This window comes from Streptomyces sp. NBC_01257, from assembly GCF_035917255.1.
Taxonomy (GTDB): Bacteria; Actinomycetota; Actinomycetes; order Streptomycetales; family Streptomycetaceae; genus Streptomyces.
In genome coordinates, this window is the sequence record NZ_CP108472.1 from 398682 (window position 1) to 456352 (window position 57671).

The 57671-nt window shown below is 71.6% G+C and carries 45 protein-coding genes and 1 pseudogene (2 of these 46 cut by a window edge); 17 read left to right on the plus strand and 29 right to left on the minus strand.

The window, feature by feature from the left end:
* From OG408_RS01775 to OG408_RS01795, 5 genes are all read left to right on the plus strand, one after another.
* Positions 1–190, plus strand: partial view of a LacI family DNA-binding transcriptional regulator gene (locus OG408_RS01775; RefSeq protein WP_326667704.1) — the 3' end only. Its footprint begins 827 nt before the window's first position; 190 of the gene's 1017 nt are visible here — the last part of the coding sequence; the start codon falls outside the window, past its left edge; it ends in the stop codon at positions 188–190.
* A 73-nt stretch (positions 191–263) separates the two neighbouring features.
* Positions 264–3362 carry an alpha-mannosidase gene (locus tag OG408_RS01780; protein WP_326667706.1) on the plus strand — a complete coding sequence of 1033 codons (3099 nt, stop codon included), beginning with the start codon at positions 264–266 and terminating at the stop codon, positions 3360–3362.
* Positions 3363–3591: 229 nt separating this feature from the next.
* Complete coding sequence (locus OG408_RS01785; RefSeq protein WP_326667708.1) at positions 3592–5346, plus strand: diacylglycerol kinase family protein; 1755 nt, start codon at positions 3592–3594, stop codon at positions 5344–5346.
* Positions 5347–6300 carry a YihY/virulence factor BrkB family protein gene (locus tag OG408_RS01790; protein WP_285563919.1) on the plus strand — a complete coding sequence of 318 codons (954 nt, stop codon included), beginning with the start codon at positions 5347–5349 and terminating at the stop codon, positions 6298–6300. It abuts the gene before it with no gap.
* The gene (locus OG408_RS01795) at positions 6301–7074 is read left to right on the plus strand and encodes a phosphatase PAP2 family protein (protein WP_326667711.1); all 774 of its coding nucleotides are present in this window, start codon (positions 6301–6303) and stop codon (positions 7072–7074) included.
* Between the two features lie 59 nt (positions 7075–7133).
* Here the strand turns inward: OG408_RS01795 and OG408_RS01800 are convergent, their stop codons facing one another.
* The 10 genes from OG408_RS01800 to OG408_RS01840 all read right to left on the minus strand — a co-directional run bounded on the left by OG408_RS01800 (position 7134) and on the right by OG408_RS01840 (position 27185).
* Entirely contained in the window at positions 7134–7745 is a 612-nt protein-coding gene (locus OG408_RS01800) for a hypothetical protein (protein ID WP_326667712.1), read from the minus strand.
* Positions 7742–8047 (minus strand): hypothetical protein, encoded by a 306-nt coding sequence (locus OG408_RS01805; protein WP_326667714.1) that lies wholly within the window; start codon positions 8045–8047, stop codon positions 7742–7744. Before OG408_RS01805 ends, OG408_RS01800 begins: the two co-directional genes overlap by 4 nt.
* Positions 8047–11721: a wHTH domain-containing protein gene (locus OG408_RS40120; protein ID WP_442806121.1), complete on the minus strand. Its 3675-nt coding sequence runs from the start codon at positions 11719–11721 to the stop codon at positions 8047–8049. The genes OG408_RS01805 and OG408_RS40120 overlap by 1 nt, the downstream gene beginning before the upstream one ends.
* Positions 11648–13084, minus strand: a complete 1437-nt coding sequence (locus tag OG408_RS01810; RefSeq protein WP_326667716.1) for a caspase family protein — start codon at positions 13082–13084, stop codon at positions 11648–11650. Before OG408_RS01810 ends, OG408_RS40120 begins: the two co-directional genes overlap by 74 nt.
* 171 nt (positions 13085–13255) lie before the next feature.
* Complete coding sequence (locus tag OG408_RS01815; RefSeq protein ID WP_326667718.1) at positions 13256–13636, minus strand: FKBP-type peptidyl-prolyl cis-trans isomerase; 381 nt, start codon at positions 13634–13636, stop codon at positions 13256–13258.
* Between the two features lie 187 nt (positions 13637–13823).
* A complete protein-coding gene (locus OG408_RS01820) occupies positions 13824–15707 on the minus strand; it encodes a hypothetical protein (protein ID WP_326667720.1) in 1884 nt (627 codons plus the stop codon).
* Complete coding sequence (locus OG408_RS01825) at positions 15704–19687, minus strand: DUF5682 family protein (RefSeq protein WP_442805996.1); 3984 nt, start codon at positions 19685–19687, stop codon at positions 15704–15706. Before OG408_RS01825 ends, OG408_RS01820 begins: the two co-directional genes overlap by 4 nt.
* A gap of 231 nt (positions 19688–19918) precedes the next feature.
* Positions 19919–21142, minus strand: a complete 1224-nt coding sequence (locus tag OG408_RS01830; RefSeq protein ID WP_326667723.1) for an ATP-binding protein — start codon at positions 21140–21142, stop codon at positions 19919–19921.
* Positions 21139–26328 carry a hypothetical protein gene (locus tag OG408_RS01835; protein WP_326667724.1) on the minus strand — a complete coding sequence of 1730 codons (5190 nt, stop codon included), beginning with the start codon at positions 26326–26328 and terminating at the stop codon, positions 21139–21141. The genes OG408_RS01830 and OG408_RS01835 overlap by 4 nt, the downstream gene beginning before the upstream one ends.
* A complete protein-coding gene (locus OG408_RS01840) occupies positions 26325–27185 on the minus strand; it encodes a DUF4132 domain-containing protein (RefSeq protein WP_285563929.1) in 861 nt (286 codons plus the stop codon). Before OG408_RS01840 ends, OG408_RS01835 begins: the two co-directional genes overlap by 4 nt.
* 552 nt (positions 27186–27737) lie before the next feature.
* Here OG408_RS01840 and OG408_RS01845 point away from each other — a divergent pair.
* A complete protein-coding gene (locus OG408_RS01845; protein ID WP_285563930.1) occupies positions 27738–29495 on the plus strand; it encodes a cellulase family glycosylhydrolase in 1758 nt (585 codons plus the stop codon).
* 97 nt (positions 29496–29592) lie between these two features.
* Here OG408_RS01845 and OG408_RS01850 read toward each other — a convergent pair whose 3' ends face one another.
* Positions 29593–30852 carry an MFS transporter gene (locus tag OG408_RS01850; RefSeq protein WP_326667728.1) on the minus strand — a complete coding sequence of 420 codons (1260 nt, stop codon included), beginning with the start codon at positions 30850–30852 and terminating at the stop codon, positions 29593–29595.
* Between the two features lie 125 nt (positions 30853–30977).
* Between OG408_RS01850 and OG408_RS01855 the strand changes: the two genes are divergently transcribed.
* Positions 30978–31331, plus strand: coding sequence for an ArsR/SmtB family transcription factor (locus OG408_RS01855; protein ID WP_405401343.1), 354 nt, complete (start codon positions 30978–30980; stop codon positions 31329–31331).
* A gap of 133 nt (positions 31332–31464) precedes the next feature.
* Here OG408_RS01855 and OG408_RS01860 read toward each other — a convergent pair whose 3' ends face one another.
* The 4 genes from OG408_RS01860 to OG408_RS01875 form a co-directional block, all read right to left on the minus strand.
* Positions 31465–32679 (minus strand): outer membrane protein assembly factor BamB family protein, encoded by a 1215-nt coding sequence (locus OG408_RS01860; protein WP_285563933.1) that lies wholly within the window; start codon positions 32677–32679, stop codon positions 31465–31467.
* A gap of 269 nt (positions 32680–32948) precedes the next feature.
* Entirely contained in the window at positions 32949–33146 is a 198-nt protein-coding gene (locus OG408_RS01865) for a DUF4236 domain-containing protein (RefSeq protein WP_219572337.1), read from the minus strand.
* Positions 33147–33284: 138 nt separating this feature from the next.
* Positions 33285–33965: a permease prefix domain 1-containing protein gene (locus tag OG408_RS01870; protein ID WP_326667734.1), complete on the minus strand. Its 681-nt coding sequence runs from the start codon at positions 33963–33965 to the stop codon at positions 33285–33287.
* Complete coding sequence (locus tag OG408_RS01875; RefSeq protein ID WP_326667736.1) at positions 33962–34303, minus strand: PadR family transcriptional regulator; 342 nt, start codon at positions 34301–34303, stop codon at positions 33962–33964. Before OG408_RS01875 ends, OG408_RS01870 begins: the two co-directional genes overlap by 4 nt.
* A gap of 89 nt (positions 34304–34392) precedes the next feature.
* Here OG408_RS01875 and OG408_RS01880 point away from each other — a divergent pair, with 89 nt between their 5' ends.
* Positions 34393–34857, plus strand: coding sequence for a hypothetical protein (locus OG408_RS01880; RefSeq protein WP_285563936.1), 465 nt, complete (start codon positions 34393–34395; stop codon positions 34855–34857).
* A 5-nt stretch (positions 34858–34862) separates the two neighbouring features.
* A complete protein-coding gene (locus OG408_RS01885) occupies positions 34863–35180 on the plus strand; it encodes a DUF3817 domain-containing protein (RefSeq protein ID WP_285563937.1) in 318 nt (105 codons plus the stop codon).
* 53 nt (positions 35181–35233) lie between these two features.
* On the opposite strand, the gene OG408_RS01890 is transcribed toward OG408_RS01885, so the two are convergent.
* The gene (locus tag OG408_RS01890) at positions 35234–36814 is read right to left on the minus strand and encodes an amidohydrolase (RefSeq protein ID WP_326667739.1); all 1581 of its coding nucleotides are present in this window, start codon (positions 36812–36814) and stop codon (positions 35234–35236) included.
* A 54-nt stretch (positions 36815–36868) separates the two neighbouring features.
* Positions 36869–38368, minus strand: coding sequence for an APC family permease (locus tag OG408_RS01895; protein ID WP_326667740.1), 1500 nt, complete (start codon positions 38366–38368; stop codon positions 36869–36871).
* Positions 38369–38510: 142 nt separating this feature from the next.
* On the opposite strand from OG408_RS01895, the gene OG408_RS01900 reads away from it, so the two are divergent.
* Positions 38511–39140: a TetR/AcrR family transcriptional regulator C-terminal domain-containing protein gene (locus tag OG408_RS01900; protein ID WP_285563940.1), complete on the plus strand. Its 630-nt coding sequence runs from the start codon at positions 38511–38513 to the stop codon at positions 39138–39140.
* A gap of 116 nt (positions 39141–39256) precedes the next feature.
* On the opposite strand, the gene OG408_RS01905 is transcribed toward OG408_RS01900, so the two are convergent.
* The 7 genes from OG408_RS01905 to OG408_RS01935 form a co-directional block, all read right to left on the minus strand.
* On the minus strand, positions 39257–40126 hold the full coding sequence (locus tag OG408_RS01905) for an alpha/beta fold hydrolase (protein ID WP_285563941.1): 870 nt from the start codon (positions 40124–40126) through the stop codon (positions 39257–39259).
* 50 nt (positions 40127–40176) lie between these two features.
* Positions 40177–41397 (minus strand): FAD-dependent monooxygenase, encoded by a 1221-nt coding sequence (locus OG408_RS01910; protein ID WP_326667743.1) that lies wholly within the window; start codon positions 41395–41397, stop codon positions 40177–40179.
* The gene (locus OG408_RS01915) at positions 41394–42803 is read right to left on the minus strand and encodes an MFS transporter (protein WP_326667744.1); all 1410 of its coding nucleotides are present in this window, start codon (positions 42801–42803) and stop codon (positions 41394–41396) included. Before OG408_RS01915 ends, OG408_RS01910 begins: the two co-directional genes overlap by 4 nt.
* A gap of 338 nt (positions 42804–43141) precedes the next feature.
* Positions 43142–43927 carry a hypothetical protein gene (locus tag OG408_RS01920; protein WP_285563944.1) on the minus strand — a complete coding sequence of 262 codons (786 nt, stop codon included), beginning with the start codon at positions 43925–43927 and terminating at the stop codon, positions 43142–43144.
* Between the two features lie 77 nt (positions 43928–44004).
* Positions 44005–44652: an RNA polymerase sigma factor gene (locus tag OG408_RS01925; RefSeq protein ID WP_285563945.1), complete on the minus strand. Its 648-nt coding sequence runs from the start codon at positions 44650–44652 to the stop codon at positions 44005–44007.
* 161 nt (positions 44653–44813) lie between these two features.
* On the minus strand, positions 44814–46079 hold the full coding sequence (locus OG408_RS01930) for a HEAT repeat domain-containing protein (protein WP_326667746.1): 1266 nt from the start codon (positions 46077–46079) through the stop codon (positions 44814–44816).
* Positions 46080–46381: 302 nt separating this feature from the next.
* Entirely contained in the window at positions 46382–47086 is a 705-nt protein-coding gene (locus tag OG408_RS01935; RefSeq protein WP_326667748.1) for a DUF4232 domain-containing protein, read from the minus strand.
* Between the two features lie 420 nt (positions 47087–47506).
* Here OG408_RS01935 and OG408_RS01940 point away from each other — a divergent pair, with 420 nt between their 5' ends.
* Positions 47507–47707 carry a hypothetical protein gene (locus OG408_RS01940; protein ID WP_266787573.1) on the plus strand — a complete coding sequence of 67 codons (201 nt, stop codon included), beginning with the start codon at positions 47507–47509 and terminating at the stop codon, positions 47705–47707.
* Positions 47708–47848: 141 nt separating this feature from the next.
* Here OG408_RS01940 and OG408_RS01945 read toward each other — a convergent pair whose 3' ends face one another.
* Complete coding sequence (locus OG408_RS01945; RefSeq protein ID WP_326674448.1) at positions 47849–49426, minus strand: DUF4246 domain-containing protein; 1578 nt, start codon at positions 49424–49426, stop codon at positions 47849–47851.
* A 141-nt stretch (positions 49427–49567) separates the two neighbouring features.
* On the opposite strand from OG408_RS01945, the pseudogene OG408_RS01950 reads away from it, so the two are divergent.
* Positions 49568–49689 (plus strand): annotated as a pseudogene (locus OG408_RS01950) (helix-turn-helix domain-containing protein); the annotation flags it as partial.
* Positions 49690–49752: 63 nt separating this feature from the next.
* Here the strand turns inward: OG408_RS01950 and OG408_RS01955 are convergent.
* Positions 49753–50130: a nuclear transport factor 2 family protein gene (locus OG408_RS01955; RefSeq protein WP_024757633.1), complete on the minus strand. Its 378-nt coding sequence runs from the start codon at positions 50128–50130 to the stop codon at positions 49753–49755.
* A gap of 84 nt (positions 50131–50214) precedes the next feature.
* Positions 50215–50874, minus strand: coding sequence for a class I SAM-dependent DNA methyltransferase (locus OG408_RS01960; RefSeq protein WP_326667752.1), 660 nt, complete (start codon positions 50872–50874; stop codon positions 50215–50217).
* Positions 50875–51110: 236 nt separating this feature from the next.
* Between OG408_RS01960 and OG408_RS01965 the strand changes: the two genes are divergently transcribed.
* Positions 51111–52331 (plus strand): metallophosphoesterase, encoded by a 1221-nt coding sequence (locus OG408_RS01965; protein WP_326667754.1) that lies wholly within the window; start codon positions 51111–51113, stop codon positions 52329–52331.
* A 138-nt stretch (positions 52332–52469) separates the two neighbouring features.
* On the opposite strand, the gene OG408_RS01970 is transcribed toward OG408_RS01965, so the two are convergent.
* Positions 52470–53207, minus strand: coding sequence for a dienelactone hydrolase family protein (locus OG408_RS01970; RefSeq protein WP_326667756.1), 738 nt, complete (start codon positions 53205–53207; stop codon positions 52470–52472).
* A 404-nt stretch (positions 53208–53611) separates the two neighbouring features.
* On the opposite strand from OG408_RS01970, the gene OG408_RS01975 reads away from it, so the two are divergent.
* The gene (locus tag OG408_RS01975; protein WP_266787563.1) at positions 53612–53827 is read left to right on the plus strand and encodes a DUF6243 family protein; all 216 of its coding nucleotides are present in this window, start codon (positions 53612–53614) and stop codon (positions 53825–53827) included.
* Positions 53828–54080: 253 nt separating this feature from the next.
* Here OG408_RS01975 and OG408_RS01980 read toward each other — a convergent pair whose 3' ends face one another.
* Positions 54081–54971: a LysR family transcriptional regulator gene (locus tag OG408_RS01980; protein WP_266787561.1), complete on the minus strand. Its 891-nt coding sequence runs from the start codon at positions 54969–54971 to the stop codon at positions 54081–54083.
* A 135-nt stretch (positions 54972–55106) separates the two neighbouring features.
* Here OG408_RS01980 and OG408_RS01985 point away from each other — a divergent pair, with 135 nt between their 5' ends.
* From OG408_RS01985 to OG408_RS01995, 3 genes are all read left to right on the plus strand, one after another.
* Entirely contained in the window at positions 55107–55565 is a 459-nt protein-coding gene (locus OG408_RS01985; RefSeq protein WP_326667759.1) for a nuclear transport factor 2 family protein, read from the plus strand.
* Positions 55566–55716: 151 nt separating this feature from the next.
* A complete protein-coding gene (locus OG408_RS01990; RefSeq protein ID WP_326667760.1) occupies positions 55717–56100 on the plus strand; it encodes a DoxX family protein in 384 nt (127 codons plus the stop codon).
* Positions 56101–56370: 270 nt separating this feature from the next.
* Positions 56371–57671 carry the 5' portion of an ATP-binding SpoIIE family protein phosphatase gene (locus OG408_RS01995; RefSeq protein ID WP_326667763.1) on the plus strand. 997 nt of this gene lie beyond the right edge of the window, so 1301 of the gene's 2298 nt are visible here — the first part of the coding sequence; its start codon is at positions 56371–56373; the stop codon falls past the right edge of the window.

Genomic DNA, 57671 nt, shown 5'->3' on the forward strand with positions numbered 1-57671 from the left:
CGGATTCGACGACTTCGACCTCGCGGACGTCCTCGGTCTGCCGCTGACCATCGTCTCGTACGACGCCGACGAGATCGGCCGGCGGGCGGGCCAGATGCTCATCGACCGGATCAACGGTTCGTCCGCCGAGCCGATCCCGGCCCGCCGGACCGTCGTACCCACCCACGTCATCCGCTACGGGACGCGCTGACCCGTTCCCTGCCGCCGCTGCCACGGCACCGGCTTGCCCTTTCGCCTCCCCGTCCTCCCTCACGGAGTCCCCCATGCACCACGACCGAACGGTCACCGAACGCCGTCTCGCCCGCGTGCTCGACCAGCGCCTGCGGCCCGCGGTGTACCGCGAGAGCCTGCCCCTGGACGTCGCGACATGGAACGTCACGGGTGAGCCCGTGCCCGTGGCCGAAGGAATCGCAGCCCCGTACGAGCCGGTCCGCACCGGTGCGATGTGGGGACCTGCCTGGTCCACCAGCTGGTTCCGGATCAGCGGCACCGTGCCCGCCGCCTGGGCCGGACAGCGCGTCGAGGCGGTTCTGGACCTGGGCTTCGGCAGCACGCAGCCGGGCTTCTCCGCCGAGGGCCTCGTCCACCGCGCCGACGGAACACCGGTCAAGGCGCTCAATCCCCGCAACACCTGGCTGCCGGTCGCCGAACGTGCCGCCGGTGGCGAGTCGTTCGTCTACTACGTCGAGGCGTCCGCCAACCCGGTGATCTTCGACTCGGGTGCCGGGGGCGACCCCTTCGTCCCGACCCGGTCCGGCGGTGTCGCCCCCTGGCTGCACGGCGACGGGGCACCGGGCGAGCCGCTCTACCGGCTGAACCGGATGGACTTCGCCCTCTTCGACTCCGCCGTCTGGGAGCTCGTACAGGATCTGGACGTCCTCGGAGGCCTGATGCACCAGCTGCCCGAGGACTCCACCCGGCGCCGGCAGCTGGAGCACGCCGTGAACCGCGGCCTGGACGTCATCGACCTCCAGGAGATCGGCGAGAGCGCCGCGCACGCACGCGAGATCCTCGCCCCGGCGCTGGCCTCCCCCGCGCACGCGAGCGCCCACCGCGTCTCCGCCGTCGGCCACGCGCACATCGACACCGCCTGGCTCTGGCCCGTACGCGAGACCGTGCGCAAGGCGGCCCGGACCGTCTCGAACGTCACCGCCCTGATGGACGACCACCCCGAGTTCCGCTTCGTCATGTCCCAGGCGCAGCAGCTCGCCTGGCTCAAGGAGCAGCGGCCCGAGGTGTTCGCCCGCGTGGTCGAGAAGGTGCGCACCGGGCAGTTCCTGCCCACCGGCAGTCTGTGGGTCGAACCGGACACCAATCTCTCCGGAGGGGAGTCGCTGGTCCGTCAGTTCGTGCACGGCAAGCGCTTCTACCTGGAGGAGTTCGGGGTCGAGACGAAGGACATGTGGCTGCCCGACACCTTCGGTTACAACGCGGCACTGCCGCAGCTCATGAAGCTGGCCGGCATCGAGTGGTTCCTCACCCAGAAGATCTCCTGGAACACCACCAACGCATTCCCTCACCACACCTTCTGGTGGGAGGGCATCGACGGGACCCGCATCTTCAGCCACTTCCCTCCCGTCGACTCCTACAACGGCGATCTTTCCGGCGCCGACATCGCGCACACCGAGCGCAACTTCCGGGACAAGGGCGCGGCGAACCGTTCCCTCGTCCCGTTCGGCTACGGGGACGGCGGCGGCGGTCCCACCCGCGAGATGCTGGCACGCGCACGGAGGCTGGAGAACCTCGAAGGTTCGGCGCGGCTGGAGATGGAGGGCCCCGAGGAGTTCTTCACCAAGGCGCGGGCGGAGTACCAAGACGCGCCCGTCTGGGTCGGCGAACTCTACCTGGAGCTGCACCGCGGCACGCTCACCAGTCAGCTCGCCACCAAGCAGGGCAACCGCCGCAGCGAGCACCTGCTCCGGGAGGCCGAGCTGTGGGCCGCGACGGCGGCCGTGCGCGGCGGCCGCCCGTACCCGTACGAACTGCTCGACCGGGTGTGGAAGTCCGTGCTGCTCCACCAGTTCCACGACATCCTGCCCGGCACGTCGATCGCGTGGGTGCACCGGGAGGCCGAGGAAACGTACGCGGAGGTGGCCCGGGAGCTCGGCGAGGTCATCGACGGCGCCCAGCGCGATCTCGCGGCGAGCGGGACCGGGCCGGCCGACGGAAGCGGGGCCGACGGCGAGACCGTGTTCAACGCGGCCCCGCACGCACGCGACGGCGTTCCCGCGCTCGGCGCCTCACCGCGTGGGCGGACTGCCCGCCAGGTCGCCGCCCGGCCCGTCGAGGACGGCGGGTTCGTCCTGGACAACGGCCTCGTGCGCTTCACGGTGGACGCCCGGGGCCTGGTCACCTCCGCCCTGGACCTGACGGCCGGCCGCGAGGCGCTCGCGCCCGGTGCGGTCGGCAACCTCCTCCAGCTGCACCAGGACTTCCCGAACCAGTGGGATGCCTGGGACGTCGACGCGTTCTACCGCAACACCGTGCGCGACCTGACCGGGGCGGACGAGGTCGCCGCGGTCCCCGGCGGGGTGAGGGTGGTACGCAGCTTCAACGCCTCCCGCATCACTCAGGTGCTGCGTCTCGACGAGGGCAGCCGCCGTCTCGACGTCGAGACGGACGTCGACTGGCAGGAGTCCGAGAAGATACTCAAGGCCGCCTTCCCGCTCGACGTACGGGCGGCGGAGTCCAGCGCCGAGATCCCCTTCGGCCATGTCCGGCGCCCCACGCACAGCAACACCTCGTGGGACAGCGCCCGGTTCGAGATCTGTGCCCACCGCTACCTGCACCTCGCGGAGCCGGGCTGGGGCGCGGCCCTGGTCAACGACTCCAGCTACGGCCACGACGTGACGCGGGACGTCCGCCCCGACGGCGGAACCACCACGACGGCGCGGATCTCGCTCCTGCGCGCCCCGCTCTTCCCCGATCCCGACTGCGACCGAGGTGAACACCGGCTGCGGTACGCGCTGGTCCTCGGCGCGGACATCCACGACGCGATCCGCGAGGGCTATCACTTCAACCTGCCCGAGCGTGCGGTCCCCGGCGGCGCGACCGTCGAGCCGCTGGTGCGGGTCGATGACGTCGGCGTCGTCATCGAGGCGATCAAGCTCGCGGACGACCGCTCGGGCGACGTGATCGTCCGGGTCTACGAGTCCGGCGGCGGCCGGGTGCGGACCACCCTCCGAGCCGGTTTCGCCGTCGCCTCCGCACGGGTCACGGATCTGCTGGAACGGGAGCTGGAGAGTGAGCCCGCTCCGGTCCTGGAGGGATCCGACGTGACGCTGTCCCTGCGCCCGTTCCAGATCCTGACCCTTCGCCTGGTGCCTGCCGGCCACGCGGCCTCGGCTGTCGACGTGGGCTGAATGGCGACGGCCGTGACGCGCTCATCAGCCCCGTCCGGGACCCGGGGCTGATGAGCGTCGCCCGGGCCGGGGCACACACGGGGCACAGGGGCTCACGTGGCGCGAGGGATCACACGGCGGACGGGTGCATGCCTGCCGGGCGGATTTCGGGGCAGACGGCGGAACACCGGACGGGCCGAACACGCGCCCGGCCACCACTGTCGTCGCACTGCCGAACACGGGGAGCGCCATGCCCACCGCCCTGCCGGAGAGACCGGTCCACAGGTCCACGGAACCCCGGGCCGTCTCCCGGCCGGGGCGGTCTCCCGCCCTGACCAGTGGCAGCGGCGGGGCCGCCGTCCGGATCGGCGCACTGACCGTCTGCCAGGCCGCACTGATGGTGGGCCTCGGCCTCCTGATCACCGGACCCGCAGCCGGCATCTGGCCCCTGAACAGCGAGGACCGCGTCAACGAGGGCTTCGAGAACCTGCGCAACGCGGGCCTCAACGACGCCTCGTTCATGGCGTCGGAGGCCGGCAACACCGCCACGGTGATCATCATCACCGCCCTGGTCTGTGTGGGCCTGATCCTCATACCCAGGCTGCCGAAGTGGCGGGAGGCGGTGTTCCTCGCCGTCTCCGTCTCGCTCCAGGCGCTGGTGTTCCTGGTCATCACCGTGTCCGTGGACCGGGAACGACCCGATGTGGACCGCCTCGACGCCTCGCCGCCGACCGCCAGCTACACCTCCGGCCACACCGGGGCCGCGACGGCTCTCTACGCGGGTCTCGCCGTTCTGGTGCTCACCCGGATCCGGGGCCCCTGGCGGAAGGTGGCCGGCTTCCTGCTGCTTCTCGTACCGCTGCTCGTGGCGGTGGCACGCCTCTACCGGGGGATGCACCACCCCACCGATGTCCTCGGCGGCCTGCTGAACGGCAGCCTGTCGCTCCTGATCGTCGGCCGCGCCATGATGACCGACGGCAGCAGCCCGGCCCCCGCTCCGTCGAACGCCATGGAGATCGCGCTGGAGGCCGCGGAGGAGCGCTCGGAACACGTGCCGGGCCACACCGTCGTCATCGTCAACCCGACCGTGACCGACGACGCGGAACGCGACACGCTGCGGCTGGTCCTGGAGGAACACGGGCGTCACTCCGTGGAGTTCGTCTCCACCACCGCCGACGACCCGGGCGGCGGCCAGGCGGCCGCCGCGGTCCGCGACGGAGCAGCGCTGGTCGTGGTCTGTGGCGGCGACGGAACGGTGCGGACCGTGGCGGACGCACTGGCCGGTACCGGAGTCGGTCTGGCCGTGGTGCCCTGCGGCACCGGCAATCTGCTCGCCCGGAATCTGGGGCTGCCGCTCAAACCCGCGGACGCCCTGGCCGCCGCGCTGTCGGGCAGCCCCCGCCGGATCGACCTCGGCCGGATCGAGGGCGACGGCCTCCCCCCGACGCGCTTCACCGCCATGGCCGGCGCCGGACTGGACGCCGCGATGCTGGAGCACACCGGAGACCGCGCGAAGTCCGTCATCGGCTGGCCCGCCTACGTGGTGGCCGGTGTCAGCAGCCTGCGAGCGCCCCGGATGTCCCTGTCGATCCGGCTGGACCGCGGGCCCGTTCTGCACCGCACCGCCCGTATGGTGCTCCTCGCCAACATAGGCAGGGTGCAGGGCGGCGCCGCCCTCGTCCCGGCCGCCGAACCCGACGACGGGCTCCTCGATCTGGCCGTCTTCGACCCGCACGGGCCCACCGGCTGGCTGCGTGCCGTCGGCATACTGCTGCGCGGCCGCTCGAAACCGCCCCGCCCCGCCGCGCAGAGCAGTTTCCCGCCCGCCGACGGCGAAGGCACCGGCACCGCGGTGGAGTACTTCACCTTCCGCCGCGCCGAACTCCGCTTCGCTCCGCAGCAGCCGCGCGAGATCGACGGAGACCCGGTGGGGCCGGGCCGGTGGCTCGTCGCCGAGGTCGAACCCGGGGCACTGACCGTGCTCCTGCCGTCAGGGAGCGAGTGAATGGGCACCGCGACCCGGGTCCCGCAGACCCGCGACATGGCAGGTGACGAACTCTCCGCCGACGAGGCGCTGGCCTCGCTGCGCCGCTACGGCCGCTGGGCGCTGGTACGCGACTCCTTCGTCCGCTTCCGTTACGCGGACGGCTTCAGCCACTCCCGCGCGCTCGCCCTTCAGACGGTTCTCGCCGTCATACCGCTGGTCATCGCCTTCGTCGGCCTCTCCGCCACCCTGCACACGGAGAACATAGGGAGACTGACGGAACTGACCATCCACCGCATCGCCGCGGGGCCGAGCGCCGAGGTCGTGGACGACGCGCTCGACCGCAGCCGGCAGCGCGCCGGCGACGGGACCCAGCTCACGCTCTGGTTCGGCCTGGCCTTCTCGCTGGTCAACGTCACCACGGCGATGTGCCAGATCGAACGCGGCGCCAACCGGATCTACGGGGTCGAACGCGACCGCCCCTTCCACCAGAAGTACTTCCGCGGCCTGGTGATGGCGCTGGCTGCCGGGATCCCCCTGGGAATCGGGTTCATCCTGATGGTGGTGGGCGGTGACCTGGCAGCGGCCGCTGTGTCGGTCTACGGGCTCGGCGAGGGCGCCGGGCACGCCTGGGACCTGCTGCGCTGGCCGTGCGGGCTGTTGCTCGCGCTCATCTCCGCGAGCGCGATCTTCCGCCGCTCGCCCCGCCGGAAGCAGCCCGGCTACACCTGGCTGGCGTTCGGGGCGGCCGTCTATCTGGTGCTGTGGACCCTGCTGACCTGGCTGCTCAGCCTCTACCTCTCGGTCAGCGGGTCCTTCGACACCGTCTACGGCCCGTTGAGTGCGTTCATGTCACTGCTCCTCTGGGCCTATCTGACCTCCATCGCCCTCTTTCTCGGCCTGTCCTTCGCCGCACAGCTGGAGGCCGCACGGGCCAAGCGCCCCGGCCCCATCCATCCCGATCCAGGAGCCTGAATGGTTGTACGAGCGACCGGGCGGCTGCTTCGTGAGCGCCGCGCACGGGCGGCCGACCGCAGATTCGGCGCACGGCTCATCGGTGCCGCTGCCGTCGCCGCGCTCTCCGCGGTGCCCTTCGGCCTTCTTCTCGTCCTCGTCGAGGGCCGGTGGCGCCCGCTGCGCGTCATGGACGCGGGTGCGGCGCGGCGGCTGCACGAGACGGCGCGCGCACACCCCGGGTGGACAAGCACCCTCCGCTTCCTGTCCGACTGGGTCTGGGATCCGGCGACGCTGCGTTGTGTGGTCGCGCTGCTGACGGTGTGGCTGCTCTGGCGCCGCGCCTGGCGGCTGGCCGCCTGGTCCGGCGTGACGGCGGTGGCGAGCGCCCTGATCGGGCTGCTGGTCAAGGTCGTGGTCGAGCGGGCCAGGCCCTCCCTGTCGGACCCGGTGGCCCAGGCGCCGGGCTTCTCCTTCCCCTCGGGTCATGCCATGACGGCCACCACCTCGTTCGCCATCCTGCTGCTGGCCCTGCTGCCGCTGGTGCCTCGTGGCCGGCTGCGCACCCTCTTCTGGAGCGTCTCGGTGGTGTCGGTGGTGGGCGTGGGCTTCACCCGGGTCGCGCTCGGCGTCCACTGGTTCAGCGATGTGGTGGGCGGCTGGCTCCTCGGTCTTGCCGTGGTGGCTTCGACCGCCTGGGCGTTCGAAGCCTGGCGAGCCGATTCGGGCCGTCGCCGCAGCCAGATGGCCGAGGGTCTGGAACCCGAACTGAGCGAGGCCGCTCCGGAGCGTTGAACGACGGGCTGCCACGCCGGAGACCGTGGAAGGCGCGCCCCTCCCCCAACCGGCCTCACTCAGCAGGCAGGCACCGCGACCACGGCGAGTGCGGTGGCCATGGGCACGGACCGCACGCGCTGCTCCGGCGCGGTGCCCGTGGTCAGTCGCAGCGTCTTCCCGTCGGATGCGGCAAGCCGCCCGCACAGGACGCCGCCGGTCGTGGTCACCTGAACACTCATGCCGGGACTCGGGTCCGGGCTCGCGTACGTCGTCCAGGCCACCCCCACGGATGACGCGACGAGCATCACCCCGGCGACGAAACAGCCGATGGCCCGGGACAGGGCCCGCCGGCAGTCCTGCGTCTCCTGCTCCGTCCACTCCTCCAGATCCGCGCCATTGGTCACGATGTCCTTGGTCCGGCGCCCATGGCTGGCTCGTACCGCCAGCAGAGTCCCCGCCAGCAGCAACAGGAACCCGCCGGCGATGAGGCCGCTCGCCAGGACCACCGCCCAGCCGGGCAGGTCGGTGAACGTCTCGCGCCCCTTGAGGACGAGTACGGCCGTGAGGAGGCCGGTCAGCCCGGTGAGGCCGTTGCGCCATCCCTCCGCCTGTCTGCGTACGATGTCCAGCTGCTGGAAGGGCAGTTCATCGGCGAGGTCCTGCCATCTGCTCTCCGGACGCTGGGTCACGGGCGGCCGGCCTGCCAGTGGGCACCGCAGCCGAGCTGCCTCTCCACGTCGGGGCGTCCGGAGTGGTTGACCCCGCACTCGCACAGCACCGTGAGCGGCCTCGGGGCGCCGCCGGGCGCCCCGGAGCCCTTCACCGGTCCGGGGGTGGCGGAGCGGTAGGTCCTGGAGAAGGTGCCCATGCAGCGCGGACACGTCCCGGAGAAGACCAGGCCGCCCTTGCCATCGGGGGTCAGGGCGGACTGCTGCGGCGTCATGGGCACGTTCTCCCAGCCGAGCCGCTTGCGGTGCCGTGGTGCGGCCATCACATCTCCTTCGTCCGTGCGGGCGCTTCGGGAATGTCCAGGCGGAACACGGAGGCGTACAGCCGCAGCCGCTCCCGCACCCATTCCGTGTCACCGGTGCGGCCGACGGCCTCGGCGCACCAGGCGAGGCGCCGCTCGCTGACCGCGCCCTCCAGCGCGGGCTCCTGTCCGTCGCCGGCGAAGCTGAGGATGATGGGGTCCTCCCAGCGAGGGACGCCCATCCCGTCGTCGGGTTCGGGGAAGTCGACGACCATGCCGAAGGGGCGGTACGCGGCGAACATCCGGTAGACCGGCCGTAGGTCGTGGCCGAGGCGCAGCGCGGTGCGTACGACGGTGAGCGGGTCGACCTGCACGGGAATGGGGGGCTCGCTGCCGTCCCGGTCGCTGGCCAGGGCCCACAAGTCGTCCTCGGTGGGTTTGTGTGCCAGTGCCACCTCGGTGGCACTGCCGAGTTCCGGGAGCGGTACGCCGAGTTCCTCGAACGGCCGCAGCAGGTGGACGGCTTCACCCAGCGTCAAGTCCTCGATGTAGGCCAGTCGCGCCATGGACAGCGGTGTCACCTCCGGCCGGAGCCCCGAATGGGTGTCGCCGAGGTTCGCGGCGCCGTTCATCGCGGTCCAGAGGGCCGGAGTGACCTCCAGGTGCCACGTACTCTTCGACGGCCGCACGGTCAGCGGCATCCCGACCCGCACCGCGACGGCCGTAGCGCGTTCGAGCGCCTCGCCGATCGTCAGTTGCCGGTGCGCGGCGAACCAGAGCAGCTTGCCGGCGTCGATCTCCCAGCGGTCCACGAGGGTGACGCTGTCGCCTTCATAGGTGTTCAGCGTTCCCTTGACGAGGGCAGACGTGTCCAGATCCGCGTCGCCGTCGATCACGTCCTCCAGGGGCGCCGTCGCGACCGGGCAGCGCACGCCCAGCCCTGCCAGCAACTCCAGACCCTGCTGCAGTTGTTCCCTGGGCAGGCGCCGGACGGAGTAGAGCGCGGCCGCATCGAGCCAGTTGCGTTCTTCGGGGCGTTCCGACTCCCGCTTCCTGAACCACATGCCGGCCAGCCATTTCGGGGGCCGCATCTCACCGTCGGTGATCTCGGGTATGGACGTCAGCTCCAGGGGCTCCCGAAGCTCCACGGCGAGCTCGATGACCTCCGCAACGGACACCTGCGCCCCGGCCGCCGCCCGGACGGCATCGATGACGCTCAGCTCGCCGTCCTGGAAGAACGCCTGGCAACCCAGGAGACGTTCGGTCAGCGATCTGGACTCACGGGTGAGGGTGTCCCGCACGTCGAGGTAGCTCAACAGCCTTCGGACATGCCCCGGCATAGCGAGGGTCTCGTAGCGCTCGGCCCAGTCGCGGAGCGCCTTGGGCCCCAGCAGTCCTTCCCTCCGGGCGTCCTCGAAAACGCTCCAGATGGCGTCGCTCGGGCGGGGCACCCTGTCGACCAGGTGCTCCGGCAGCTCGGGCAGGGGGCCGAAAAGACTCTCCGGGAAGTCCTCGAACTCCGCCCACAGTTCCCCGAGCGGGATTCTGTGCTGTGCAGCCACCGCGACAAGGACGTCCCATGGCCAGGGCTGTTGACGCCGTGAGACTCCGTACCTCCGCCTCGCGGCGGCCTGCGTCGCGCTGATGCGCGCGATGCCGATGCTCGCCGGAAGGAAGGCGGGGACGGACAGGTCGGCCGTACGTCCGAGAAGAGTGCGCCGCCACCCCAGCAGGGCCCGTTCCGTGCTGTCGAGGGGAAGCCAGATGACGCCGTCCTCTCCGGGGGGTGTGCGCCGCAGCCCTGCCTGGTGGGCAACGGGGTGTTCCGAGTGGAGGAACCAGTCCGCGGCGCTCGTCTCCGCGGGCACGACCGTGGCCTTCGAGCCCGGGTGAGGGCTCAGCGCCGTTCTGAGGTCGGCCATGGAACCGCCCTGGTTCGACGCCACGAGGCCCAGGGTGGTTCTGACCTGCGAGGGGCTGGTGTGATCGGGTGAGCGCCCGAGAACCGAGCTCCGCCACCCCCGGACGTCGTCGCGGTGGATGGATCCCTTCAGGAACGCGGGAAGCTCCTCGTTCGTGAGGAACACGGCGTCGAACGGGCACCAGCCGATGTCGGAGATGCGGAACACCCCGTCCTGGCCCGAACCCGCCCCCGGGGCCGCTCCGTGCCGCGACCGTGGGCTCTCCACCCGCAGCGGAATGTCCGCGAACACCCGCAGCAGGTCGTCACCCAGCCGGGGCGCCTCCTGCCCGAAGCGCAGCAGCCAGGCGAGAGTGACACGCGGCCAGGAGGCCAGTTCCGGCAGATGGGCCGCGAGGAGGTCCGCAGCCTTCCCCTGGTCCCAGCTCTGTACCTCATTGCGACTCACGCTGAGTGTGAGGTCGCGCTGATCGCGTACGTTGATCACGCAGCCGAACGTGTTGCGTGACGTGGCGATCCCGTCCGCGAGCAGCCGTCCTTCCCCGTCCACCCACCACAGTTCCCCGGCCGTGCCGCCGACCGCGAGGGAAGCGCGCACCTCGTCGTGAGGGATCCGCAGCTTCCCGCGCTCCCAGACCACGAAGTGTCCCGTCGAGTCGTCCCGGACCTGGGTGTCGAACTCGGTGTACCAGAGGAGTTCGCCGAGCGTACGGCTCGCCGAGAGGCCGCCTGCCGGCCGGCCCGTCTGGTTCGTCTGGTCGGCGGACAGATAGAGGCGGACGAGCGTGCCGCCGTGCTCCACCTTCGCCACGTCTCCGTTGTCGTGCCGGGCGGGGTTGATCCGGAACAGGGTGGCCGTGCCCACGATGTCGGCCTGCAGCGGCTCACCGGTGGCCTGGCCCCGGGCGTTGGTGGGCCGCGTCACCACGGTGATCTCGTCGGCCAGCATGAAGTAGCTGAGTACCCCGATGCCGAACCGGCTGTTGAAGCGTGGCTCGATGCCGGCCTGCTGCCACTCGCCCAGTTCGTGCTGGAACTCCGACGAGTCCGAGAGCTTGCGGCCGGCCCGGGCGAACAGGTCCTTCAGCTGTTCCGCGGTCATGCCCACACCGTTGTCGAGGCATTCGATGACGGTGCGCCCGTCCTGCTGGTACTGGGTGATGAGGATCCTGCCGGGCCAGTCGGGGTCCCCGCCCCCCTGGGACGTGGCCCACTTGTAGCGGTAGTCGCGATACCGGCAGGCGTCGAGGGCGTTCTGGTACAGCTCGCGCAGTGCCAGGGCCGGATCGCCGTACAGCTGCTCGCCCATGAGGAGGTGGGAGACCGCCCGCTGATCGAACTGGAAGGTCAGCAACGGCAGGTTGTACGCGCCGGGCGACGGGTGGACCGATACGTCGATCGTCCGGACGAAGCGCAGCCAGTTGAGGTGGACGGGCAGATCCATGCCGTGCAGCCGGCTGAGTGCCTCGCGGCAGCGGGTGGCGTGCAGCTCCAGGGCCTTGTGGAGCGCTCCGTGCGGGCATTGGAGCACCTCCACCACGGCACGCTCCTCGTCCAGGCGGCGGCTCGCGTCCTCGAGGCAGAGGAGGACCTCCTGCGGCCCGAGGGGATACATGGTGCCGATGTGCTCGGCGACCATCTCCGAGAGTTCGCGGACGTCGACCGCCAGCGCCGCGCCGAGTGACCACCGGGCGGCGAGATCATGGTCGTTGAGCTGCGAGGCACCGCGGGAGGTGACCTTGAAGTGACTGAGGGTGCCGGAGTAGTCGTCCAGGGCCGTGCAGCTCGGGTAGGTCGTGGCGGGCGAGCCGGTCGACGATGGCGCGCAGGGCCTTCTGATGGCTGGCCGCCACGTCCTGCAGCAGTACGTCGACGAGGCGCGAGGCGCAGTCAACCAGGTGGTCCGTCTCCTCCGCGCCGGCGATGCGCAGACCGCTCCTGCGCTTCAGCAGCCGCCAGGTGGTGAGCGCCCACGCCTCGTCCGTCCGGTCACGGGCGTGCAGCCGCCGCACGCGGTTCTCGTCCAGGGCGGAGAAGTCGTGCTCGTGTTCCCTGAGAACGTGTCGCATCTGTGCGGCGTCGAGGCGCGCGAAACCCTTGAACGAGTCGAAGAGGGCCGTGAACTCCTCGGCGAGCGCTGTGGCCAGCATGAACGGCAGGCCGCACAGCAGTGCCTTCTCCAGCGCGCTGAGCGGGCGCGTGCCGGTGGGGAGCCCGGCGACGCTGTCCAGCACGCGCATCGGATAGTCGTCGTCCCGCCAAGGGTGCGGCATCTGTTCGCTCGCCCGGCGGTACTTTCCGGACAGGCTCCGCACGGCCGCTTCCACGCGCTCGCGGAGCACCTCCTGCACCTCCGGAGGATCACTGCACGGCAGGCTCCACAGGTGTGCGGTGGACACCGCCTGCACCCACTCCGGCACGCCGCCGGTATCGGCGACCACGACGTCGGGGAGGTCGCCGGCGGGCGACCACTGGGGATGCTGCTCGTGGTCCCTGAGCTCCGCCGTGACCGAGGCGCTGACCTGCCGGAGCGTGCGGTGGGGCGAATCGGGGTGCAGCGCGTATGCCAGGGCCTTGGTGAAATGGCTGCCGTCGGCGTCGTATCCGCTGGTCTCCCCCGGTGCGCAGCTGTTGCCGACGACCAGTTGTGTGGGGTGCGGCGCCCGGTAGTGGTACGGGCGGATGCCGCTCGTACCCGATCCGTCACGGCAGGCGTCGAAGCAGGCGATGACCAAGGCCGCGGGGCAGGCGGTCGGCCCCAGCATGCCGAAGAAGTCCCGGTCCAGGTCGATCAGCGAGTCCGTGTCCGGGCTGCCGTCGGCCAGCGCCTTGGCGTTGGAGGGGACCAGGTGGTCCTTTCCTCCGAGGTGCAGTCCGTGGCCGGAGAAGTAGACGAACAGCACACCGCCGGCCGGGACCGAGCGCAGCGCGTCCCGGACAGCGTCCTGGATGGCGTCCCGCCTGCTCTCGTCGGGACCTCCCGGGCCGAGCACCGTGCACCGGTACTCGCAGGCCTCAAGGGCTTCGCGCATCCTGCGCAGGTCCTCGCGGACGGGATCGCCGATGGACCGCAGTGGAAAGGCGTGCTCGGTCTGCTGCGGCACCCCCACCAGAAGAGCGCGACGATCACTGTCCATCCACTCACCCCGTTGCTCGCGCCGTACTCCTGCTCGTAGATGATGAACGGCTGCGATGCGGCCGGGCAAGCAGATCGGCCCAACCCGACGCTCATGAGCTGCAGTTGTGACGCATTGGGGCCGCCCCGCCGATCATGGCGGGCTCGCGGGGAGGCCTGGTGGCGGAAGGCCTCAGACTGCGACGGAGAGCAGGTCCACCACGAAGACGAGCGTCGAGCCCGCCGGGATCGACACCGAGGGCGACTGGTTGCCGTAGCCGAGGCGCGGGGGAACGATGATCTCGCGCCGGCCGCCGACCTTCATCCCTCTGACCCCGCGGTCCCAGCCCTTGATGACCCTGCCCCCGCCCACGGCGAACTTGAACGGCCGGCCCCGGTCCCAGGAGGCGTCGAACTCCTTCCCGGACTCGAAGGTGGCGCCGACGTAGTGGACGTGGACGACCCTGCCCGGCTTCGCCTCAAGGCCGTCCCCGACGACGAGGTCACGGATGGTCAGCTCGGTCGGAGCGTCACCCTCCGGAACGACGATCTCGGGCTTCGTCAGGTCACTCATTGCAGCCTCATTCGCTCGCCGCCGGGGAGCCCTCATACAGGTCGGCCAGGCGCATCGACACTCCACGCGGTAGATCATCATGCCACCGTGAACGCTTGGTCCACTGCAGCGCGTCGAGCCCGCGGAGCACAGGGGCTCAGGCCTCAGGGCTCAGGGCTCAGGCCTCAGCGTGTCTGGACGTACTACGTCATCGGTACGTTGGTCGTGGCTCCTGTTCCAGGTCGGACGGCGCCGCGGACGGAACCTCCTGTGCCGGGCCCCAGGCTGCCGCGCACAGCGACTCGGCCACTGCGGCCGTGTAGCGGGCGGACGCGAGCCAGTAGGTGGCGAACCCGTCGGTGTCGGCAGGGAGGAGGCGGCCGAAGAGGTCGCGATCGCGTTGGGCCGCCGAGGCGCACAGGGCGGTGAGGAGTCCGGCGGCCGTGGGGAGGCCCGCACGGCGGATGCGGCGGGCCTCGGCGGTGACGTCGCCGAGCATGCCGAGGGCGGCGCGGCCCGCCGGGACCGTCTGTTCCACCCGGCGCTCCAGCAGGTACAGCGGCGACTGCGCACCGCTCTCTCCGGGCTGTGGCGGGGCGAGATGCGCGGGGGCAGTCGGGTCCGGGAGGTCGGCGCGGCGCAGGCGGTCGAGGCCGAAGTCGATCGTGCCCGCGCCGGTGGGGTGCGAGCAGGCGAGGAGGGTGAGCCGGGGGTGGGGAGCGGGCACCAGCCGTCCGATGATCCTCAGCCGTGTCCCCGGTGCCGTGGCCAGCAGCATCAGGTTGTCGCGGTGGGCCAGCGCGGGATCGTCGTCGGCGACGGTGAGACGTACCCACGCCTCGGCGGGCGCACCGGCGACAGGAACGCCTCCCTCGCACCGCGCGAGCAGGCAGGTGCCACCCGACTCCCGCACCGCCCCGAGGAGTTCGACGTCCAGGAAGAGCAAGTCGCTGCCACCGCCGTCCTGGTCCCCGTAGCGGGAGGTGGACCGCAGGGCGCGGGCGGCCTGTTCGGACGGCGGCGTGTCCCACAGGGCGGCGAGCGGCGGCTCCGTCCACGCCGCACCCCGCGCGGTCACGGCTTTGACGCCCTTCCCGGCGCCCAGTCTGCCGTCCGGCGAGACCGTCGCCCCCGAGACCGCCAGGCCGGCCCGGCCCAGCTCCCGGTGGGTGAGCGCGCTGTCCCCCAGCCGCACGGCCCGGTCGGCCACGCCCAGGGCGCGTCCGACGCCGCCGGGTGCCACGTCGCCGACCGTGAAGAGGCGGCCGTCGGAACCCGCGACCCAGGTACGGACGCCGCCGTGCCCCGAGTCGGTGACCACGGGTTCGGTGAACAGGCCGTACAGGCGCAGCGAGCCGTCGGCGCTGTACGGGCGGCGCGCGCGGCCCCGGACAGCGGCCAGCTCCGCGCCGGACGCCGTTCCCACTCGGTGTGCGGTGCCCAGGAGTTCGGCCAGGGCCGTGACGAGGTCGGCGGTGCGGTAGGACGGGTCCCCTGCGCGGGCCGCGCGCAACAGGGTCACCACGGACAGCGCGGCGCCCGCGGCACGGGGCAGTTGCTGGAGCCGGGCGGTGTGCGCGGCGCGGAGGAGCGCCGACTGGGTGACCGCGCCGGCCCCGTCCACGCCGGCCTCCAGCACGGCGGCGCCCGCCGCCCACAGGGCGTCGGCCGCGGCGCGCTGGGCCGGGCTCGCCACATCGGGCGGGGAGGCTGTGTCGGGGGTGGGGCCAGGGGCGGTGGCCGTTGCGGAGTCTGGTTCGAGGGTCGGCGGGGTGGACTGATCGGCGTGTTCCGGTGCCGGGTCCGCCGTCGGGGCGGCGCAGGCGGCGGCCGCGCGGTGGGCGCAGGCCGGGGCGAGGAGGCAACCGCAGACGATGCCGTCCGCCGTCGCCACCACACCGCCCGGGGCGTGCAGGCGCAACTCGGTGTCGTCGTCGACCGCGATCGTCACCGTGTCCCCGTCGCGGTGCGTGGGGCGTGCGGCGAGCTTGGTGACCATCGCGTCCAGGCGTCTGCGCAGTCGGGGTGAGAGTTCCTCCACCAGCGTTGCCGTGACCTCCGGCGCGACGGGTGGCAGCCGGTCTGCGGTCATGCGGTCTTCTCCCCTATCCAACGGGCCAGTTCGAGTGGGCTGAGGGCTGCCACGGGCATGCCGGCGGCCACGAGTTGTCCGGCGACGCCCGTCGAGTAGCGGGGACGGCCCGCGTCGTCGAGACTCGCGCACCCGAGGACGTGGCAGCCGGTGGTCACCAGGGCCCGCACCTCGGCCAGCAGTCCGCCGAGCGGTGCGCCCTCCTCGAAGTCGCTGATGACGACGACGAGGGTGCGGGCGGGCACCGTTATCAGGCTGCGGGCATGCCGCAGCCCGGCGGCGATGTGCGTACCTCCGCCCACGCTCACCTCCAGGAGGAGGGAGAGGGGATCGTGCACATGGCCGGTGAGGTCGACGACCTCCGTGGAGAAGGTCAGGAAATGGGTGCTCAGGGTCGGCACCCCGGCGAGCACGGAGGCGGTCAGCGCGGACCAGATCGTGGATGCCTCCATGGATCCGGAGACGTCGGTGACCAGGATCAGACGCCAGTCGGCCGACCGCCGGGCACGGCTGCGGAACACCGGCCTCTCCGGGATCACCTGGACCTTGCCGTCCGCCGCCCGCCGGGCGGTGACCAGGTTGGCGCGCAGCGTGCGCGGCAGGTCCAGCCGGCCGCCGGGGCGGCGGGTGGGCCGTGCCGACATCGTGCCGGTGAGGGCGGGCCGCAGCCGGGTGGCGAGTTGCCGGGTCAGTTCGTCGACGAGGCGGCGGACCAGGGGGCGGAGCGCCGCGAGGCGGGCTTCGGGGAGGCCGCCCGCGTACCGCAGGATCGTCCTGAGCAGTTCCACGGAGGGAGTGGCGGCCGCCGGGTCGAGTTCGGCGAGGACGTCCTGTCGGCCTGTCGCGGCTGCGGCGGCGAGGACTTCCTCGCGGACGCCGGGGCCGAACAGTGCGGCCAGTTCCTCAGACCACTCGCGGACGCCGGGGAACGACGGTTCCCGGCCGCCGCGCGGTCCGGAACCGTGCCCCGGTCCGGGCAGACCGCTGCGCGACCCTTCGCCGTGTCCCGTGCCGTAGAGCTCATCCAGAGCGGTCGCCAGACGGGCGGCGCCGGACGGCAGTTGGTCGGGCCGTCGGCCGAGCACGAGCCGCCACCGGTCGGCGGGGCCGAGCGTCCGCGCGGGGGTGGCCCGGGTGGAGGGTGCGATACCGGGAGCGGGAGCGAGGGCGCGCGCGGGGGTGGCTGCGGCGGATGGCGCGTTGGCGGGGGTGACCATGGGGCGCGCGGTGGCGGGATTGCCGGGCGGCGGTCGGAACCGGTCTTCGTGAGCGGGAGCCGGGCCCTCGTGCGCAGGAGCCGGCTCCTCATGCGCAGGTGCCGGCTCCTCATGCGCAGGTACCGGCTCCTCATGCGCAGGTGCCGGCTCCTCATGCGCAGGTACCGGCTCCTCATGCGCAGGTACCGGCTCCTCATGCGCAGGTACCAGCCCTTCAAGAGCGGGAGCCGGGCCCTCGTGTGCAGGTGCCGGGCCCTCGTGTGCAGGTACCGGGACGGGCAGACCCAGGCCGGCCAGGAGCTCGCGGGCGGCGAGGTCGGCGGTCGTTCGGCGGGCCAGCTCGGCCGGATCGTCCGCGTCCAGGGTGCCCACCCGTTCGCCCAGCCGCTCCTCGACGGTGTCCAGCAGCCGGTCCCGGGCCGCCGGGCTCAGGGTGTCGAAGCCACCGCGCAGGGCCGGCAGGCGGGCCAGGAACCCGCTGTCGTCCAGCTCGACGACCCGGTGCAGCAACGGGTCAAGGGCTGCTACGCCGACGGTCAGGAGGGGGCCCGCCACCGTCAGGACTCCGGTGAGGCGGGCGGCGAGCGCGGCCCGGGAGGCGCTGTCCACGGCTCCGTCCACCCAGGAGCCGACTCGCCCCCCGAAGGCCTCGGCCTCGTCGTGACCCGTGAGCACCCTGACCGCCCCGGCGGCCGCGGCGATCAACGGGGTGCCGTCGGCGGCCAGCCGGGCGAGGGCCGCGGTGAGCCGGATGCCGCCCAACCGGTCGGCCCGCTGGGCCAGTTCGAGCAGCGCGCGGGCGTCCTCTGGCTCCTCGGATCCGGTCAGGCCGTCGACCTGACGGACCGCGGCCGAGGTCAGGAGTTCGGCCGCGTGCACGGTGCGCTCGGCGCGGCCGGAGGCCGTGGCGTCGAGACCTGAGGCGGTGGTGTCGGGATCGGAGACCGTGGCGTCGGGGGCCGAGGGGCCGTCTGGCTCGGTCAGGCCCGGCAGATGGCCGGCCTGGATGCGGTCCAGCAGGTCCAGCCCGGTGAGGAGTTCGGGAAGGGTGCCGCTCGCGGGCAGTACGGCCGCCAGTTCGGCCAGCCGTTCGTCGGCCAGCGCGGGGAGCCCGCATTCGGCGGCCTGCGTGAGGCCTCGGACGACCTGGGCGGCCGTCGGGCCGCCCTCCGCGCGCTCGGCCGCGTGCCGTTGTCGCAGCAGTCCTGCTGCCGCCTGGGCCGGGGTGACGCCGCGGGCCCCGGCCGCGGTGAGCATCGCGGCCGTCGCCGGGGTCCACCGCACCTGCCAGCGCGTCGTGAGTCCTTCCGTGCCCGCCGCGCCGGTCACCCCCTGCTCCTGCGCGTACGGGATGCCGCACACCGTCAGTCTGCGCAGCAGCAGTTCGCGGCGCCGGTCCAGGGTGGAGCGGGCCGGGTCGAGCCTGAGGTCGCGCGGTGCCTTCTCGTGCGCGTCCCCGGGGCCGGGGAGGGAGAGCGCATCGGTCTCGGCCTCGACGGCGGGTCCCAGTCCGCTGCGCGGAGCGGCGGGCGTGGGCCGTCCGGTGCGGACTCCGACGAGTACGCGTTCGAGGGCCTTGGCGACGGCGCGGCCCGTGCCGTAGGTCTCGCCACGCCCCAGCACCGTCTGCACGGCTTCCAGGAACTCACCGCGTCCGGGGGCGGGCAGGCCGCGCAGCCGTGCCAGGTCACCGGCCACCCGGACGACTTCCCGGCCCTCCGCCGGGCCGTAGGGGTGACCCTGTTCGCGCAGCGCGGCACAGACGCGGACCGCGGTACGGATCAGTGCTTCGTGCAGCGCCGCCGGGTCCCCGGCGGCGCCCAGGACGGTGTGCTGCCACTCCGGGTCCCGGATCCCGGCCGGGTAGCCGGACCGTGAGTCGAGCAACGGGTACGTGTACGGGACCAGGGAGACCGTGCACTCCCCCGCCCCCGCAGCCCCGTTCACGTGACCGTCCGCGCCCGGCTCGGGCGCCGCGGCGGACTCGTCCCGCGCGACCGGGCCCGAACCCCGGGTGGCCTCGGCGACGGCCGGCAGGAGCGCCGGGGTGTGGAAGGCGCCCACCACCACGGCGGGCCGCTGCCCGTTCGCCAGGGCCTCGGCGACGTGTCCGCGCATGCATGCCTCGCGCACCAGGTCCGTGCCCTGCACTCCGCCCAGCGCCTCGGCCTCGTACCGCAGTGCCCAGCCGGTCAGCAGGGCGGCACGGCGGAGCGCCTCGGGTGTCGAACCGGGTGCGAGGGCCTCCACCAGCCGGTCCCACAGGTCGTCGCCGTCCCGGCCGGTGAGCCGGGACCGGAGCGCGGCGGACAGTCCGCGCCCCTCCCCCGGCACGGGAGCGGAGTCTGCGCCAGGGACAGGCGCGGGGGCGGGGGCGGAGGTGTCCGGACCGCCCTCCGCCCACGCCCGGTCGGCCAGCGGCAGGTCGATGGCCACGGCCGGCACACCGTTTCCTGCCGCCCAGCGCAGAGCGACCAGCTCCGGCGAGAAGTCCGCGAACGGGTAGAAGGCCGGTCCCCGTTCGCCTCCCGTGCCCGGCCCCGGGCCGTCGGCGGGCACGGCGGCCAGCGCCACCGGGGCCTCGGTCTCCTCGTGGGCGAGCCAGCCCAGCCAGGGCTGGAACTCGGCGGGCAGTTCTACGAGGAGGACGTCGGGGGCCGCCGCGTCCAGCAGCGCCGGGAGGGCGGCCGCCAATGAGGGTGCGTGGTGGCGCACCCCGATCAGGAACGGCAGCCCGGGGCCGGTCGCCGCCAGGTCCGCCACCGCGTCTTCCGCAGTGGCGGACCCGGCCGCCGGTCCCCGTGCCGAGGACACCGCCGACGCACCGGCGGTGGGCAACACCCCAGCGGCAGGCGGCTCCTGGGCAGCGGATCGCGACTCGGCAGCGGACGGCCGATCGGCCGGGGGCCGCGTCTCGGCAGCGGACCGTGACTCGCCGGTGGACCGTGGCTCGGTTGTGGGCCGCGTCTCGGGAGTGGTCGACTCGATCATCCGTCAGCTCTCCAGCACCGCGCGCAGATCCCACAGGGCGCGCCACGTGGCCGAGCCCTGCTCCGCGCGCCTGCGCACCGGACCGTCCCAGTACCCCAGCAGCCGTGCCGCGTCGGCGGGGTCGTCCTTGCGGACGACACCGAGCAGGTGGCCGGGCAGGAGGGAGAGCACGTCACGGTCGCCCGGGAAGTAGGCGGCGGCCAGGCCCAGGGAGCCCGCGACGGAGACGGCCTCCGCCGTGCTCATCACCGTGGAGGGGCGTTCGACCTCCCAGCCCTCCACGGAGCGGCCCTCGCGCAGGTCCCGGAAGGCGGTGACGAGGGCTTCGAGGACCGCGTCGTCCACCTGGTAGGCAGCGCCCACGCGTTCGACGGCTGCCTGCGACTGGCTTCGGACGAGGGCGGTCTCGGCGTCCACGTCCCCGATGGGGCCGACCGTCTCGAAGTTGAAGCGCCGCTTGAGGGCGGCGGACATCTCCGAGACGCCCTTGTCCCGCAGGTTGGCGGTGGCGATGAGGGTGAACCCGGGGGCCGCGTGCACTTGGGCGCCCTCGCTGCCCGCGAGTTCGGGGACCGCGATCCGCCGCTCGGAGAGCAGTGACACCAGAGCGTCCTGGACCTCCGGCAGGCAGCGGGTGACCTCCTCGACGCGGGCGACGGCGCCCCGGGTCATGGCCGTGAGAACCGGGGAGGGCACCAGGGCCTGTTCGGTGGGCCCCTGGGCGAGCAGCAATGCGTAGTTCCAGCCGTACTTGAGCTGGTCCTCGGTGGTTCCGGCGGTGCCCTGCACGGTGAGCGCGCTGGTTCCGCAGACGGCCGCCGACAGCAGCTCGGAGAGCATGGACTTGGCGGTGCCCGGTTCGCCCACGAGGAGGAGTCCGCGCTCTCCGGCAAGGGTGACCACGCACCGTTCGACCAGGGCGCGTTCGCCGACGAACTTCTGCTCGATCACCAGGCGGGGCGGCACCCCGGATCCGGGCCGGGCGTCCTTCGGCAGGCTCAGTGCCTCGCCCGCGCTGCCCATCACGAAGGTGACGACGGCACGCGGGGTGAGCAGCCAGCCGGGTGGGCGGGGCCCGGAGTCGTGGGCGGCGAGGAAGGCAAGCTCGGTGGCGTACCGGTCCTCGGGCGGTGTGACCTGGCGGGGCGCGCGGCCGGGCGCCGCGGCCCGGTCCGGGTCGCCGACCGCGGCGGTGCCGTCCAAGGTGGTCGTGATGTCGTTCGTCATCGGCGGCCCTTCCGGGTGGCGCGGGTTTCCAGTTCTTCGAAGGCGGGGGCGTCGCCGCCACGGACCCGTCCCCAGGCGGCTGCGAACAGTGCGGGCACGGGGAGGGGTGGCATGGTCCGGGTGGATCCGGCCACGGGGTACAGGCCTTCCTTCCAGGTCTCCAGCGGCAGTCCGGGGGCGCCGCGTTCGAGCCAGCCGCAGGGGAGGAACAGGGTGCGGCCGGCGCGGGAGCGCTTCGCCTCCACGACGAGGTCGGTGGCGACGAGTTCCGCCCGGGCCTTCTTGACCCGGGCCGGCTTCCACTCGGTCCAGCGGACGCAGTTGCGGTCCGTCGGGTCGGGCAGAGTGAGCAGCATCAGGTAGAGAGCGGCGGCGTCCGCACTCAGGCCGAGGGTGTCGGCGGCCTCGGTCACCAGGTCCGGCACCGCGCGCGTCGGGTCCTGGGCCGGATAGTGCGGGGAGCCGTCCGGGGTGCCCGCCGCGGCCAACGCCTCGGTCCCCTCGCCCAGCAGGGTGCGCAGCGCGAGCAGATCGCCGCTGCCGTGACCACCGGCGGTGCCCTCGACCAGGCCGAACGCCGGGTCTTCGGGCCCGGTCAGACCGGCCGGACGGATCAGCAGTTTCTCGTTGTCGCCGTGGCCGGGGGCGAGGAGCAGTGCCGTACCGGCCCGGACCAGGCCGTCGGCGTCGGCGCCGCCGGATTCGGGCAGCCCGTGGGCGGCGCGGACCGCGGGGCCGATCGAGCTCCCCGATTCGGTCCACTCCAGACCGAGGTCCAGCACCAGGTCCGGGTCGGCGAGGCGGCTGCGCAGGGCCGCGAGTCCGACGGGCAGGTGTGCCCGCAGGGGGTGTCCGTACGGCAGCGTGTAGGCGAGAGTGTTCAGCGCGGTCAGGGCTGAGAAGACCGCGCCACGTGCGCTCACTTGGAGCAGGCCGGGGCGGCCGGTGCCGTCCTGGACGGCGGTGCCGTGGGCGAGCCAGGTCCGGGAGCCCGTGTTGAGGATCAGGTCGACGGCGCCGGAGCCGGTGCCCGACAGGTCCAGGTCCATTTCCTCGGGGACGCGGACGAGGGAGGCCAGGCGCTCCTGCCAGACCTCGGCGGCGGCCCGGACATCGGGGCCCGTGGACCACAGCTCGGCTGGATCTGCCGGCAGCAGTGCCCGGATCAGGGCGTGCCGGTCGTCGCGGGGCAGGGAGTTGAGCCTGGCCAGGGTCGCCTCGAAGGCACGTGTCTTCGTCCCCAGCAGTGCGAGCGCCTCGGCGCCTGGCTCCTCGACGGCTGCCGACAGCAGGGCGGCGGATTGGAGGGATCCGATTCCGGTGGCGGAGTCGAACGCTTCGGCGGCCTCCGGGCGCCAAGGTGCCGGACCCTGCTCCCTTACCAGGGCGACGATCCGGCTGAGCCGGTCGCGGGCGATGCCCTGCCGGTGCACGTGTTCGTGGTCCAGGGTGAAGCCGGGGAGGGGACCGAAGGCGCCGGTCGGGTCGTGGTCCAGGGCGAGCCAGCGAGCCGCGTCGCCGTAGTAGTAGTTCCGGCCACGGCTGGCGATGACGACGACGGTGCGGGTGCCCTTGCGCAGCACCTGGCCGAGGCGGTGCACGGCGTCCTGGCGTCCCGTCGCCGCGTTCCCTGCGGGGAACGGTTCGATGAGTTCCACCTGCCGGACCGTGCCCGCCGGGTCGGCCAGCGGCCCCGCGGCGAGGGTCTCCAGCAGCACGAGGAGGCCCGCGCGGTGCTCGGGGGAAGTGGTCGGGGAGGCTGCGCGGTAGGCCAGTTCGGGCAGGCAGTCGAGGAGGGAAGGCCAGCTCACGAAGTCACCGGGCACGGTGTACTCGTCTCGCTGCCAGCCGTCCACCGGGGTGAACGGAACCTTGGACGGGATGGGCGGGCCGAACGCCGGCTCGCCGGCGAGGACATGGTTGACGGCGAGGATCTGCCGGATCACGGTCCATCGTCTCCCGGCACCCCACCAGCCGCCGTGCATCCGCTCGGAGTTCCACGCGGAGGCGGTCTGCAGGGTCGTGTCGTCGGCGTGCTCGGGTTCGTGCTCGAAGAACATGCCCTTGGTGCGCGCGGTGTTCCGGGGCGTGGCCGGCTCCACGGGCTTGGGCGGCTCCAGGTACTGGGCGGCCGAGACAGCCCGGTCCACCGCGCTCCGGACGAGCGCGGTGACGCCTGCGAGGAGTTGGGCGTCGGTCACCTCGGGCAGCACCCGGGCGACCGCCACCTGACTCAGCTCCTGTGCCGAGGGCCCGGTGTACTCCTCGACAGCCCGGTAGGCCTCCCAGTGCCGGGCGACCTCGGCGGCGACCTGCTTGAACAGCTCCCCCGCCCGGGAGTCCGTCAGGTCCCGCAGGGCGCGGGAGCCCCTCTCGTCCCTCGGGCGCAGGGCGTGCCAGTAGGCCATGGGAGGCACGTAGGGCGTGCCCGCAGCGTCGTTGCCACCGGAGGAGTCGAGGGAGACGGACCACAGGCGGCCACCGGTGCCGTCCGCGTCCGACGGGTGCGCTTCGACGGAGCGGTGGTTCAGGGCCATGACCGGCCGTGACCCGCCGGGGAGCGTGAGGCCGCCGAGCGGCACCGGGGAGCCGCCGCCGGGCAGCGGGTACGGCAGGGTGACCGTGTGGCCGTCGGGGGTGCCGGCGACGATCCGGTGGCCGTCGGCGGGGTCGGCGGTGCCGGGCTCGGTGACCGTGCGGCGGACCCAGCGGCCGAGGACCGCGCCGTCCGTGCCGAACGGGGTGGCCTCCAGACCGGGCTGGAGCGGCAGCACCTGGCAGCGGTCGGTGAGCAGCCGGGTGCCGTCCCGCACCCCGGAGCGGAGGAAGCCGGGCAGGGAGGAGCGGCCGTGCGTGCCGCTGACCGGGTCGTACTCCAGCCATACCTGCTGGGTGCCCTGGTGGCCCTCCCGCCAGTGACCGGTGCCGTCGGAGATGACGGCGCGCTGGGCCGGGAGGGAGGTGTCGCCCGCGTGGAGCGCCTTGCCGCCGGTCGCGCGGCCGCCACCGGGCAGCGGCAGGCAGACCTCGTCCGAGGGGCCGGAGCCGCCCCAGCGCGGGATCTGGTCACCGCCGACGGTGAACACGTCGGCCGGGCGGTGCGACCAGTAGCCGGACTGCTTGCCGTCCTCCCACCAGATGACCAGCAACTCGCCGTCGACGTAACGGAAGGCGGGAGTCCGCCATTGGTCGGAGCTGGCGGGCAGCCGCAGGGTGTGCCGCAGCAGCACACCTTCCGGGCCGACGACGACGGCCCGTTCGGGCGTGTTCAGGATCAGTGCGGGCCAGGCGCCGGTGACGCCGACGCTCTCCGACCGGTGGTGCCGCTGACGTGTGGAGGCGGCGGCCTCGGCGGCCAGTTCGGCGTAGGCCTCGTCGAGCGCGGGCCAGCCCAGTTCGTCGAGGACGCCGGTGCGCAGGGTGGAGGCGAGCAGCGGCACGACGTCGTGGGCCTTGAGGAGCCGCACGGCTTCCGGGGCGACGTCCGCGATCACACCGCGGAACGCCGAGAGCCTGTGGAGGGCGGTGCGCAGCCCGGGGAGTCCTCGTGCGGCCGTGTACTCCTGGGCGCAGGTGGTCAGCCACTCCCGCAGGATTCCGGAGAGCACCGGATGTGCCGCAAGCTTCGCCATGCCGGCGTCGCTCAGGCGCTGGCCGTGCCCGTCGCCGAGGCCGCCGACGTTGCCGAGGAGAAGGGCGCGGAAGACCGGCCGGCCGGCGACGGCGGTAAGGTCCCGCGCTCCGGGCACGGTGTCGGTGAGCCATGGGCCCAACGAGAAGCCGTTGGACCGCGCATTGCCCGCGTCCTGGTCGTCCGGCTCGGCGACGGGGACACCGGAGGCCAGGCAGAGGTCGAGAAGGTCCAGGTCGGCATTGCGCTGCCAGCGGCCCTGGAACAGCTCGACGGGGCGTCCGTCGGCGCGCAGCCGGTCCGCCATCCGGGCCACCAGGTCGAGGGTCTGCCGGCTGCGGCCCGAGGTGACCCGGTTGCGCCGGCGGTGTGCCTCCCAGCGGGCGAGCCAGTCCGCCGGGGAGACGGTCGGGTCGGCGGGGGCCGCGGAGTCCGAAGGGATGTTGTCCGGGAGAGCTGTCAGCAGGTCCTCGGCGCCGGACTCGGCCAGCAACGCCAGCCAGTCGGATTCACCGGCCTTCTCCCCGTGGCCCTCGCTGAAGGTCTCCGGGAAGAAGCCGAGGAGCCTGGCCCGCACGGCCACGTCCCGTCGGGCCAGGGCGATGAGCGCGGAACGGTAGGCCGTCCAGAACGAGGCGGGGGCGCGGACGACTCCCGGGGAGCCGATCAGATCGGCCACCAGATCGCGTTCGGCGGCCTCGCGGTCCAGTCCGGCGGCCTTGACCAGCGCGCGCACGTCCTGCGGCAGCGCCGCGTACGGCGGCATGCCGGCCGCGCAGCGCTCGACGAGCAGACGGCGGAACTGAGCCCAGGCGTCAGCCGGGGCGAGCCGGGCCACCAGGTCCCGTACGTACTGGCGCAGTGCCTTGACGGTCAGTGCGCCGGCGAAGGCGAACTCCAGGAAGACGGCCCGCTGCCGGTCCTCGTCCACGACCAGCCCGTGCACCCGCTCGGCCTCGCGGGCCTTGCCGAAGAAGGACGCGGCGTAGGTGGTGTTCTCAGCCAGGAGGAAGAGGCGCGCCACCTGCTCGTAGTAGGTGGGGAGGAAGTGGGGCACGGCACGGCCGAGGCGGACGCCGAGCGCGTCGAAGCCCTCCTTGGCCGCTCCGGCGCGGGTCTTGGCCTGCCGGCCCAGCCGCTCGATGTCCTTGACCAGGGCGAGGGCGTGGTGCCCGTTGGCCGGGTCGTTGACCAGCGCCCAGGCCGGGAAGCCCAGCGTCTCGCGGCGCACCTGGCCGACGACGGGGGCCTCGGCGGTCCGGGCCAGCCCGAGGAACTCCAGGGCCAGGTCCTCCGCTTCGCCGAGGGTGCCGGGCACGAGCCGGACCACGGGGCGGTCGCCGAGGGCGGTGTGCGTGTAGGTGCGGGCGGTCAGCGCGTCGGCGTCGTCCCGGTCGGTGGTGCCGGCCGGGAGGATCGTGCCCGCGTCGAGCAGGGCCGCCGCACGGGCCTCGTCGGCGTGGGCGGAGGTGCTCCTTCCCCGGGCCTGGGCGGGAAGGGGCGTCGCGTCGACGGCCGTCGGGTCCGTGTTGGTGTTCGTCGTCGTGGTGCTCATGCCGCCCGCTCCTCGTTCTCCACGTCGCGGCCGGCGTAGAGCGCCGCCGCCATGCGCATGCCCTCGGACCACGTGACGGGGCCGACCTCGGCGGCTGTCAGCGCGCGCCCCGAGGGGTCGGTCCAGCCCAGGGGGCCCGTCTCGGTGTCGTACGCGTCGTACCCGTCGTGCTCACCGATCCAGATACGTGCCTCGGTGGTGGCGCCGTCCTCGACGACCGGGCAGACCGCGTATCCGCCGCGCGACCGGTATCCGAGTTGGGTGACGCGGCCGTGCAGGAAGCGCAGTTCCTTGAACACGCCGCCGGCATACGTGTCCACGGATGTGGTGTCGGGGGCGAGGCCCGGCGGGCGGCGCCACACCTCGCGGAACAACTGCTCCACGTTCTGGCTGACTCCCAGTTCGACCGCGAACTCCCGCAGCTCGTCGAGGTCGTCGAGGAGGACCGGGTGAGGCACGCTGACGACGTCCGGGGTGATGCGGACCGTGTCGCCGTCCAGGTCGACGAGCCCGAGACCGCGGTCCGGGTCGACGTCGCGCAGGAACCCGGCGACCCCGCCGTCCGCACCCGTGACGACCACGTCCCGCAGAGCCGCCTGCCACGCCGGATCGGGCCAGACGCGGGCGAGCACCGCCGTGGGGACGGGCAGCGAACGCACCATCCACTGCTCGACGTCGGTCAGGCACTGGTGCTCGTGCCGCTCCAGCCACTCGGTCAACTGCCGGAGCCCGACGACCGCCGGGTCCTCCTTCAGTTTGGCCGGAACCGACTTCAGCCGCCGTCCCTTCCCGTTGCGGCAGACCACCTTGCCCGCTTCCAGAGCGACTTCGTAGTCGCCCGCCGGAACCCACCCCATGCGCTGTTCTCCCCATTGATCCGAGCGGCCGTCGAACCGGCGGCACGCTGATGAGACCCGCCGGCGGCAACGCACCGTGACGAGTGAAAAAGACTCTAGGCGCCGCCAGTGACAATGAGGTCGGGCCCCTCCGCTTCGCCGTACGGGCCGGACCCCGAAGGGGACGTCCTGCCCCGCCCGCCGTCCCGCCACGGCCCGCGATCACCTCGCCCACTGCCGGAACGGTCCGCCCCGTCTCCGGCGCCCCGGCCGGGCGATACGCCTTCAAGTGATGAAGGCTGCGCACTCCATTGACATGCCCATTGCTCTATCGCTTTTATGGCGCCGGGCCGCAGGCCATCGGCCCCCCGCCCCCGGAGAACGAGAGTTGAGTCCGGGACAAGGGGGAGCGATCGCCCGCGACGCCACCATCCCCCATGCCACCAGCGGCAGGGCACGCAACAGAGTGGGAGCGCTCCCATGATCGTCGCAGGACCTGCCGCACTTCAGAGAGGAACCCGCACCGTGCCCCACCCTCTCCGGCTTCTCCGACTCCGCCCATTCCTCCGGCGCATGGCCCGTACGGCGGCCATCACCGCGGCCGCCCTGCTCCTCCCCCTCGCGGGTTCCCAGGCGGCAACCGCAGCCGACGTCGCACCGGGTGCCGGCTACTGGCACACCAGCGGCCGCCAGCTCCTGGACGCCGCCAACCAGCCGGTCCGCATCGCCGGCATCAACTGGTTCGGCTTCGAGACGTCCAACTACGTTCCCCACGGCCTGTGGTCCCGCGACTACAAGAGCATGATCGATCAGATGCAGTCGCTGGGCTACAACACCATCCGGCTGCCTTACAGCGACGACATATTCACCGGCACGGCGCCCACGAGCATCAACTACTCCGCGGGCATGAACAGCGATCTGCAGGGTCTCGACTCACTGGGGGTGATGGACCGGATCGTGGAACACGCGGGCAGCATCGGCATGAAGGTCATCCTGGACCGGCACCGGCCCGACGCCGCCGGCCAGTCGGCACTCTGGTACACCGCCTCCGTCCCGGAATCCACCTGGCTGGCCAACCTCAAGGCGCTGGCCGCACGCTACGCCGGCGACGACGCGGTGATCGGCATCGACCTCCACAACGAACCGCACGACCCCGCCTGCTGGGGCTGCGGGGACACCACCAAGGACTGGCGGCTGGCCGCACAGCGCGGCGGCAACGCCGTCCTCTCCGTCAACCCCGATCTGCTGGTCTTCGTCGAGGGCGTTCAGACCTTCAACGGGGTGTCCGGCTGGTGGGGTGGGAACCTCATGGGTGTCGGCCAGTATCCGGTGGAGCTCGACGTGGCGCACCGGGTGGTCTACTCGGCGCACGACTACGCCACCAGTGTCGCCCAGCAGCCCTGGTTCAACGACGCCTCGTTCCCCGCCAACATGCCCGGCATCTGGGACAAGTACTGGGGCTACATCTTCAAGCAGAACATCGCACCGGTGTGGGTGGGCGAGTTCGGCACCACGCTCCAGTCCGCCACCGACCAGAAGTGGCTGAAGGCACTGGCCGACTACCTGCGGCCGACGGGCCAGTACGGCGGTGACAGCTTCTCCTGGACGTTCTGGTCCTGGAACCCCAACTCCGGTGACACCGGCGGAATCCTCAAGGACGACTGGGCCACCGTCGACACCGTGAAGGACGGCTACCTGGCAAGCATCAAGGCACCCGGCTTCGGCGGCGGAGGTGACGGTGGCGAGACCCAGGCACCCTCCGTTCCGGCCGGCCTCACCGTCACCGGGACCACCAGCAGTACGGTCTCCCTTTCGTGGACGGCGGCATCCGACGACACCGGGGTCACGGGCTACGACGTGTACCGCGGCTCCGCCAAGGTCGGCACGGCCACCGGCACCGCCTACACGGACTCCGGTCTGACGGCCGGCACCTCGTACGTGTACTCCGTCCGGGCACGCGACGCGGCGGGGAACACATCCGCGGCTTCCGCCCCGGTGACGGCCACCACCACCCGCACCTCCGGCGGCAACAGCGGATGCACCGCGGCGTACACCGTCAGCGGCGACTGGGGGAACGGCTTCGGCGTCGACGTGACCGTGACCAACACGGGCAGTTCGAGCGCCGCCGCGTGGAAGGTGAGCTGGACGTGGGCGGGAAGCCAGCAGGTCACGAACATGTGGAACGCGGCCTACACCCAGACCGGCTCCGCGGTCAGCGTGACGAACACCCCGTACAACGGGAGCCTCGCCGCTGGTGCGCACACGAGCTTCGGCTTCCAGGGAACGCCGGGCTCGGGCGGCGTCCCGACCGTCACCTGCACCCTCTCCTGACGCGGCAGAGCGCCGCTTCCGCCCCGGCCGACGAGAGGTCGGCCGGGGCGGGCGCCGGGCCCGCCGCTCACCGCGGGAGCACCGTACGCCCCTGTCGTCAGGACGGCTCGTCGGCCTGGCGCCGGCCGACGAGGGTCAGCCCTCCGACGACCGCGAGGCCCATGAGGACCACGCCGAACACCGCGGCACCGGCGGTCAGGCCCACCGCGTCGCTGAGATAGCCGACGGACACGGGAAGGACGCCGGCCGGCAGGTAACCACCCACGTTGAAAGCGGCGTTGGCCTCCGCCAGACGCCCGGAGGGGACCGCGGAGTTGAGCAGCGACAGCCCGCCGAGCTGACCCAGCCCCTGGCCTGCGCCGGCGAGCAGCGCCGAGGTGACGAGGACCGGTGCCGACGAGGTGTGCACGGCGACGATCAGCATCGCCATGCCGGCCGCAGTGCTGATCGCCCCCATGGCCAGGATGAGACGCCGGCTCAGGTGCTGAACGGCGAACTGCACACCGGCGGCCGTGAGGAACATGGCGAACGCCATGGCACCGGCGACGATCCGGCTGGTGGTGCCCAGCAGGCCCGACAGGAGCGAGGGGCCGAGCGAGAGAACGAAGGAGGTGGCGGTGATGCCGGGCGCGAACACGGCAATTCCCATGAGGAGTTGGCGGCCGCTACCGCGCGGCACACCGGGTATGCGCACCCAGGCGCCCCTCGGGGGCGACACATGGCGACTGAGCGGCATGCGCAGCACGGTCAGCACGGCGGTGAGGAGCAGCACGCACTCGACGACGAACACGGTGACGGTCGGCGCGGGCAGCGTCTCGGACAGGACACCGGCCAGGAACGGGCCGAGACCGGCACCGATGACCATCGCGCAGGAGGCGATGAGAGCAGCGGTCCGCGCGCGTGTAGGACCGGCCACGTCGGTCACCGCGGCCATTCCCGCCGAGACGGTCGCCCCTACGGCCATGCCCGTGAACAGCCGGGCCGCGATCAGGGCGGTCACACTTCCGGCGGTCGCGAAGAGCAGGCAGGCGACGAGAGCGAGCGCCAGCGCCGGCAGCAGAACGGGCTTGCGCCCGACCCGGTCGGAGACCACACCGCAGACGAGGAGCGAGCCGATGAGGCCGACGATGTAGCACGCGAAAACGACGGTGAGGGTCCCCTTGGAGAAGCCGATGTCGTGCTGCCACAGCACGTACAGCGGTGTCGCGGCATTCGAGAGGACGAAGACCGCCGTCACCGGCCATGCGGCCAGCCACACCCACCACGTCGGAGCAGCACCCCGGTCGGCCCGGGCCCCGGAGCCGCCCCCGGCCCTGCCCCCGAGAGTGTGGACAGGTGTGGCTGGAGATCTGGACATGGCTGTTCCTCCCGAGTCACCTAAGTACGAGTTGAGTCGAACTTAGCAGGCAGTACGATTGGAGTCGTACTAAGGAATCGATCCATCGGGAGTTGGCCATGCCACCGAAAGCGAGCACCTCGCCCGTGACTCATCAGGCGTTCCCCGAGCCACCCGGTCTGCCCGGCCCCCTGCCCGAGCCGGCGATCGAGGAGTTGCGGCTGGAGACGGTCCTGGGCGCGCTCAGCGAGCCGTTGAGACTGACGATCGTGCGCAAACTCCTCCTGGAGTCGGAGCAGTTCGACCATTCCTGCGGCTGGTTCGGGCTGGACCGGCCCAAGTCCTCACTCACGCACCACTTCAAGGCACTGCGGGAAGCGGGGGTCACACGCCAGCGCCAGTACGGACTCGAGCGCCGCAGCCACGTACGCGTCGACGATCTCAACGCCCGCTTCCCCGGCCTCCTCGACCTGGTGGCCGCCTGGACACCCGGGGCGTGAGCGGGTCCGCCGCCGAGCGGCCGAATCCGGATCCATCGGGTTGGCGCGTTCATCGGGTTCCCGCCACGGCAGGCACTCGCACATCGAGGCGGGGCGCCGGTCGGCACCCCGCCTCGATGTGGTGCGCGACGCCCTACTTCTTGCGGAACGCGATCAGCGTGCCATCGGCTCCGGGTACGAAGAGCCGGCCCTTGGCCGTGGAGATGCCGGGAACGACGAAGCCGCGCCCGTCGTCCTCGGCGATGATGTTGGACGTGGGCGCGGGTGCGGGGTAGCGCCGGTACGACCACGCGACCTTGCCGGTCTTCTGGTCGAGCACCACGAGGCGGCCGTCGGCGTCGTCCACGTACACGTATCCGTTGGCCACGAGGCGCACCGTGGCCGCTGCCACCGAACTCGTATAGGTCCAGGCGGCCTTGTACGTAGTGGTGCTGCGCGCACTGACCTTGCCCAGATGCGCGGTGTACACGCGGCCCGGGCCGAAGACGGGAGTCGCGTCCGCGGGCAGCTTCCGCACTTCGGCGCCGGTCTTCTCGTCGTAGGCGGTGACCGTCTGGTCGTCACTGTCATTGCTGCGCACCCATGCCGCACCGGCGCCCAGAACGACCGGGTTGCCGTACGCGCCCCAGACGTCCGGCACGTGGAAGCGGTGCAGCTCAGCACCGGTCTTGAGGTCGAGGTGGTGCCACGCGATGCTGTCGAACCCGATCCAGACCCCGGAGGCGTCGACCACGGTCGGGGCCCAGGACCACTCCGAAAGGGTCGCCGTCCACGCCTGGGCTCCGGTGTCGGCGCGGAGCGCCAGGGCCGTGCCGCGGCCGTCCTGGAGGTAGAGCAGTCCGTCGTACCAGACGGGCGGGTACTGCATGGACGCCGAGCCGATGGTCACCGACCACTTCGGCTTCCCGGTGGCCGGGTCCCACGCGGCGATCGTGCCGCGGGACGTCTGCGTGTACAGCAGACCTCCCCCGTACGCCACCCCCGCCTGGGGCTCGTTCTGTTCCAGTGAGACGGCGGGCCACAGGTCCTTGCCGGTGGCGGCGTCGACTCCGACGAGCATCATGCGCGGGCCGCCCTCGGTGCCGTCGTCGGCGTTGACGACCGCGTACACCTTGTCGCCAACGGCGACGGGCGCGGAGACGACGGTCCCGAAGTCCCGTGACCACAGCTTGGTGTACGGAGGGGCCGCTGTGGCTCCCGCGACAAGGCCGTCGGCCCGGCCGTTCGCGCGGTAGCCGAGCGTCGCATCCGTCAGCTCGGCCGTGGTGGCGGTCCTGCCCGGCACCGGGGCCGACGCCGCCCGTGGAGAACCCGTGAAGGTGAGCAGTGTGACGGCGGCGAGAGTCATCACGCCAAGTCTCGTACGCAAACGGCGCGTTGTTGCATTCAACGAGGTACCCCCTGGTCAGTTGCCACCCGGTTCGGATGACAACGGCCCACTACCCCCACAGAACGTTCACATGCGTTCGGACTCAGAGGTGCGGGGCGCGGCCCAGGGCGATCCGGCGTACCGACCCGCGGGGGCGGGGCGTGCGTCATGCCGGCGCGGCACCCGGAGGTCCGGCCGCCTCGACCGGGACCGGGGTGGTGCCGCCAGCCTGCGCACGCCCGCTCCGCTCAGTGACGGCTTGCACGGGTGGTGCGGCGCCAGCCGAAGGGGCCCGGCAGATTCATCGACGTCGTACGCCGGCCGGTGCTGCTCCGGGTCCGTCGTGGACCGTGCTTGCCACCTGTCGTGATCGACCACGACTTGCGGTTGATGTTGAGGGTCACACCCGGAAGGATCCTGAAGCTCTTGCGGAACGTGAGCGGCATGGTGCCTCCTGGTTCGGTGTCGTCGACCAGCCGGTGACGTCGACGAGTTGTCCTTCGTGTTGCCTGATAATCGCCATGCATGTACGGCGGCTCGGGCCGGATTCCGGGAACCGCGCTCCGGCCCGCCCGGTCCGCTCGTCAGGGGGCGGTGACAGGCAGGCGCGCGCACCGGCGGCACACGCGTGCGGACGTGGCGACACGCGCGTGGAGGGCGATGACGATCAGACAGGCGGCCGCGGTCAGGGGCCAGTCACCGGCGATCACGGCGGCTGCGACGAGCGTCAGGGCGCTCAGTCCGAGGGCGACCGCCGCGGCGGTTCCCGTCCAGGCGACCACGAGAGGCAGTCGTTGCGGGAGGCGCAGCCGGCGGCCCAGCGAGCCAGTGGCGGAGAGGAACACGGCCGCGGGCAGTGCGGTGAGGGCCGAGAGGCCGCCGAGATGCGCGACGGCCACCTGGAGCGAGCCGGGCAGTCCGTGACCCTTCACGCGGGTGGAGAGCTCGACCAGGGACCAGCACACCAGCAGGCACGGGACGATCAGCATGACGGTACGTGCGGTGTGACGGGCCTGAGTGACGGTCAGTTCGTACTGGAAGCTGGGGGCCAGTTCGGCCACGGTGCCGAACTCGCGGATCGCCCGGCGGGCCGCCTCCCGGCCGGGTTCGGCATCGGGCGACAGTTCCCGCGCGGCATCCAGGAGGCCTTCGCGCAGTTCGTCCACCATCCGGGCCTTGAGCCGGGCCGGGCCGTGCAGTCTCGCCGCCAGGTCCGCGAGGTGGGTCTCGACGGGGTCGCCGGCCGGAGGCTCCGACGCCTTCACGTGGCGTATCCGGGGGCGGGGGCGGGTTCCAGGACCGAGCCGATCGCCGCGGTGAACTCCCGCCACAGGGTCCGTTCGGTCGCCAGGCTGCGCCGTCCGGCGTCGGTGAGCCGGTAGCAGCGCCGGCGGCGTTCACCCACCGACTCCCAGACACTGCTCAGCAGCCCGATCCGCTCAAGCCGGTTGAGGGTGGGGTAGATCGTGCCCTTGCGCAGCTCCAGCACACCGCCGCTGCGCTCCTGGACCGCGGCGATGATCGCGTAGCCGTGCAGGGGGCCCGATTCCAGTACGGACAGCAGCAGTCCGTCCAGGTGGCCGCGTACCGCATCCGTCTTCATAGTCAGGCAGCCTACCTAAACGAGGTCACGGCGTGCTACTTATAGGTTGGAAGCCAATCCATTGGCAGCAAATCCATGAAGGGACCCTTGTGACCAAGGTGCTGCTCTCGCTGCATGTGCTGGCCGCGATCCTGACGATCGGACCGATCACCGTCGCAGCCTCGATGTTCCCGCGCTACGCAAGGCAGTCGGCAGGCGGTGACGCGCGGGAGTCCGACGGCGGGACAGCCGCGTTCCTGCACAGGCTCTGCCGCGGGTACGCGGTCGTCGGCATCGCCGTCCCGGTCCTGGGCGTCGCCACCGGGGCCCGGATGGGCGTCCTGGCCGACGCCTGGCTCCTGACCTCGATCGCGCTCACGGCTGCCGCCGGGGCACTGCTGATCACGGTGGTCCTGCCCGGACAGGCCCGGCTGCTCGGTCAACCCGCGGAGGCCGCACCGGAGCTGCGCCCGGCGGCGGCGCGCCTCTCCATGACCACGGGAATGTTCAACCTGCTGTGGGCCGCCGTCGTCGTGCTGATGATCGTTCGCCCCGGCTCCACGACGGGAGCCTGACCGGTATGCGCACTCTGCGTTTCGCGGCCGCGGTCGAAGCCTCGTCCCTCGCGCTCCTGCTGCTCAACCTGTTCACCGTGCACACCGGAATGATCACGTCGCTCGGCGGCCTGCTCCACGGCACGGCCTACCTCACCGTCATCGTCACCGTCTTCCTCGCTCCTGCCCCCACTCCGCCGGGAGCCAAGGGGTGCGCCTTCCTTCCCGGCATCGGAGGACTGCTCGCCCTGCGCCTGCTGGGGCGGCGGTCCCTCGTCCCGCCCGGGACGAGGGACGACACCACCGACGGACAGGCCCGCGGAGAACTGGCGGAAGGCACCTGACGGACACGACCCCTCGCGAGGCGGCACATCACCCGGTGACCCGGCCGATGTGCTCAGCAGCCGCCGCGATGGGTGACATGCCCACCGACAGTCGTGAGGCGGACCGGCGCCTCGGCGATCTCGTCCGCGGTCGCGGTGACCGGGTCCACGCCGAAGGCCGTGAGGTCGGCCCTCAGCCCCGGGGCGATACGCCCGCCCTCCTCCCCGGCGGCGAGCGCCGCGTGTGAGGTGCAGCCTTCCAGGGCCATCAGGCCGGTGAGCCCCCGCCGGGAGCCCGCGGCACCCTGCGGGGCCTGCGCCATGGACAGGACCCGGCGGACGTCGTAGTGCGCGATCGGCCAGTCCGAACCCAGGGCGAGCACCGCGCCGGCGTCCCGCAGGTCGCGGATGCGCCACGCACGGGACGCCCGGTCGGAGCCGAGACGCCTGGACCACTCGTCCGCGTGATCGCCCCGGGTGTAGGCGGTGTGGGGCGGCTGCATGGAGGCGGCGACACCGAGCGCCGCGAACCGGGGGATCGTGTCGTCGGGCACCGTCTCGATGTGTTCGATCCGGTGCCTGCCCGCGCCGCCCGCGCCGAGGGACTCGACGGTGTCCAGGACATGCCGGACGGCCGCGTCACCGATGGCGTGGGTGGCGGTTCCGACACCGGCCGCGTGCAGGTACCGCACGGCGTCGGAGTACGCGCGGGGATCGGGCCAGAAGGCGTCCGTGCCCTGCCCGTGGCAGTCGGCGTGCTCCAGCCAGGCGGTGCCGCCCTCCACGGTGCCGTCCATGAAGAACTTGACCCCGCCGACCCGCCAGTGCCGCCCGGCCTCCCGCTGGAGGGCGATCAGTTCGTCCAGACCGTCCTTGCCCGTACCGGGCATGCACCAGGGCGCGAGACGCAGCCGCAGCGGCAGGACCGCCTCGTCCTCCACCGACGCGAGCAGTTCGGGCACGTCGCCGTGCCCCATGTCCATGACGTGTGCGCCGGTCAGTCCGGTGGCCGCCATCTGCGACAGCAGCGCGAGCAGCCCGGTGCGGCGCTCACCGAAGGAAGGGCGGGGGACGGCGGCGAGCATCAGGTCCATCGCGGCGTGCTCGATCAGGTGACCGGTGGGGCGGCCGTCCGCGTCGCAGACGATCTCGGCGCGCTGGTCGAAGGAGCGCGGCCCGGTGATCCCCGCCGCGCCCAGGGCGGCCGCGCTCGCCAGGGCGGAGTGTCCGTCGTAGAAGCGGATGAACGCGGGAGCGCCGCCGAGTTCGTCCTCGACCAGGTCGCGGTCGATCCGGCGGCCTCCGAACACGTTGTGGTCGAGCCCCCAGGCGATGACCCAGCCGTCGGTCCGTGGGGCATCGCGCAGGGCTTTCCGGAGTTCTTCGAGTGTCCTCACACCCGACAGGTCGGTGCCGGTCGCCATCTCGAGTCCCCACACGGGGTGGCTGTGCGCGTCGACCAGGCCGGGCACGAGCGTGGCTCCGGTGAGGTCGATGCGCTCCGTACCTGGTCCGCTCCATTCGCGGACGATGTCCTCGGTGCCGCCGACGGCCGCGATCAGTCCGTCCCGGACGGCCACGGCCGCCGCCTCCGGCAGGGCGGGATCGAGGGTGCGGACATGGGCGCCGGTGAGGAGAAGGTCGGCTGCGGGCATGGGGGTGAACTCCGTTCGGGGTGCGTCCGGGACGCGGGAAGGGGAGGTGGCGAGTCAGGCCGCAACGGGCCCGGTGTGGCCGGCTTCGGTAGCGGCCGGCTCCGCCGCGAAGTCCTCGAAGACGTCGGGCTTGCTGCGCCGCAGTCGCCACGCGAGCGCCAGGCCGAGGACGAAGACGGCGGGCGCGACGGACACCAGGACGCTGTTGACCAGCGAGGACGCGCCGGTGAACAGGTCGAGGTGGGTGCAGACGAGCACGATCGCCACGCTCAGGAGGACGGACGCCACCACGGGGGCGACGACCGTGCGCAGCACACCCTCCTGGTGGGTGATGCGGCGGAAGTAGAACGGTACGGCGATCGCGGCGAGGAGCTGGAGCACCATGAGGCCGACCATCCCGGGGGTGTTCACCCACAGCAGCAGCTGGGCGTACGGGTCGGCGCCCGCGGCCCAGAAGGCGAGCACGACGACCGCGCCGAGCACGGTCTGCGCGATGCCTGCGGCGTACGGCGATCCGTGCCGGGCGTGGACGCGTCCGAAGACCTGCGGCACGACGCCTTCCTCCGCGAGTGCGAGCCCGTAGCGGTTGATCGCGTTGTGGAAGGCGAGGAGCGAGGCGAGGACGCTGGTCACGATGAGGATGTGCATCAGGTCGGCCGCCCAGCCGCCGACGAAGGTGGTGATGGCGGAGAAGAAGAGCCCGGCCGGGTCGCTCCCCGCCGCGGCCACGACTCCGGCGTCACCGAAGGCCTGGATCACGATCCAGACGGTGAACGCGTAGAACAGTCCGAGGAAGGCGACCGCGATGTACGTCGCCCGGCGTACGGTGCGCCCGGGATCGCGGGCCTCGCGGCGGTAGATGACGGTCGACTCGAATCCGGTGAACGCGGCGAACGCGAAGGCGAGCACTGCGGCGGTGCCGGGAACGAACACGTTGCCCGGTGCGAAGGACGCCGCGGACAGGCCGTGCGCGCCTCCTTCGAGCAGCACCCCGCCCGCGAGCAGGACGAGAATGCCGGTCTCGGCGCAGAGCAGGACCCCGAGGAGCTTCGCCCCGAAGTCGATGGACCGGAAGCCGCCGTACCAGATGAGCACGAGCCCGGCCAGGGACACCGGAAGCCACGGGATGTCGATCCCGAACAGCGCACGGAGGGTGTCCTGCGTGGCCGTCCCGAGCAGCCCGTAGACGCCGATCTCCATTCCGTTGTAGCCGACCATGGCCAGCAGGGCGGCGCCTATGCCCACCGAGCGGCCGAGGCCGCGGGTGATGAAGGCGTAGAAGGCGCCGGCGCTGCGTACGTGGCGGCTCATGGTGGTGAAGCCGACGGCGAAGACGGCGAGCGTCAGCCCCGCGACCAGATAGCCGACCGGCGCGCCGATGCCGCCCAGCGCGATGGCGAACGGGGCGACGCCTGCCATGACGGTGAGCGGGGCGGCGGCGGAGACGACGAAGAAGGCGATGTCGGCGGTACCGAGCGTCCCGGCGCGCAAGGTGGGACCGGCGACCGGGCCGGGGCCGGTGGGCAGCTGGGTCTGCGCTGGGGTTGCGGGCATGCGGAAGGAGCCCTTCTGGCGGCGGGGAACGGGATCCCGGAGGCAGGGCCCCGGGGGCCGGAAGCAAACCTAAAGGCTTTCGGTTTCGGCAATGTAGCCTTCCTCCGGGCATACGGGAAGACCTGGGATTCGGGAGAGCGCGATGGGACGGCCGAGCAAGCCGCTGCTGGACAGGGAGCGGATCACCACGACCGCGCTCGAACTCGTCGACGCGGAGGGCGATTTCAGCGTTCCGAAGATCGCGAAGCGGCTCGGGGTCCAGACGGGGTCCGTGTATCACCATGTGGATGGCCGGGACGGCATCGTGGAGCTTCTGCGCGAGCGGGTGGCCGTCGCGATCGATCCGGCTCCGCTCACGGCCGGAGCACTGTCGTGGGACCGGAGGATGGCGGACTGGGCCCGTTCCTACCGGTCGGCCTTCGCCGCCCACCCGAAGGCGATCCCCCTGCTCACCATGTCACCCGTGCGAGCGCCGCGGGTCCTGGAGCAGTACGACCTGGCGGCCTGCCTCCTCCTGGAGGCGGGCTTCCCCCTGCCGGACGTGATGCTGGTGATCATCGGCCTGGAGAACGTCGTGCTGGGCTCGGCTCTGGACATGGCGGCGCCGGAGACGATGTGGGAGCTGACCGAGGAGTCGGCGACGCCGCACCTTGCCGCGGCCCTGGCAGCGATGAACAGGGGACGCGCCGACGCGGCCTTCGAACTGGCCCTGACCGGATTCCTGTCCCACGCCCGTTCCATGCTGCTGCCCCAGGCGGTCTCTGACCGGTGAGGACGAGGGAGTGAGCGCGTCACCGGGGAAGGGCTGCCGTTCCCTGCCCGGTGAACGATCGGCGCCCCCGGCGGCCGTGGCCGGCGGCGTGCGCACTCCCCCGCCCAGCCGTCGGCCTACGAGCGGCCGTCGAGGACCTCCCGCAGTCGATGCGCGAACTCGTCGGGCTTCCCCGGATATCCGTACTCGCCGTCGAGGAACCCTCCGTGGTGGCTCGGGAACACGGCCACCCGCCGGCCGAGCAGCTCAGCGGTGGCGACGGAAGTACGTCCGGTCAGCACGTTCTCGGACTCCTCACCCACAGCGATCACCACGCGGGCCGGCGCGGCGGTGATCGCGTCGGCATCCGGCCGATAGCTGCTGATCGCCCACGACCGATCGGACAGCAGTGGATCGTCACGTGAGCCGTCGTCCTCCGTGGGCATCCCGAACGCCGCGGGATCGGCCGGCGGCTGTGCGAAGTACGCGTCGGTGAACTCCCCCTCCCACGAGGTCATGGCCACGAACCCGGCCATCCCGGCCCCCCATCCCCGCTTCTCGTACGCCTCCAGGACCCCGGCCCGCGCCCGTACCGCAGCGGGGCCGTCCGGCGTGAGCGTGATGAGCGGCGGCTCGTGCGCGACCAGCGTGGCCACGTCCGCGGGATACGTGGCCACGACCGCGAGCGCGGTGACCGCTCCGCCACTGCTCGCGAACATGTCGACCGGTCCGGCACCGAGCGCCTCGATGACGGCGTGCACGTCGTCGGCCTGGATCTGCGGCGTCTGGTCGTCCCGCCCGTCCTTGCGTGTGCTGCGGCCGAGCCCGCGCGGGTCATAGGTGGCAACGGTCCGCTCGGGAAAGCGGGCCGCCAGCGCGGCGAAACCGGCGGCGTCCATGGGCTGTCCGATCATCAACAACGGCGGGCGCCCGTCCGTCGTCGGCAGCGGCCCGCGAACGTCGTAGACGAGGTCCGCGCCGGCTGTCTCAAGCGTGTGAGTCTCCATACGTGTGCAGACCGGTCCCGCGCCGGAAACTCATCGGCGCGCGGCCGGGCTCACGGCATGGGCGTGAATTCCGGCAGGGTGAGGGCCGAGTGAGCGGGTCGCCCCTTCGACGCGGGCATGGCACCGAGGTTGCGCAGCCGCTCGTTACGCTGCTCCAGCGCCGGGGCCGTGGTGGGGAAGAGGGCGGCGTCACCCTCGCCGACCAGCCCCTGGTTCATGGTCACGAACTCACGGGTGTGGCGCTCGTAGGCGGCGAAGCCCGCGGCATGGTCCCGGTCGGCCAGGGAACCGGCGAGCATGTACGCGCCGACGAGCGCGAGGCTGGTGCCCTGACCGGTGAGGAACGACGGTGCGTACGCGGCGTCGCCCACCAGCGCGACCCGGCCGCTCGACCAGCGGGGCATACGGATCTGGACAGCCGCGTCGAAGAAGACGTCATCCGCGTCACGCATGGCGGCCAGCAGGACCGGAACCTCCCATCCCGCGCCGGCGAAGGCCTCGACGAGCAGCTTCCGTTGGACTTCCGGACTCCGGAACGCACCGACCGGCGCTCCCGGGTGGGCGAAGTTCAGGAAGGCGTGCACCACGTCGTCGTCCTCCACCGCGTAGAGGGCCGCGGCCCGGCCCGGGGTGTTCCACATCATGACCTCGTGGGAGAGACCCAGGGTGTTGCGCATGGTGAACACGGCGAAGCAGTAGCCGAGATATTGGTGGAACCGCTCCTCGGGGCCGAAGAGGAGCTCGCGTGTGCGGGAGTGCAGGCCGTCCGCACCGATCACCATGTCGAAGGTGCGCCGGCCGCCCCCGCGGAAGGTGACATCGACCGCATGGGCGGACTGGTCGAGGGCATCGACGGACTCGTTGAACAAGAACTCCACGTCGTCGCGGACCGCCGCGTGGAGGACACCGGTCAGATCCCCGCGCCGCACTTCGAGATCCTGTCCCTCGACACCGCCGGCGACGGTGTGCGGGCTGAGCGAGGCCACTTCGCTGCCGTCGACGTCCAGGAAGGTCAGACGGCGCGAGTCGATGTGCGCGTCCCGCAGCTGCGGCAGGATGCCCATCCTCCGGACAACGCCGAGTGCGGTGCCGCGCACGTCGACCGGATAACCACCGGCCCGAAGTGTGCCTGCCTTCTCGACCACCGTCACCGCGTATCCGTAGCGGGTCAGCCAGAACGCGAGGGCGGCTCCCGCGATACCGGCGCCGGATATCAGCACCGTGCGCTTGCGTGCGGGACGGACACTGCTCAACAGGTCGGTGCGGGTCATGCGTTGACTCCTTTGTCCATGGTACGGGCGACGATCAGGGACAGCGCGGTGACGGCGCCCGCGATGACGAAGCCGGTGGCGAAAGCCGATTCGGCCGGGACGTCCGAGCCGGAAGGGGTGCCTGCCGTGAGGAGCGCACCTGCGACCTGCGCACCCACGGCGTAGCCGAGCACGCGCGTCACCAGGACCAGTCCGGTGGCGATGCCCGTGTCACCCCGGTCGACGGATGTCGCGGTGCCGGTCACCATCGCCGTCACGCACAGGCCGTTGGCCAGCGCGATCAGCGCCTTGCCGATGACGAGGTGCCAGACCTGGGTGTGGACGGCCGCCAGGGCCACCAGGGCGGAGGCCATGACGACCGTCCCCGCGACGACCACGGCCCGCGAGCCGAAGCGCCGCGCTCCGAGCCCGCCGATCGGCCCGGCCAGTGACGCGGCCACGGCGCCCGGCAGCAGGAAGAAGCCGATCTCGGTGGCGCCGGCCCCGAATCCGTACGTGTCGGCGGACACCGCGAACAGTTGCGGAACGAGGTAGACCGCCACCGAGGTGCCGACGCAGAGCATGAACGTCAGCACACACGACTTCCACATGGCGGGCCGTGCCAGCATGCGCGGATCGACCATCGGCGATTCCGCACGCCGCTCGACGGCGGTCCATCCGGCCACAAAGGCCACGAGCAGCACGACGAGGGCACCCAGTACGAGCGGCTGCGAGCCGATGTCCGGTGCCTTCGCGAGGACGAGCATGAGCGTGACCAGCATCCCGCTCAGGAGAGCCAGGCCGGGCCAGTCGATACGGGCGTCGTCCGAGCGGCCCGGCGGGTCGTGCGGCATCAGCCTGTTCACCAGCACGGTGGATCCGATGACCGCGAACGTCGGCAGGGCGAACATCCAGTGACGGGACAGACCTTCCGCCACGGGCCCGGCCGACAGCGTTCCCGCCATCCCGCCTCCGACGAACAGTCCGCTGACCGTCCCGATCGCCACCTTCGACTCCCCCGCGGGGAGGTGACGGCGCACCAGGATGAACGACAGGGGCAGCGCGCCCACCATCGCCCCCTGCAGAATCTGGCCGAGCAGCAGCACCGGCAGGTTCGGCGCCAGAGCGGACACCAGGCCACCGGCCGAGACCACCGCCATCAGCCGGATCAGCACCCGCCTCCCCCCGTAGCGGTCGCCGAGCTTGCCCGCGATCGGGGTGACGAGCGCGCCGGTGATGAGGAGCACGATGCTGAGCAACGCCCCTTCGGCGGGGCTCATGCCGAGCTCGCGCTGCAGAAGCGGAAGCGTCGGCGTCACCACCGACTCCAGGGCACCGGTGGCGACCGCCAGCGTGCCGAGGGCCGCGACAGCGCCCTTGCCGATGGGAATCGAGGGAGCCGTCGCGGGAGCCGGTGCGGAAGTCACGGGCGTCCCTTCCGCGATGCGCGGAAGGCGGTGCCGTACGGCCGGGGTCCCGGCATCCATCGCGTGCCGCTGCGTAGCCTCATGTTCCGCCCTCTCCCGATGCTCGTCCTGACGGGTGGAGCGTGCGGGGAGGGCTGCGCGCGGGGCGTCATACCGGGGAGCCAATGTGGAGGTGCTACCGCGGTACGGGGCGGAGGAAGGATCCCGGAGAGCGAAAGGGACGTGCCTCTACGGGAGTTGCTCGAACACGTGGACATCGGACAGCGCGAGGACGAAGCACTGCTCGGTGCTGCGCCGGCACATCGCCGGGGCAGCACCGAGGTGCGTAGAGGGCCTGTCTACGGCTGGTCGGCGAACTGCGGGTCCGTCTTCTGGTTGTAGATCTCCTTGCCGGACGCGTTGTAGGCATGGACGTAGGCGTTGGGACCTGCGGAATGCGGCTTCGGGTGGTCGGCGGAGACGGCCGCCGCGTAGACGAACGCGCCGCCTGCCATGACCGCCGGGTACTGCTTGGGGTTGTCGTCGTAGCTGACGGTGATCTTTGCGATGCCGGATGTGTAGTGTCCGGCGCCCAGCACGAGGCCCTGCTTCTGGCCCGGGGTCGGGCCGAAGGAGTCGAAGTACCCGATCGTGCGACCGGTGCCCCACAGGCGGTTGTTGATGAACGTGGGCGGGTGGTCCTGGCTGCTGCCCTTGTCGCCCTTCGACTGGCACTGCACGTACTGACCGGCCGAGTCGACGGCGACGACCACGCCGTCCCAGTCCTTCGTGGCGACGGGGGTGCGGACCGCGACCACCGAGTGGAATCGCGAGGCGTCAGAGCCCAGGCACGAGGCCAGGATCCTGGCGGCGGTCCCGGCGTCGATCGGGGTCGTCTTCCCGCTGGTGACGGTGTACGTGTCCGGGGCGGAGCTCTCGCGAGTCTGCGCTGCCTTCGGGCTCGGCGACGAGGCGGCTCTCGTCGGGTTCCCGGCGGGACCGGCGAGATGCGGAGTGGCGTCCCCCGTTCCGCTGAGGACGGTGACGGCCGTGACGCTCATCGCGACGACGCCGGTGGCGACGGCGAGCGGTACCCCCCACCTGCGTTGCACCGAACCACGTTCGTTCTCTGAGTCGATCTTCATCAGGAGCTCCTCTCGGGTCCGCCGGTGGTTCGGCAGATCACGATCGGAAGGAGCCGCAGGAATGCCCTGATTGTGATTCATCGTGCGACCTCTTCCGCGTTGACGGGATTCCTGGAACTGAATGACGCGGGAGCCGCAGCTCTGTCGACGAGGTCGGCCCCCAGCCTCCGCCGGGCCCTGTGCAGTCTGGACTTCACGGTCCCGACCGCCACCCCCAGCGTTGCCGCGGCCGCCTGTTGATCCAGGCCCGACCACATGCACAGCTCGACGACTTCGCGTTCGTGGCGCGGCAGCCGAGCCAGCGCCCGGTGGATCTCCGACATGCGAAGCTCGTCGTCGACCCGGCCGGCGACGCGGTCCGCGTGGTCGCCGACCGGCTCGTCGTGCGAGACGAGCCGGCGCAGGAGTGCCTCGGCCCGTCTCAGCCGCCGCCAGGTGTTCGACAGCAGGCGATCGGCGATGCCCAGCAGCCACGGCAAGGCCGATTCGCGGTCCAGCACCGTCTCCGACCGCCGACGCCAGGCATGCAGGAACACGGTCGATGTGAGGTCCTCGGCCTCCGCCCAGTCGGCCGTGCGCCGGAACAGGTGGTTGTAGACGGCTTTCCCGTGGCGGTCGAATATCCGGCCGAACGCCTCACGGTCGCCGTCGACGGCCCTCGCCCAGAGCTCTCGGTCAGAAACCCCTCCGACCGGGACGGCGGGACCAGCGTCATTCAGTTCCATGCTCTGTTCGTGTCCGGCAACCGGCCGAAGGTTCCCACTGAGTCAGCTCCGCTTCGACGGACCGATACATACGTCGCTTCCCCCCGAGGGAATGCTCCTTCACACGGAATGTACCGGGCTGCCGGTGACAGCCGAACAGGCGGCCGGGGGAGGAGGAGGTCCTAGATGCGCAGCGCCCCGGTGAACGGTTGGTGGCCCACACCCTCCTCCGTGATCGCCAGCCACCCGTGGCCGCTCATGGAAGTGTGCTCGCCGACCCCGGTCGGGTCGAGGGAAAGCTCGCCGGCGGCACTGTCGACGCTGGATGCCTGGGTGGCGTTCGCCGCCTGGCCGTCTTCGGGGTCGAAGTCCGGGTCCGCGCTGAGAGGTTCCTCCCAGTCCAGCGGCTCTCCCCGCCACTCCGGGTCCCCGTAGCGCCAGTAGCTGCGCCGCACCTCGCCGTCGACGGCGAGGGACCAGACCATCGAATCGCTGTGGTCGTCCTGGAAGAAGAACTGCGCCTGCCCGCAGGCGGCACTGATTCTGCCGAGCAGACCGTCGACGTCCCAGTGCATCTCCCACAGCGGTGTGTCGGCGTAGACCAGCCGCCAGCCATCCAGTTCCGGGGTGACGAACACGCGGTACACCGCCCGCTCCGCACCCTCGGAGTCCGCCACGAGGGCAACGTCGTTCTCCATCGCGGCCAGGCCCATCGCGACGGTGCACGGCCTTCTGTCGTGCAGCCCCATGGCCGCGAAGAGACCCTCGTACGTCGCGCCGGGGACAGCCAGCCAGCGGTACTCGGGGAGGCTCTCCGGGATGTCCTGGGTCGTCTTGATCCGCACCAGCCGCTCCAGGACGTGCAGGTCCCGCTCGCCGATCTCGGCCTCGCCGCCGATGAGGGCCAGTGCGTTCAGTGCGTGTCTCCGCAGACGGGCGGGACCGTCACGGCGGACGCCCCGCAGCTCCGGGCCCGCCTGCCTGCCGATGGCGCGGACTGTCTTCTCGGCCTGGTAACGCGTGTAGCTGTCGGCGTCGGCGAGGAACGGGATGACATCCATCACGGCAGTGGCGGCGGACCCGCCGAGGTTCTGCAGACCCCACAGTGCCTGCTGCCGTATCTCCTTCATGGGATGCGACAGCGCGGACACGTACTGCGGCAGGCACCGCTCGTCGAAACCGCGCAGCACATGCCCCAGCTCCCACCAGTCGGGCACCTTCTCCGCCCTGGCGCGTGCGGCAATAGCGGCATCGAGGGCGGCGGGGCCGATGAGGTGCAGGGCGTCCCGCAGACCCCACATCGCCTGACGGCTCACCGTGCCCAGCGCGGCGACCAGCCCGGGCGCGGCAGCAGCACCGGGCTCGGCCAGGCCGCGTACGATTCGCGCCGTCAACTCCTTGTCACCAGTCGCCAGTTCCAACTCTGCGATCAGCTCACCTTGATCCATGCAGATGACGATAGAGCAGGCCGGTGACCGAATCCCCGCCGAGTGATCCGAAGGCGAACTCCTGGCCGCACTCGGCAGGGAGTCAATGGCTGCGGTAGCGGCCGGGGGCTCGCCGACGAGAGCGGCGAAGGCCTTGACGAAGCCGGACAGGGCCAGGGAGTAGCAGCCGAGCATCAGCCCGGCGCGGTAGGTCTCCTCGGCAAACCGGTCCCGCCGCACGTCTCGACCGCCTGGGAACCTTCGCAGGCATCACCGCATTCGCGGGTCCGGATCAGAGACGGGCGGCGTTCACATGCCCGGCGTCAGAGCTGGTTGATCGGGCGCATCGCCAGGCCCTCGGTGCCGGCCCAGCCGTTCACCCGTGCCGCGTCGTCGTAGGAGACGGACGAGAGGCCGTCGGGCAGGTCGAAGACGAGCGTTCCGTTGAGTTCGGTGCCCTCTCCGGCGACCAGGGTGGCGGTGAACCGGTCGGACTGCTCGTACTCCGCCTCCCCGCCCTCGTCATTGCCGAAGACGTACAGGCCTGCGTAGGCCTTGCCGTCCCCTTCGACGACGACGGGCTCCGTGTCCGGCTCTTCGAGCGTCTGGACGACGGCGGCGTCGTTGCCCGCCCCGAGCCGCACCTGCGGGGCCTCGTTGAGGACGCACGGCTTCTTGTTTCCGTTGGTCACCGTCAGCAGGAAGTGGCGGGGGGTCTCCCCGGCCGCGTCCTGCAGCTCGACCGCGGTGTTGAGGTCGGTGACCTTGCAGTCCTGGTACTTGGTGCCGTTGCCCCCGCTGGTTTCGCCGCTGTCCCCGGTCGTCTCGCCGGTCGAGCCACCACTACCGGATTCGGCGGTGCCGGAGTCGCCCGACGACCCGGGGCTCTTCGACGTGTTCTCTCCGACCGAAGCGGAGGCCGACGGCCCGGCGTTGTCCTCGCCCCCGGAGGGCTGGCATGCGGTAGTCCCCAGAAGGGCCGCGACCGCGGCAGCACCCAGGAGGGCGCCGCGCAGGCCCTGACGCATGGATCCGACTCTCACTGTGTTCGAGTGCATTGTGTGTTCCCACTCCCCCGAGACCAGCCCTTGGGGCCGGTCGATGCCTCAAGCTCTACACAGCCATTCTGGTTGTCTCCCCTCAGTCGGCCACCCCGGATCCCAGTCTGTTACAGCCCTCGGACGAACTGATGCCCCGGCGTGACGATGTCGCGGCGGCACGACTCTCGCCGGCCGGCTCCCGGAGAGCGGGAGGACCGGCTGCGGATCAAGTGCACGGGCTGTCGAACGGGAGAAGCCATGCAGGTGACTTCGGCCTGATCAACCGTGTGGCGCGGCAGGCGCGCGCACGAGCCCGCGCAAGCTGACCGGGCCAAGGGCATCCCGACGTGTCCCCGCGACACGTCGGGTCCCGATCACCCTTCGTCCACCACCTCGAAAGGCACTTCCATGCGCTCTGTCTCCTCCGTACTGACCGCGGCCGCCGCTCTCGCCATCGTCCTGGGCGGTGCGTCAGCCGCCAGCGCCGATGTGAACGTGACCGTCCCGGAGGGCAGCTCCTACACGATCGTCTTCGGCGACTGGACCCAGTTCGCCGCCGACGACGTCTTCAACGCCGGGCACGACAACACGGTCGGCTCGAACGACTGATCCTCAGCCCTCGGATCATCGACCGGCTCAGCCGTTCCGACGGGCGGAAGCCCACGAGGTCCGCCCGTCAGGAACGCACCGCTTGACGGCACGTCACAGCCCTTCGAACGTTCCGGAATTGATGCACGGAATCGAAGAGGTTCAGTGCTCGCAGAGGGAGAACTCGCGTTCGTAGAGCTGTTCGTTGTGTTCGTCGACGAAGAACTTGCGTTCCTGCATGAGTTGTTCGCGATACGCCTTCGCCTGTTCAAGCGTCATGGTCGAGGTGTCGGACCACGGTTGCTGCGGTGGCACATCCGAGGTCGAGACGATCCTTTCCGACGGATCGATCAGGAAGAACGCGAGAATCTTTCGGTGTCCCGGCCGAGTCGGATCCGTGAGGCGGAATGAGTCGACACGGTGCTGCAGGATGTTCGGGAACGCGAGGCAGCGGCCCGCTGGGGTCGATACCGATCCCAGCATCTGGTTCAGCGCGTCCTCGTCCTCCAGGCCGTAGACGTCACGCAGACCGTTGTCGTCGTTCTGTTCGTAGTCCGGATCGTCGAGGGCCGCACGGAAACCCAGCCGGCTCTCGGTGATGTTCTCGCTGTCCCAGTAGTAGATTCCGGTCGAGACGATCCGCTCGTTCATCATCCCCTCGACATGCCAGGAACCGCCGTCGTACCCGGGATTCTCCGGGGTGAGATGAATCGTGGCGAGCTTGACGATGACCTGGAGACGGCGGCCGCGCAGGTCGACCCGGGCCGATTCATCGGGCAGCGCGGGCGGGGCGAAGGCCGGGGCGTCCGGGACGACCGGCCGACGGTTCTCCCACCAGTCGTCCTGGGCCGCTTCCCATACGCGGACAGCCTCCGCGTAGGCCTCGTCATCGCTGAAGGCGGACTTGTCCGGATGCACCGGCTCCGAGTCGTACCAACCGAAGGGATCGGCCTCGATCCGCAGAGGCCGCGGATGGCGGAGATCGGTGAGTACGTTCTCCAGCAGCGGGCGCATGCGCGCGAACAGGTCCGGCAGGACGGAGGCCAGTTCGCGATGGGTCTCGGGATGAACGTTGTTGACGTACGAACGGAAGACGGCGTCGCCGTCGTCACTGATGTCGACGTCCGTGGGCAGCCACTGGAACTTCTCCGAGAACTCGTACTTGGAGTAGCGGTTCGTCGGGTTCCGCCAAGCACGTTCGGGCGCGCCGCTCACTTCGTTCACCAGACAGAACAGTGAGGGATGAACCAGATCCAGTACCTGACCGTCGGATCCGGGATGCCAGTCCTTCTCCGCTTCGGGGACCTGTTCCAGAACCCGAACCGCCTCGCGAAGCCGGGATTCGAGTGTGCCGTCGATCAGTGTGTCCGACTGCCACACCCCGTCGACAGTGGACACCTCGACACCGGTTCGTCCGTCCCGCAGCGCGGCGTAGTGCGGAAGTTCATCGAGGACGTAACCGACCTGCGCTTCGGTGAGCCCCTGGGCGATCGCCTCCCCCGTCCATTTGGCGACGATTCCGGCGTCCTTCATCTTGTCGACCCACCCCGGCTTCGCCCGGATGTGTGCGCTGCACCGCATCATCTGGATTTCCCGCAGTGTCCGGGGAGTCGCGAACGATATGGAACGGGACGTGTGAAAGGGCAGCGGGAAAGCAGACAGGCCAGTCAATTCTCTGGTCCTCCCAGTCGAGTGCGGTGGCCGGAAGGATACTTCAGGGGACTGACACCTCAGCCGCACACCTGGGGGGGGCGTGCTTGTCCCGGAGGCCTGCTGGTCCCGCTGAGCGACGGGCCGTTGTCTATCGCTGTGACCGCATAGGTTCGCCGGGTTGGTCGTCGTGGCGGTTGGATGTGCGGTGACGTCCGATCCGACCGCTGGTTCAACGAGATCGGCCTGCCCTGCCTGGACCCTCGGTGGGCGGGAGGCCGTCCCGCCTGCTCAGCCATGACGACGAGGACTTCGTCGTCCAGACGGCCACCACCCGCCCCACCAGTCTCGGCTGGGCAGACCCGGAGCCCCGAACGGGGCCGGTTCAGGAAAGGACGGCGCCTGAGGAGAACGACTCAGGAGGCGGACGGCTCGATCTCCCCCGCGAAGACGATGACCTGGTCGATGAGGCTCCGCCGCAGATGGACGACGTCCGTTCCCGCCAGGCGGGGGCCTCCGTCCGGCGTCGTGAAGACCCACTGGTACCGGGCCCACTCGTCCGGCATGTCCACCGCCGAACAGCGCACCATCGTGCCGGTCCCCGCGGGGTGGCGCCGGATGTCCAGCACGAACCGCTCGACCGCCTCGATCCCCTCACTGCGGCCCAACGGTCCCCAGAAGACCACGTCCGAGGTTAGGGCCTGGGAGAGCAGCGCAGTCACATAGCTGTCGTCCGAGGCGTTGAACGCGGAGATGAACGTGTCGATCGCGGATCGCGCGGTTTCTTCCTGCATGCACCAGTAATACCAGTCACCTCGCGGACCGCGCCCGTCCCGTGAACCGTCTCCTCACCACGGTGAACCATCCCGGTCACAGCACTAGCGGCGCGCCAGCAGCACTCCGCCGAGCCTGTTCGCGGCCGACGTGAGCGTGGGGTGGGTCTCGACGGTGAAGCCGGCCTCCTCGATCCACGCGGCGACCTGGCTCGGCCGGCGACGGCGTACGTAGGACTCCGGCCAGCGGCCCCTGCTCTCCTGCGCATCGGGGGACGCGGCCTCCCCGGTATGGAAGCCCACCAGCAGCAGACCACCGGGCCGCAGCACGCGGCGGAAGCCGGCCAGGACCGCGCCGATCGCCTCGTCGGGGACGTGAATGATCGAGTACCAGGCGACCAGGGCAGCCAACGCGCCTTCCGCAAGGCCGAGTTGTGTCATCGACCCCACCTCGAAGTGCACACCCGGATGCTCACGCCGTGCCACCTCGATCATCCGGGGCGACAGATCGATTCCGAAGGCATCCACACCGAGGTCCCTCAGGTGGGCGGTGATCCTCCCGGGCCCGCACCCCACGTCCGCGACCGGTCCGCCGCCCTGTGCCCGCACCCGCTCGGCGAACAGCGCCATGGCATCCTGCTCGGCCGGCAGTTCGGCCAGGAGGTTGCGCACCTCGTCCGCGTAGCTGGTGGCGTCGGCATCGTAGGACGCCCTGGTGTCCGTCAACCACTGCGGTGCCTCTGGGTCTTCGCGTCCGGTGCTCACGCCCGCAGGTTAGCCCGGCAGCCGGTCGCCGGGACCGGCTTGCACAGCCATCGGCGCGCCCGTCACACGGCCGCCGGCATCCGGGGCCCGAGGCCTGGGGTCGCGTCCAAGCCCTTGACCTGGACCTGGGCCGGCGACGAGGTCGCCGCCTCCTCCCGGTCAGCTCCGGTTCGGGCCGTCAGGACGACCGGGTACAGTGCGCGCGCAGACAGTCCGGCTAGTTGAGGAGGGGAAGCGTGACCGACACCAGTGAGGCGCGATCCTCGGACGGTGCGGCGCAGGCGGCCGAGCAGAGTCGACTGCGGCGCCTGATGCGCTACATCCCGTTGATCGCCCCCGTCCTGCTGTGGGCCGTGCCCTGCTGGGTGCTGCTGCACGCCGGCCAGCACTGGCCGCTCCCCGTGGCGCTGGGCGGCACCGCCCTGTTCGTTCTCGGTCTGATCATCATGCCGCTCGCGATGATGCGCGGTCACGGCCGGCGGCAGCAGGACTGGGCAGCGATCATCGGAGACACCCTCCTCGGGACCAGCTGGGTGCTGTTCACCTGGTCCGTGCTGCTCGGCGTCGTGCTGCGACTCGCGCTGACCGTGGCCGGCGTCGGCGACGGACAGAGCCGGGCCCGGATCGTCACATGGGCGGTCCTCGGCGTGGCCGCCGTGCTGCTCGCCTGGGGGTACGCCGAAGCCCGCCGGGTGCCGCGGGTGCGCCGGCTCGACGTGGAGCTCCCGCGACTGGGGGCCGGGCTGGACGGCACCCGCGTCGCCCTCATCACCGACACCCACTACGGTCCGCTGGACCGCGCCCGCTGGTCGGAGCGGGTCTGCGAGAAGGTCAACACCCTGGAGGCCGACCTGGTCTGCCACACCGGGGACATCGCGGACGGCACGGCCGAACGCCGCCGCGCCCAGGCCGCTCCGCTCGGCACCGTGCAAGCCACCCGGGCCCGCGTCTACGTCACCGGGAACCACGAGTACTACAGCGAGGCCCAGGGCTGGGTCGACCTGATGGACGAACTGGGCTGGGAGCCACTGCGCAACCGTCACCTGCTGCTCGAACGCGGCGGCGACACCCTGGTGGTCGCCGGTGTGGACGACGTCACCGCCGAGTCCTCAGGCCTGGCCGGCCACCGCGCCCACCTCGCCGGAGCCCTGGACGGAGCCGACCCCGACCTGCCCGTCCTGCTCCTGGCCCACCAGCCCAAGTTCATCGACCGGGCAGCAGCGAGCGGCATCGACCTCCAGCTCTCGGGTCACACCCACGGCGGCCAGATCTGGCCCTTCCACCACCTTGTCCGCCTCGACCAGCCGGCCCTGGCAGGGCTCAGCCACCACGGGACCCGCACCCTCCTCTACACCAGCCGCGGGACCGGTTTCTGGGGTCCGCCGTTCCGCGTCTTCGCCCCCAGCGAGATCACCCTGCTCGTCCTCCGTTCCCCGCAGGGGCCTCCCGCCTCCTGACGCGGAACGCACGGCGGGGCTGCCGACGCCGTCCGCCGGCAGGTCAGGACCGGCCCGCGGACGGCGCCGGGCCTTCGAACCGCCACGCCGTGGGCGGTTCATCCCCTACTAGTCAGCCGTGGCGCCGCTCGCCTCGCCTCACTTCAGATGTCGGGAGAAGAACTGGTCTGCGGCGTTGCCTGCGAACTCCGGGACGCCGGTGTGGCCGCCCATGTTCGCGTGCAGCGTCTTCTCCTTCGAGCCGAAGGCGTCGAACAGGTCCAGAGCCGCCTGCCGGTCGTTCCCCTCGTCGTCCCACTGCAGCAGGACGTGCAGCGGAATGGTGACCTGCCGTGCCTCGTCGAACATGGCGCGGGGCACGAAACTCCCGGCGAAGAGAACGGCGGCCTCGATGCGCGGCTCGGCCACGGCCAGCCGGGTCCCGATGGAGATCACTCCGCCCGAGTAGCCGACAGGTCCGCCGATCTCGGGCAGCGACAGGAGGCCGTCCAGTGCCGCCTGCCATTCCGGGACCGCCTTGTCGACCAGCGGGAGGACGAGGGCGTCGACGATCTCGTCGCTGACCGGCTCGCCGGCCTGAACGGCGCGGCGCAGATCGGCGCGGGCCTGTTCGATGGCGGGCCAGCGGGGCCGGTCGCCGCTTCCGGGGAGTTCGATGGTGGCAGCGGCGAAGCCCTGCGCCGCGCAGTGACGGGCCCTGGCCACCAGTCGGGGGTACATCCTGCCCAGCCCGAGGGGAGGGTGTCCCAGCAGGATCAGTGGCGCCGGTGCGGATGACGATACGGGCGTCCACAGGATGCCCGGGATCTCGCCGAGGGTGAACTCGCGCTCGATGAGGCCGTCCTCGTCGAGGCGCTGTTCAGAAGTGAAGTGCATGGTCGTGCCTTTCGGGAGTGCGCTGAACAGGCGCTCCCGGACGACCTATCGCCCGACCGTGACCCCGAAGGAGAGCACCCACGTCGATGTTGCGTTCACGGGTACCACCTCCTCGGTCTCTTGCACGGCCTCCGGGAACGTAGCAGTGGCCGGACCCGCCCGCCAAACGGGTTTCCGGGGCCGCTGTGACGGAGATGCCGCAGTCCCGGTCAGCCGCGGGAGCAGGGAGCGGGTGGGGGTTGGGATGCGGGGCCGGCGGAACCGGGTAACCTCTTTGCCATGTTCTTCAGGACGCCGATTTACGAGTGAGAGCGTGATGGGCCCCTGCTGACGTCCTTCGACGTCGCCGCCCGTCCCCCACCGATGAATCCGTAGATCACTTCACCTCACGACCGGGAGAACCCGTGACCGACAGCAAGAACATCAACAACCCCGTGGGCATGGGCGGCGGTCAGCGCAAGAAGCTGTCCCGCGCCGAGCGGCAGAACAACGGTCCGCACCGCAACCTCGACCGCCAGCAGGCGGCCGACCGGAAGGCGGAGCTCGTACGCAAGATGCGCGAGAAGGCGGACGCGGGCGAGGGCGCCGGGGAGACGGGCGACGACACCACGCAGAGCTGACGCATCGCCGCCGTGGAACGGCACCGCACGGCAGCAGGGCCCGGACCGCATCTCGTGGTCCGGGCCCTGCTGCCGTAGTGGGCGCGGCCGGCCCCGCTGTGGCGGTCCGGGAGGCTCAGTAGGCGTACGGCAGGAGCGGCGGACCCGTCTCGGCGGCCTTCGAGGACGGCCACCGCGCCGTCGAGTACAGCAGGCCGTGCAGACACCCCGGCAGGAGGCGATACGGCCGCGCCGGCCGTGATCCCGGGTGTCGTCACAGCGTGATCGGACCGAGTTCAGTGGCGGTCTGGGCCAGCGCCCGGATAGTGGGGCCGTCAGCGGTGGTGCGCCAGGTGAGGGCCCATTCGAGGGTGGGGGCGTCGTCGAGCGGCAGGAAGACGATGCCGGGGGGCTTGTTGTAGCGGGCGGCGATCTCGCCCAGCGGGTGGACGCAGCGGCCGGCGGCGACCAGAGAGAGGATCTCGTGGAACGTGCGCGCGGCCGGGCCGCGGGGAATGCGGCGGCCGAGAGGGGTGCGGGTGGGGACCATGGAGGCGACCCAGTACTCGGGGGCATCGGGGCCGAGGTCGACCACGTGGTTGTCCGCGAGGTCTTCCAGGGACGCACTGCCGCGTCGGGCGAGCGGGTGGTCCGCGGCCACGGCCAGCACACGGCCTCCGGTGAGCACGGTCGGCCCGACGGTGATGTCCGGTTCGGCGACGGGCAGCCACAGCACGTGCGCGTCGTGCTCTCCGGTGCGCAGAGCGGTGAAGGCGTCGGTGCCGTTGATCTCGCCGAACCGGATGTCGCTGCCGGGGTAACGGGTGCGGAACGCGTCGACGAGGGGCCGCAGTTCGTGTCCGGCGTGGCCGAAGACGCCCAGCCGCAGGGTCCGGCCCGCGGCCGGTCCTGCCGCTTGGGCGCGGGCGAGTCCCGCGTGGAGGAGGTCGAGCGCCTGCTGGAGGTCTTCGCGCAGGCGCCGGCCGACGGGGGTCAGGGCCACACGGCGGCTGGTGCGGTCGAACAGGGCCACGCCGAGCCGGCGTTCCTGTCTGCTGACGGCCTGGCTGACGCGGGCCTGGGACACGTGAAGCCGCTCGGCGGTGCGGCCGAAGTGCAGTTCTTCGGCCAGGGTCAGGAAGATCTCGATGTCACGGAGCTCCATACATAACTCCCAGGTTATGAATAGGTCCACGGACTCTACATTGTTCCGCCGCCGGCCCGAGTCGATGCTGAACACATCACCCACCGGTCAGGCGGCAGCCGCCTGACCGACGCATCGACAAGGCAGGGGCCCCCGATGAGCACTGTGCAGGCCGTGGCCGATCGCTTCGAGATCGGCGCGCTGTGCGCCGAGGTCACCGACGCGGTGATGATGCGCGACTTCGACCGCGTCGCCTCGCTGTTCACACCTGACGGCGCCATGCGATGGCCGCACATCGGCAAGGAGTTCCTCAGCCGTGAGGAGATCCGCGCGGGGATCGAGTGGGGGCAGGGACTGTGGGAGTTCTTCGTTCAGAACATCCACCCCGGCGTCATCCGGCTCGACGGCGACACGGCGACCGGGCGGGTGCACGTCCAGGAGTTCGGGCGGATGCACGACGGCAGCTCGCACCTGAACTACGCCCTCTACCACGACAGTTACCGGCGCACGCTCGACGGCTGGAGATTCAGCGAACGCGTCTACGAGGTGAGATACCTCGACTCCACCCCGCTCACGGGCTCACCGCCCCGGGAGCAGGGGCACCGGCCCGTCTGACGACATCGACGGACACCGACGGTGACCGGGCGCCCGCCCTCCGGCCGCTGCCCCGGGAGGCCCCCGACCGTGCCCTCGGCCCGTCGCCCGTTGATCCGCACCCGTTACCCGAGGCACCGCACCCACTTCTGACAGGACTGGAAGACCACTCATGAACCTCGCTCTCTGGATCGCCACCGGACTGCTGACCGCGGTCGCCCTGGCCGGCGGCATCAGCAAGACCTTCGTCCCCAAGGCGAGACTGGCCGCGCAGCACGGCGGGGAATGGACGCAGGACGCCGGCACCGGCTTCGTCAAGAGCCTCGGGGTCCTCGAAATCCTGGCCGCGATCGGCCTGATCCTGCCTGCCGTGCTCGACATCGCGCCGGTCATGGTCCCGGTGACGGCTACCTGCTGGATCGCCCTCATGATCGGCGCCATGATCACCCACGGCCGTCTCGGCCAGTCCAGACTGGTGCTGCTGAACAGCGTGTACCTCGCGCTTGCGCTCTTCATCGCGTGGGGCCGCTTCGGCCCTTGGTCCTTCGGCGGCTGACGCTCAGCCCCGACGACCCGACGACCTGGCGGCCCGATGGGCCGGACCGCCAGGTCGTCGGGGCTGGTCTCACGGGCCCGCGGCGCTGACCGGTCCTGCTCCGACGTGCTTCGCCCGCCAGGCTGGCGCATGCTGGCAGAAGCAGGGAATCCACAGCAGGGAATCCACCTGTCGGCAAGGGGGCGCCCCCTCGTGGGACCGAGCAACAGCCCAGAACGCCCTGACGGCGCTCATCGGAGCCGGTCCGCTCTGGAGGGCGTCGCGACTGCGATGATGGACGAGCACGGCCGCGTCACCTGGTGGTCGCGGGCGGCGCAGGACATGCTCGGATGGACCACCGCGGACATGGCGGGACAGCCCGCCTCCCGCCTCCTGGCCGAGCCCGGGACGGCCGGGCGTCGCAGCGACGGCGCGGCCCGGTGCCGGGCCCGGCTGCGGCAGCGCTCGGGGCTGGTGGTGGAGGTCGACCTGCTGATCGCGGAGGCGGACGGTTCCGCCGAGCGGCTGGTGCTGATGCTGATGCCCGGCGGGCCGGACGGTACGGACCAGGACCGGGACGTGGCACGCGCGCTCCTCGCGCAGGACGGCATCGGGGTCGCTCAGTTCGACATGGGGCTGGGACTCGTACGGACGAATGCCGCGATGGAGGCCCTGCGCCCGGAGGATGCCGAGGACGACTGGTTGTGCCGGCTCACCGCCCGCGACGGCGGCGGTGCCTCCCGGGCCGCCTTCGAGCTGGTCGCGGCCACCGGAAAGGCCGTCGCCTCCCTCGTCTACGAGGTGGGCCCGCTCGGCCGTGTCACGGCGCTCGCCCTGTCGTGCTTCCGCGTCGACGACCAGTTCGGCACGCCGGTGGGCATCATGGTCGAGGTCTCCAGGGTCACGGACGCGGGTTCACCGCGCCATGCCGACACGTACCGCCAGGCCTTCGAGATCGGGGAGTCGCTCGACGTGGTCCAGGTGGCCGAGGACCTCATGGCGATTCTCGTACCGGCTCTCGGGGACTACGCGACCGTGGACTATCCCGATGACGTCCTGGAGGGCCGCGATCCGGCGCCGGGCTACCCGGGCCAGGTCGCGTCCGCCCCTCGCCGCGTGGCGGTCCGGGCCGCGGACGGGGACTGGCCGTCCCGGCTGATCCAGGTCGGCGAGCCCATCCCGCGCGTCGCGGAGACGCCCGAGATCGCCGCCAAGTCGGTCGGCGGGGTGCTCGCCGCCGACGTGGAGCTGTCCCGGCGGATCCTCGGCGGCGATCCCGCCCTGATGCGCGCCTTCCTGCCCGCGGGCATGCACGATTCGCTCGGCTGCCCGCTGTACCGCGGCGGTCGCTTCTTCGGGTACGCGGCGGTCTACCGCACGAGTACCGCCACGCCCTTCGACGAGACCGACATCAAGCTGATGCACGACCTGTGCGGCCGTACGGCGACGGCCATCGACAACGCCTTCCGGTTCGCCCGCGAACACCAGACAGCCGTGGTCCTTCAGCGCAGTCTGCTGCCCCCGGCGGCAACGAGCAGCACGGCGGCCGAGACGGCCGGCGTGTACCTGCCGGCGGGCGGGGCCGTGAGTGT

What these genes read in the sequence shown, in the direction of transcription:
- OG408_RS01780 (WP_326667706.1), top strand. Translation starts at nt 264, where the DNA reads ATGCACCACGACCGAACGGTCACCGAACGCCGTCTCGCCCGCGTGCTC.
- OG408_RS01785 (WP_326667708.1), top strand. Translation starts at nt 3,592, where the DNA reads ATGCCCACCGCCCTGCCGGAGAGACCGGTCCACAGGTCCACGGAACCC.
- OG408_RS01790 (WP_285563919.1), top strand. Translation starts at nt 5,347, where the DNA reads ATGGGCACCGCGACCCGGGTCCCGCAGACCCGCGACATGGCAGGTGAC.
- OG408_RS01795 (WP_326667711.1), top strand. Translation starts at nt 6,301, where the DNA reads ATGGTTGTACGAGCGACCGGGCGGCTGCTTCGTGAGCGCCGCGCACGG.
- OG408_RS01805 (WP_326667714.1), bottom strand. Translation starts at nt 8,047, where the DNA reads ATGGCCGCACCACGGCACCGCAAGCGGCTCGGCTGGGAGAACGTGCCC.
- OG408_RS01810 (WP_326667716.1), bottom strand. Translation starts at nt 13,084, where the DNA reads ATGGACAGTGATCGTCGCGCTCTTCTGGTGGGGGTGCCGCAGCAGACC.
- OG408_RS01815 (WP_326667718.1), bottom strand. Translation starts at nt 13,636, where the DNA reads ATGAGTGACCTGACGAAGCCCGAGATCGTCGTTCCGGAGGGTGACGCT.
- OG408_RS01820 (WP_326667720.1), bottom strand. Translation starts at nt 15,707, where the DNA reads ATGACCGCAGACCGGCTGCCACCCGTCGCGCCGGAGGTCACGGCAACG.
- OG408_RS01830 (WP_326667723.1), bottom strand. Translation starts at nt 21,142, where the DNA reads ATGACGAACGACATCACGACCACCTTGGACGGCACCGCCGCGGTCGGC.
- OG408_RS01835 (WP_326667724.1), bottom strand. Translation starts at nt 26,328, where the DNA reads ATGAGCACCACGACGACGAACACCAACACGGACCCGACGGCCGTCGAC.
- OG408_RS01840 (WP_285563929.1), bottom strand. Translation starts at nt 27,185, where the DNA reads ATGGGGTGGGTTCCGGCGGGCGACTACGAAGTCGCTCTGGAAGCGGGC.
- OG408_RS01845 (WP_285563930.1), top strand. Translation starts at nt 27,738, where the DNA reads ATGGCCCGTACGGCGGCCATCACCGCGGCCGCCCTGCTCCTCCCCCTC.
- OG408_RS01850 (WP_326667728.1), bottom strand. Translation starts at nt 30,852, where the DNA reads ATGTCCAGATCTCCAGCCACACCTGTCCACACTCTCGGGGGCAGGGCC.
- OG408_RS01860 (WP_285563933.1), bottom strand. Translation starts at nt 32,679, where the DNA reads ATGACTCTCGCCGCCGTCACACTGCTCACCTTCACGGGTTCTCCACGG.
- OG408_RS01865 (WP_219572337.1), bottom strand. Translation starts at nt 33,146, where the DNA reads ATGCCGCTCACGTTCCGCAAGAGCTTCAGGATCCTTCCGGGTGTGACC.
- OG408_RS01875 (WP_326667736.1), bottom strand. Translation starts at nt 34,303, where the DNA reads ATGAAGACGGATGCGGTACGCGGCCACCTGGACGGACTGCTGCTGTCC.
- OG408_RS01885 (WP_285563937.1), top strand. Translation starts at nt 34,863, where the DNA reads ATGCGCACTCTGCGTTTCGCGGCCGCGGTCGAAGCCTCGTCCCTCGCG.
- OG408_RS01890 (WP_326667739.1), bottom strand. Translation starts at nt 36,814, where the DNA reads ATGCCCGCAGCCGACCTTCTCCTCACCGGCGCCCATGTCCGCACCCTC.
- OG408_RS01895 (WP_326667740.1), bottom strand. Translation starts at nt 38,368, where the DNA reads ATGCCCGCAACCCCAGCGCAGACCCAGCTGCCCACCGGCCCCGGCCCG.
- OG408_RS01900 (WP_285563940.1), top strand. Translation starts at nt 38,511, where the DNA reads ATGGGACGGCCGAGCAAGCCGCTGCTGGACAGGGAGCGGATCACCACG.
- OG408_RS01905 (WP_285563941.1), bottom strand. Translation starts at nt 40,126, where the DNA reads ATGGAGACTCACACGCTTGAGACAGCCGGCGCGGACCTCGTCTACGAC.
- OG408_RS01910 (WP_326667743.1), bottom strand. Translation starts at nt 41,397, where the DNA reads ATGACCCGCACCGACCTGTTGAGCAGTGTCCGTCCCGCACGCAAGCGC.
- OG408_RS01920 (WP_285563944.1), bottom strand. Translation starts at nt 43,927, where the DNA reads ATGAAGATCGACTCAGAGAACGAACGTGGTTCGGTGCAACGCAGGTGG.
- OG408_RS01925 (WP_285563945.1), bottom strand. Translation starts at nt 44,652, where the DNA reads ATGGAACTGAATGACGCTGGTCCCGCCGTCCCGGTCGGAGGGGTTTCT.
- OG408_RS01930 (WP_326667746.1), bottom strand. Translation starts at nt 46,079, where the DNA reads ATGGATCAAGGTGAGCTGATCGCAGAGTTGGAACTGGCGACTGGTGAC.
- OG408_RS01935 (WP_326667748.1), bottom strand. Translation starts at nt 47,086, where the DNA reads ATGCGTCAGGGCCTGCGCGGCGCCCTCCTGGGTGCTGCCGCGGTCGCG.
- OG408_RS01940 (WP_266787573.1), top strand. Translation starts at nt 47,507, where the DNA reads ATGCGCTCTGTCTCCTCCGTACTGACCGCGGCCGCCGCTCTCGCCATC.
- OG408_RS01955 (WP_024757633.1), bottom strand. Translation starts at nt 50,130, where the DNA reads ATGCAGGAAGAAACCGCGCGATCCGCGATCGACACGTTCATCTCCGCG.
- OG408_RS01970 (WP_326667756.1), bottom strand. Translation starts at nt 53,207, where the DNA reads ATGCACTTCACTTCTGAACAGCGCCTCGACGAGGACGGCCTCATCGAG.
- OG408_RS01980 (WP_266787561.1), bottom strand. Translation starts at nt 54,971, where the DNA reads ATGGAGCTCCGTGACATCGAGATCTTCCTGACCCTGGCCGAAGAACTG.
- OG408_RS01985 (WP_326667759.1), top strand. Translation starts at nt 55,107, where the DNA reads ATGAGCACTGTGCAGGCCGTGGCCGATCGCTTCGAGATCGGCGCGCTG.
- OG408_RS01990 (WP_326667760.1), top strand. Translation starts at nt 55,717, where the DNA reads ATGAACCTCGCTCTCTGGATCGCCACCGGACTGCTGACCGCGGTCGCC.